Source organism: Lacibacter cauensis, from assembly GCF_007830055.1.
Classification (GTDB): domain Bacteria; phylum Bacteroidota; class Bacteroidia; order Chitinophagales; family Chitinophagaceae; genus Lacibacter; species Lacibacter cauensis.
On record NZ_VLLE01000005.1, the window covers coordinates 345,172 to 402,842 of the forward strand.

Consider the following 57,671-nt stretch of genomic DNA (forward strand, 5'->3'; position numbering starts at 1 on the left):
GTTACTGCTTTTGTTGGTGTCATCAGTTTTATGGGTTTGATCGTTCCGCACATACTTCGTTTACTCATTGGCAGCGATAACAAAAAACTCTTGCCTGCATCGATGTTGCTGGGTGCCGCATTGCTTTGTTTGGCCGATGTGCTTGCAAGATTATTATTGGCACCTGCGGAAATACCAATCGGCATTATTACATCGTTTGTTGGTGCGCCGGTATTTATTTTATTGCTGAAGAAGTTTAACCTGTTGCAACAAAAAGGAGGTGGCGATGCTTAAGTTGGAACAGATCAGTTACGCAATTGGCAATAAACAAATACTGCACAGCATCAGTGCTGTACTACAACCCGGAGAAGTAACGATGATACTTGGCCCGAATGGTTCCGGTAAGTCGAGTTTGCTGCGCATCTTCAGTGGAGCAGTTGATAATTACACAGGTGAAGTATGGTATGACGAACGTAACCTGCGTGCAATTAAAAAGCTGCAGCTCGCACATATCAGGGCTGTCATGACTCAGCAACCGGAATTAAGTTTTCCATTGCCTGTTGAAGAAGTGGTGATGATGGGACGCTATCCGCATTTTGAATTCAATCCATCTGTACATGATCATCAGTTGTGCGAAGCTGCAATGGAAAGGCTGAAGCTGAATGATTTTCGCAAGCGGAATTATTTAACGTTGAGTGGAGGCGAAAGACAACGTGTACAATTTGCACGTGTGCTGGCGCAATTAGGAGAAGAATCGAAAGAAGGAAATCGTTTTCTTTTTCTTGATGAACCTCTTAATAATTTGGATATCCGTTACCAGCATGCGTTTTTAAAAGAAGCTGCAGCATTTGCTGCGCAACCGGCAACAGTGGTGGCGGTTATGCACGATCTTAATCTTGCTTTGCAATATGCAGATCGCTTATTGTTCCTGAAAGAAGGGGAGTTGGTAGCGTATGGTAAACCGGAAGAGATTGTAACGGAAGAATTGGTACAGGAAGTGTTTGCCGTGCAAAGTCACATTCTGCAAAACCCGTTGAATGGGAAACCGATGGTGGTTTACAAGTAATTGCCTGACGCATTTGTCTGACGGTTTATGTAATTGAATTTTACTTCCGTCAGACGATGGCGTCAGACGGAAATTATTTCAGCGGCAGAAATACTTCTGCCATCATACAGCGTGCACTGCCGCCGCCATTTGTTTCAATGGTTGTAAGATCGGCGTGGATGATGGGGTTATAACTTTCCAGTTGTTTTATTTGCTCCGGCGTTAAAGCTTGATAAGCCTGGCTGCTCATAACCAAATAACGTTGCCCGTTTTTGTTTTGTACCTGCAACATGTTGCCTGCAAAACGATTCATCTGGCTGTACGAAATTTCAATGATTTGTTTGCCGCTGTTGAGAATGGTATTGGTTACATGTTTTCTTTCTGCCGCATCACGAATACTGTCTAAACAGATCACCACATAGTTATCTGCCACACACATCATGACATTGGTGTGATAAATTTCGCCACCCTTTTCGTCTACACTATAAAAACTGCAGGGCGTATAATGCATCATCCGGCACCAGTCTTCAAATACTGTTTCATCGGTGCGTGGTGAAAGACAGGCGTAAGCGATTTTGTTTTCCCTGTCGAGGACCATACTTCCCGTACCTTCTAAAAAATGATCTTCGTTTTCGCTGTCGGTAAAATCAATTGTATTCTTCACAGCAAATTTTGCTGCAACGGCATCCAGTACATGTTGCTTGCGTTCTGCTCTTCTGTTTACAGCATACATGGGGTAGAGGACAAGGCTGCCATCTGCATGAAAGCTGATCCAGTTGTTGGGGAAAATGCTGTCGGGGGTGTGTGGTTCAGGTGTATCCTGTACCACCGTTACATCAATGCCGGCTGCAGATAATTTTTGCACAAAGCCATCAAACTCAGCTTCGGCTTTTTGCTGCGCATTTTCATTGCTGCCTTGTTGCTGGAATGCATTGTTGACTGCTGTTTCTGCATTAAAATCAAATGCAACGGGTTTGATCATTAATATGTGTGCTGTTGTTTGCATGTTTTAGTTCATTGTTAATCGTTCATGTTGAATACAGTTACGGGTTATGGGTTAAAAGTTGAAAGTGGCATGTTGCACTCGTAACTCATAACCTTTAACTCATAACTTGTCTCTTAATAGAGGCATACTCATACAATGGCTGCCGCCTCTTGCTCTCGACAGTTCGGCGCTGGGTAGTAAGATCAACGTGTTTTCAACTGTTTCCGGATCAACACCATTTTCAAACTGTTCAAAGGCTTCTGTTGTAGTGAGTACATTGAAACCTGCTTCTTTAAACGCAGCAGCAGTTTTATCATTGCGGTCGTAACCGATCACCACACCTTCTTTCAACGCAACAACATTGCAACTGTCGGTCCATTGTTCACGCTCATCGTGTGGAAATACATTGTTACCGCTATAAATAATTTTTACATCAGATGCTGCTACGCCAAAATCTTCAATACTAATTTGTCTCAATAGAGATTCAATACCGGTTACACGTTGCGGCACACTGTAATCTCTTGTGCGTACATAGGGTTCGTTGGCTGGTTTGCGGAACTGCAGAATTTCTACCTGCTCCATTTCCAGTTGTCGTGGATTGTGCGAAAGCTTGTTGACATAGCTATGTCTGCTGATGTGTTCTGCTTTTAAAATACGTTCACTGAATCGGCCATACAATACCCACACATTTCTTTTCACTTGTGTAAAGATGGTATCGATATGCATTTGTGCACGGTTCTTCGGAATTTTTACCACCGATATTTTTTCGATACCCAGCTCCGGTTTACTGAAGAGGGTATGCACAATTTCATTCACCGCACTGCTGCTGGTACGTATGCTGCAGCCAATTACAAAATGTTTGGGATGAATCATCATTACATCACCACCTTCAATAGTAATGATGCGGTGTTTACGTTCTTCTTCTTCGTACAAAAAGAAATCGCTTTCTTCAATAATCTCCATTACTTTTTGCGGTTCCTCTTTAAAGAAATAATAGAGCGATAAAAATTTGGTGAGCAGTGATTCCCTTCTTCTTGCAACAGTGGCCATACGGCTTAAAAGAATATGGTCTTTTACCATAATGCCAATGTCTCGTGTAAAAATAAAGTTGGGAATGGGGGGGAAGATGTACTGATCTTCCTGTGTACCCATCGCTTCTGCAGGCAAAATACCGGTAATGAAAATTTTTGCAAGCAAAGCAGGGTCTTGAATATTTTCCAATACCTGCTGAATGGCAAAACTCGATTCTTCGTACGAACAGATAGCTGCAATCAACCGCAGTTTCACTTTTTCATCTTTGATGATCTCAGCCAGCAGTTGTTGCGTATCCAGTACTTTATCGCTGTTGAAATATTCTTCCTTGCCGGGTATATAGCACCACGATCGTTTATCAGCATCTGCCGTTTTTTGATAACTGTTGATGTAGTTGACTTTTTCCCGGTCGAGGAAATACAGCAGCAGTTTTACATAGTGGTTGTATTCCTTCTGCATGCTGTTGAGGTGTACAATGTCGTCGTACAGGTTATCGGCAAAAGTGCCGGGAATGATCTTGCCGATGCCGCCATCGGGACTGTGAATGATCAATTTTCGTAAACGTCCTAATTCGTTTTCAACGTAGTAATTATGTTGAGCCATAAACTGTTTTTTGTATGAAAAAATGATGATAAGCGAACTTGCTGTTGCAGGTAAACGTGTTTTGCTGCAATGGTTAACAGCTTAAGCAACGTTTCATTTTTAATGCAACAGGGAAACGGAGGTTTTCAGAAAAAAATCAGTAGTCGGGCAGGCTGCCTTCACCTGCAGCGATCAGGTTGAGGAAGTATGGCAGCAAATTGTTTGTAGTGATATGTTTCTGGTAAAACATACTGCAAGATAAGGAAAAGAGTGGTGAATAGTGAGTAGTGAGTGGTGAGTGGTGAGTGCCGGGCTGCAAAATGCTCATCGTCCGCTGTATGTGGTTCATCGGCTGTGAATATCATGGAGCAGAGAAATTGTTTATCCCCTCTTGGGAGGGGAGAGCAGCACGTTACACAGAAACCTGTTAAAAGGGGTGGGTGCTGAAAGAGGTAATACTTTTTACGCTTTATACTCAATCCCGATCAACTCAAAAAACTCCTTCTCCTGCATTTCTTTTACTGCACCGGGTTTAAGATCGCCGAGTTTTAAATTACCGATGGATACACGCACCAGTCGTTGGCAACGACGGTTAATGGCCTGTACCATTTTACGTACCTGGTGAAATTTCCCTTCTGTTAATGTCATCAGTAACCAACTGTGTTCGTATTGCTGCCGTACATCGTCCATGTGTTTATATACGGTTGTAACATCTTCCACCATTTCAATCGAGGTTGGTACAGCAGTATATTCTTCTCCTTCTTTTATTTTTATCGAAACACCTGTTTTCAACTGATGCAGTAATTCGGGAGTTACTGTTCTGTTAACCATAACGAGGTAACTGCGTTCGTGATTTTTCTTTGGATCAAATAACAACCTTGTTACTTTTTTATTGGTGGTGAGCAGTAGTAAACCTTCGGAGTGATTATCCAAACGTCCGATGGCATGTGTTCCCTCCGGAAAATCAAAATCAAGATCGCCCAGTAACCGCACATCATGCGAACTGATAAACTGCGAAACCATATTGTATGGTTTGTTGATGATGAAATAACGATGGGGTGAAGTAGACATGTAATTGGCTGCAAGATTACGGCTTTTGTAGCAATGCCGGATTGATATAAATTTGAAATAACTTATAGTAATAACTATGTTTTCAGATGTAGATTTTTTAGAAAGATTGGAAATACTTTTAGATCAACCTGGGATGTTCAATATTCAGCGGGTTGAAGATATTCAAATGATTTTTACTGCTGAAATTCATATTAATCGGAACGAGTCTGTTGGTGATTGGAGTCTTCGATTTAGTCGTTTCGTAATTGAAGACTGTAATACTGACTTGCAGAACTTCGATTGGTCGAGAATTATTCGTTTATATTCCGGCAGCGATGCACATTCAATTGATTTGTTTAAAACTTTGGTCAAAAGATTTAGTGAATCACAGGTCAAAAGATAGATGTGAAATATCTAAGTCGGAGAGTTTCCATCTTCTGCTGATGTTAGTATTACTATTGAATAAATGCACTACAGCCGTTGTTGCGTGTTTTTCACCAACAACGGAATTTGAAAACAAAAAGTTTGTCGGGCATTTGTACATGAGTTGCTGGTCGTAAGACACAGCAACGGCGGGCAGTAGTGCTAAGTTTGGCATTCTACAACATTTAACTGACGGAACACCAACAAATGCGAAGCCGACTCGCCGTGTTCCGGAGCGAAATGTATTGAAGAATTTATTTACTCACGGCGAGTGCCACAAGGCCATCACACAATGCTGTCTGACACATCGCCTTTGAAGTGCAGAGACTCGGCAGCGAATAAAAATCTGAATTTTGTTCCGTCAGCCAGCATAGCAGCAAACCGATTGTTGCATGCAGTTTTTCGTGAAGTTAAAAGAGTGGTTACCAAAACTTCCACCAGGGCTTATTGGTTATCAACTTTGTTGTGTTTTGTGTAAATGGATCGGTCTTACTTTGGAAATAACTTTCATCATAAAACTCTCCATCATCGCCCTGAACTCTGCCATTGAACTTTTCTGCAATAGTTATCATTTTCCTAATTGTCTCTTCGTCTGGATTTTTTGTACTTATCATTCCGTAACCATAGTCAAACCAAGGTTTGTCGTCTGAAACTCTTGTAGAATGCCCTGTCCAATTACAAAAACCTGGCACATTTTGAAAAGAATTCTCAACTCCAGGGATTTTTATTTGATAGCCATTCGTAAATTCCAGTTCATTGTCGGACTGTACAAAGGCCAACCATTCTTCGAGCGAAATATTGCTGTCTTCTTCATAGTCGGCCCAATCATTACGTCTTACAATATGAAAGTCATATCCCATGTCTATCTGAATGTTTTAGGGTGTCAAATAAAATTGCATGCAACGTTCATAGCTTTGCGTTCGGCAGGGCATTTGAAAAATGTCCAGTCTGGAACTGCAGCCGATGTAAGATGCAAAAGTTGAAAATATATTCTGTTGCTTATCCGTGTTCGGTCAGCCGGATATGTAGCTGATAGTAGCACTAAGGTGAGGATTTATTCGTCGCACCCTGCTGACGCAACACTCAATGTTAGCGGTAGTTTTTTATTCATACTTTTTTATCTGTTTAAATAGTTGTTGTTTATAACCGTCAGTAAAACTTAGTCCGCCAAATAGTTTTTTTGTTATCTGTTTTGAGATTATCTTTTGGTCAAACCAATCTAAGAAGAAGTCAGCATAGCCTCCTGTTGTAATTTCATTGTTACCCATAGCAACCATTGGTGGATATTCCTTTTGAAACTGTTCTCTGTTCTTTATGCTTTTGTTTATACTCAAAAGGTAAAACTGTATATCATAAGCCAAATGTGAAAGTTCGTCTGCGTGAAGTCCAAAATAGCCCTTACCGGTTGTTAATTCTGTAAATAGATTTCTCAGGATTCTGTCAAAATTTAGTGAAGTGTCTTTTTTAAAATATTCTTGAAGAATATCCGAAAATTGTCCGGTTTTGAAAGTATCAAGAGTATTTATTAAATCTTGTTCAGAAGTATCATAAACGTCTGAACTTACAAGTCCACGAATAAAGCTTTCAAAGTCTTTCGCTAAGAATGTTTTTTTGTAGTCCCATTCTTGGTCAACATGAACAACTTCGGGTTCTCCGTCTTTTCCACATTTTGAATAGTCCAACATTATCATATCGTGTCCTGCTGATGGGCAGTTACAAATGAATACTCCTGTGTTTGGGTATCCCCATTCATCAATCATAAATTGGCTTCCTAAACTGCCACATAATGAATAAGTCTTTGTCCTGCCAATTCCCATAATTCCTGTTATCGCACAATGGTCTTCTGCCCAAGAAGTTCTTTCAGACGTCGGAAAGCAACAGTTATTAGGTGTCCCGCCATTATGAATTTTCATTAATTCAATGTATGAAGCTGGAAGTTTGAAACCAAGTTCTTGTTCTATGGAATATATAAGTTCATCTGACGGGCTATCTTCTACATATTCTTTTAATGAATAGTCATTGTCATCCCAAAAGTCTGAAAGGCCAAAGTCGTGAAATATTTTTTGCTCCATTTTCTTCCGTGAAGTGTCTCGTTAAAATTACCGCTAACACGAATATATATGATATAAAATATTGTGCATGAGAAAATAGATTGCTTGGAAATCAACATTCTAACGTTCAACTTTTTGTATTGTTGTTAGTACAATCCGATCTGTCAAGCTATTTCTACGGCATTAATTAATTCAATAATCTTCTAATAATTCTGCCAATCTAGTTCACCCAACTCTCCACCACCTTAAACCTTACAAACATATCTTCACTATACCATTTCTCTTTTCTGGTTTTTTGTATCACATCGGCATGGTTGGGCATTTTGTAGGCAAACTGTTTCATATGTTCCTTGCTTTGCCAAACGGAAAACGTGGCCTGTTTGTTCCAGGGGTTTTCGCCAATGCCTACCGAAAACTGAAAACCTTCCGCTTTCCGCATTTCGTTCGACACAGCTTCCACATGTTCCCAAAAACGGGAGCGTTTATCGGCATTGATGGTGGCCCGGGTTATTACAGCTATTGGGCCTTCGTATTCCGATTTTACCGGCAGATCACCAAAAGCCTGTTTCCCGTCCCAACTGCCATGGGCTTCAATCGGCTCCAGTAAAAAGGTTCTGGTCTGGCAGCCGAAAAACCGCCACCAGCCGGTCATGAATTGACCATAAGCCCGTAGCTGCAACTGTTCCTTTTCGGAAAAACCGGTCAGATCGTTCTTGTCCATCACCACCAAGGCACCCCATTGCTGCCAGTCGGGTGTTTTGCTGAAGGTGCCGCCCTTGCCGCAGCCCAGCAGCTTGTAAAACCGCAGCCGGCGGTTGAGCCAGAGCGGCAACCGGTGCAGTGCCATAGCCAGCAAAGCAAAGTACACGAAGCGTTTTTTATACTGTATGAGGGTTAGAACAGCGTACATAATTTCAGTTGAACAGTAAGGCAATATGACAAATAAACCCCGTTCTTGTTGAAAACCTGTAAAAAACTGTTGAAAAGAAGCAAAAAGCCTAAATTTTGTTACAATCTTAATCCCCTATATTTGTCGCCTTCCTAAATTGAAAAATAGTGCGTTTAAAGAGTTTAGAAATCAAGGGTTTTAAAAGTTTTGCCGATAAAACTGTGGTTAGTTTTGATGAAGGTGTAACCGGCATCATTGGCCCCAATGGTTGCGGCAAAAGCAATATTATCGACAGTATCCGCTGGGTGATCGGTGAGCAAAAGATCAGCCATCTCCGTAGTGAAAACTTAGAGAGCCTGGTGTTCAATGGTTCTAAAACACGTAGCGCTTCTGGTTTGGCCGAGGTGAGTTTGACGTTTGAGAATACCCGTAACCTGTTACCCACCGAGTTCAGCACCGTTACTGTAACCCGTAAGTTTTATAAAAGTGGTGAGAGTGAATACCGCCTCAACGATGTACAATGTCGTTTAAAGGATATCCAGAACCTCTTCCTCGATACCGGTGTAAGCACCGACAGTTATGCCATCATCGAGTTGGGGATGGTGGACGATATCATCAAGGATAAGGATAACAGCCGTCGCCGTATGTTGGAACAGGCTGCAGGTATCACCATCTACAAAACAAGAAAGAAAGAAGCTAAGAATAAACTGGATGCAACCGAACAGGATTTGGCACGTATTGAAGATTTGTTGTTCGAAATTAACAACCAGTTGAAGACCCTGGAGAACCAGGCCAAGAAGGCGGAGAAATATTACGAGATCAAGAAAGAGTACCGTGAGGTAAGTATTGAACTCGCAAAAGCAGCATTGGAAGGTTTCAACCTTACCTGGAAAACCCTGAACGAACAGCACGACGAAGAAACCAATAAGAAGATTGAACTGGAAGCAAAAATTGCAACCGAAGAAGCGGCGATTGAGCAGGAGAAAGTTGGGTTTATTGAAAAAGAACGTGAACTGCATTCGATGCAGCATGCATTCAACGATATTCTGCAAAACCTGCGTACCAAGGAAAACGAAAAGAACCTTGCTCAGCAGCGTTTGCATTACCTGAAAGAAAAAGAAACCAGCTTAAAGGATTTCTTAGCAAAAGCAGGTGGTCAGTTAAAGGGTATTGAAGAAAGCATCCAGTTTACAGATGCACAAATCCAGGAAGAAGAAATTAAGCTGAATGATCTCGGTTCACAACTCGATACCTTACGCAGCTCAGTAGAAAGCACACGCAAAGTGTTTGATGAAAAGCGCAGTGGTATTGATGAGATCCGCAAAGAGAACCAGGCCATTCAACGCAGCCAGTTTGAAGCAGAAAAGAATGTAGCGGTTGGTGAAACAACGGTACAAAACCTGCAACGCACCATCTTCCAGTTAAAAGAAGAACAGGCGAACCGCAAACAACAGTTGCAACAACTCGAAGAAGAAAAGCAGCAGAAAGAACATGAGTTGGCCAACTGTAGAGAAGAACTGCAAAACCTGCAGGAGCAACACGAGTTTACCAAAGAACAGATATTACAAACGCAATCGGCATTGGAAGGATTGCGTAATCAACTGGCCGATGAAAACAGAAAGCTCGATTCGAAGAAGAACGAGTACGATCTGTTGAAGAGTTTGGTTGATTCAATGGAAGGTTACCCCGACAGTGTGAAATTCTTACACAACAATCCGGAATGGAATGTAGAATCGCCACTGTTAAGTGATGTGATCTATTGTAAGGAAGAATACCGTACTGCTGTTGAAAATCTGCTGGAGCAATACCTCAACTATTATGTTGTGGGTAACATGAACGATGCGTTGAAAGCAGTAAACCTGTTACATGGCAACCAGAAAGGAAAGGCCAACTTCTTTATGCTCGATCAGTTCAATGGTCAGCAGGGATTAAATGAAGTACCAGCCGGAACTATTCCTGCATTGAGTGTGGTAGAAGTAGATGCAAAATATCAATCGCTCATCAACTACCTGTTAGGTCAGGTAGTGATTGCAGAAGATGAAAACAATTTACCTATCGGTTTTAATGGCGTGGTGCTGGAGAAGAGTGGTAAGTTCTTCAAAGGAAAATATTCGCTCAGTGGTGGCAGTGTTGGTTTGTTTGAAGGAAAGAAACTGGGCCGTGCAAAAAATTTAGAACGTTTACACGAAGAAATTTTAGCACAGGAAACAGTGGTGCTTGATCTGAAGCATGCCATCCAGATGCGCCACAACGAAGTGATTGGTTTTAATGAGCAGTTGAAAGAAAATGCGATCAAAGAAACGGAAACAGCCATCAACCAACTCATTAACCAGGTGTATGGGTTAGATAACCGCATGGAAAACCTGCGTGGTATGGAAGCCAATGCGGTGAAGCGTTTGGAAGACCTGGAAATTCAGCAGGAAGAAATTCATGAAAGCCAGCAGGTGCACAGAGATGAGCTGGAAAAATACAACAGCCAGTTAGATGAATTGGCAGGCAGACTGGAAGTAATTGAACAGGAGTATGCAGCTGCAGAACGTGCTTACAGCGAAGCCAATCAATCGTACAACGATTATAATTTGAATGTTACCCGCCAGCAAAGCAAGGTAACATCGTTAAAAACAGAGCTGGAGTTTAAACGCAACCAGTTGATGGATCTGCAATTGCAGGTAACCACCAACTCTGCTGCGTTGGATGAAGCTGCCAACCAGATCAGCGACAGCGAAGCAAACTTGCTGGATGCACAGGATGCGTTGGTGACACTGTTGCAAAACAAAGAAACCGAAGAACGTAAACTCAACGAAGCAGATCAGTACTATTACAATCTGCGTAATGCGTTGGGCGAAAAAGAAAGCGAACTCCGCCATAAGCAAAAAGAAAAAGAGCAGGTAGATCAGTTGCTCAATGAAATAAAAGATAAACTCACTGAACTGAAATTGCAGTTGAGCGGAACGAAAGAACGCTTGATGGTTGAGTTCAAAGTAAATCTGGAAGAAGTAATTGAAGAAGACCGTACCGGTACAGAATCGCAGGAAGATCTGCAGGCGAAAGTTGATCGCATGAAAAAACGTTTGGAAAACCTCGGCGAGGTGAACCCCACTGCGATTGAAGCGTTTGAAGAAATGCGCAAGCGTTACGAGTTTATTCTTGAGCAGAAGAATGATCTTGTTACTGCAAAGGAATCGTTGCTGCAAACCATCCAGGAAGTGGAAGCAACCGCCAACCAGCGTTTCCTCGATACGTTTAACCAGGTGCGGGAGAATTTCCAGAAAGTATTTAAGGCCTTGTTTACAGATGATGATACGGCAGACATGGTATTGGAAAATCCTGATAACCTTGCTGAAACAGGTATCGATATTGTGGCCAAGCCAAAAGGTAAACGCCCAAGCAGCATTACACAGCTGAGTGGTGGTGAGAAAACATTAACCGCAACAGCCATGTTGTTTGCGATCTATCTCATCAAACCTGCTCCGTTCTGTATTCTCGATGAGGTGGATGCGCCTTTGGATGATGCCAACGTAGGCAAGTTCACCAACATGATCCGCAAGTTCAGCGAAAATTCACAGTTCATTATTGTAACGCACAATAAGCAAACAATGGGTGCGGTGGATGTGATCTACGGTGTAACCATGCAGGAAGCCGGTGTAAGTAAACTGGTGCCGGTGGATTTCAGGAATTTGAATTAAAGATTGTATTGATGTTATACCAAAGAGCCGAAGCAATTGCTTCGGCTCTTGTATTTGTAATCAACTGTTAAGCTCCATCAGCGTCGTCATTTCGAATCCGCTTATCACTTGTAATTATTTTGAAGATGTTGCTGCGGGGTGAGAAATCTCTAAGCAGTTAAACCGTTGCATTCAATCAGGCTTTGTACAACATAGCATGTAAAAGTTGTAGCGATGTCTCCTTCGGCGACATGACGGACAAAGCTTGGCGTTGCTGTCTTTCCGACGCAAGTAGGAATCTGTTTGGTTTTAGTACAAAGATGAAGCAGATCCCTCGTTCCTCGGGATGGCATCAATTATACAGCAAGAGCTTGTCAACTATTTCATTCAGTTGCTCTGTGTTTTCAAACACATAACTTTCGCCGGCTTCTTTCAGCAGTTTTAAATTTTTCTTCGATACATTGTCCATATCCGGGGATGCTGTTTTTAAATCAGGATCAATGCGGTAGTAATCTCCTTTATCAGCATCTTCTAACGTATCCCACATACGTACAAGATGGTAATGCACTGTTTCGCTGTTGCCACTCATCATGATGTCGATGAGCACCGGTAGCCATTTAATCAATCCTGCATTACGCAATTGTTCAAACTCGTATTTCTTTTTGCTGCTGCCGGTACCAATGCTGATGAGTAACATATCTTTTGCTGCAGGTCTGTTGGGCTTTGGTAATTGGTACTCGCCATACAATATCCTGCTGTCGCTGAAGTTTAAACCTCTTGCTTCGCTGTACGCACACAAAGCCGGGTTGTTTACAAACACACCGCCATCAATTAAATATTGTGGCGCTTCACTTAAACTGTAAATCATCGCCGGTTCAAAATAAGTAGGAGCAGCACTGGTTGCTCTTGCTACATTGCGTATTTTAAAATCACGCACTTCGCCACCGATCTTTCTCGAATTAGCACTGTTGAAGAATGCAGCTCTTCGTTCGTAAAAGTTATATGCTGTAATCACACAGGGTTTGATCATCTGGCTCAACGATGTATCGCCTAAATAATCCTGCAACAGTTTTTCAAGATTATCAGCAGGAAAACTTTCATTCCAAAAACTGAAATTCTTAAACTGCTGCCAGAAGTTTTTATTAAAAATTCTGTTGCCGTATTGCATGTACAGCTGCACGGCATCGGTAGCCGAAAATTTTGCTTTGCCGGTTTCTTTTTCATCGGGCATTAAATAAATGCTGGTAAGGATGCCACCGGTGCTGGTGCCGGCAATCATATCGAAATACTCGCCAATTTTTGCTTCTTTGTTACCGGTTACTGCACGGATGCGTGTTTCAAGATATTCTACAATGGTGCCGGGAATAATACCCCTGATTCCTCCTCCGTCGATACTGAGGATTCTTACTTTCGATGTACTGCGGTTGCTCATGGTTAGTTTGTTTGCAGAAAAATACAAACTACCTCTATAAAATAAAATACCCGTTTACGGTGTGCGATTACGGCCGTTTATTGCGGGAATTACGGTGTGTGCTTTGTTTATGTGGGATATTCGTTCGATATTCGGACTCTAAATCAACTGCATGCAACGTATCTGCCTGTTCCCGGGAACATTTGATCCCATCACTGTTGGTCACTTGGATATCATTTACCGTTCACTCGATCTGTTCGATAAACTGTACATCGGTATCGGCCGCAATGCAGCTAAAGTACCCATGTTCAGCGAAGAACAAAGGGTGGACTGGATCAACGAAATTTTTAAAGATGAACCAAGAGTTGATTCAGTTGTATACGATGGGTTAACTGTTGATTGTTGCAAGCGGGTGAATGCAAAGTTTATTCTGCGTGGTATCCGTTACGTTAACGATTTTGAATACGAGAAAGCGATTGCCGATATGAACCGCAGTCTCGATCATAATATCGAAACGATTTTTCTTACCTGTTTGCCCCAATACACTTCGGTTGCATCAACGCTGGTGCGTGATGTGATACGCAACGGTGGAGATGCATCGCCTTTTTTGCCCGATGTGGTAAATCATGCAGTACTAAAAGCAAAATAATTTACTTCACACCTGTATGTCTGTTATCTGGTTTAAGAAAGATTTATCCCTGAATGATTTCAGCGGCATGGGCGCTAACACCATTGGTGAACTGCTTGATATACGTTTTACAGAAGTAGGTGCCGATTTTTTAAAAGCAACCATGCCTGTCGATCATCGTACCCATCAACCGTATGGCTTATTGCATGGTGGTGCCAGTTGTGTATTGGCTGAAACATTGGGTAGTGTTGCTTCGGCCATGATCATCAATCCCGAAAAATTTATTTGTGTTGGCCTGGAGATCAATGCCAATCATATCCGCTCTGTACGAAGCGGTACAGTTACAGGTATTACCACGCCGATACATATTGGCGCCAGTACCCATGTGTGGGATATTAAAATTTACGACGAACGGGAAAAACTGATTTGTGTAAGCCGGCTTACTGTCGCCATTCTTAAAAAGGCCTGACGTTATTCCTTCTCCGGATAATTCTCATCAGGAACTGTAGCGTAATGTTTTTGTAACTTACAGTTGCGAACATTACCTGTAAATACTCCTTATGAATTGGCATTATCTCCCCACGGAAGAAGTTATTTCTGTAACCGGATCATCGCAAAATGGTTTGCGAACTGAAGATGCAACGTTGAAACTGGCCGAGTATGGTCCCAACGAATTGCAGGAAAAAAAGAAGAAGCCGGCCTGGGTGTTGTTTCTGCAACAGTTCAAAGATTTTATGATTTTAGTGCTGCTGGCAGCAGCCATTATTGCCGGCATTGCAGGCGATCTTACAGATACAATTATCATCCTCATTATTGTTGTACTGAATGCCATTGTAGGTTTTGTGCAGGAGTATCGTGCCGAAAAAGCAATGGAAGCATTAAAGAAAATTGCTGCGTTACAGGCGCAGGTTTTGCGTGATGGAAAACCTGTGATACTTCCTTCAGCAGAACTGGTGCCCGGCGATCTTGTACTGCTTGAAGCAGGAAATGTAGTGCCTGCCGATCTGCGGTTGATTGAAACATTCAGTTTGAAAATTGATGAATCGGCGTTAACAGGCGAATCGGTTCCGGCAGAAAAAACGGAGCATAAAATGGGAGAGGTGGACATACCTGTTGGCGACAGATTGAACATGGCCTTTAAAAGCACCTTAGTAACTAATGGTCGTGCAAAAGGAATTGTGATTGCTACCGGTATGCAAACTGAAATTGGTTTAATTGCACGCATGTTACAGCAGGATGAAGCTGCAACACCTTTACAAAAGCGAATGGCCGATTTTGGCCGCAAACTTTCTTACATCATTCTCTTTATTTGTTTATTGCTGTTTGCAATTGGTTTATTGCGTGGCGAACAACCATTGAACATGTTGCTGGTTTCCATTTCGCTTGCGGTGGCAGCTATACCCGAGGCATTACCGGCATTAATTACCATTGCACTTGCAAGAGGTGCCAAACGACTGGTGAAGAAAAATGCATTGATACGAAAACTGCCCGCTGTTGAAACCTTAGGTTCAGTCACTTTTATTTGTTCCGATAAAACAGGTACGCTTACACAAAACAAAATGAAAGTGGTGCAGGTAAAAGGCGAAGCCGATGCAGCATTGCAACTGCACGGACTTTCTGTTTTTGATGTGGCCATTGCGTTGAATCATGATGTGAAGGAAACAGAAGAAAAAGCGCTCATCGGAGATCCTACTGAAATTGCATTGGTTGAATATTTTCAAACACAATTCACTGCTGCTAAACTGCAGGAGCTGCAAACGGCATTGCCTCGTGTAGCTGAATTGCCGTTCGATAGTGATAGGAAATGCATGACCACTGTGCATCGTTATCAGCAACAATATCTTGTACTATCAAAAGGTGCAGTAGAATCTGTAACAGCAGCATTAGAAACATGGCTCGATACCGATGCTATTCTGCAAACAGCCGATGAATGGTCGCAGAACGGTATTCGTGTGATCGCATTTGGTTTTAAACTGGTGCATGAATTGCCCGAGCCTTTCAGCTACGAAAATGTAGAAACCGATCTGCAGTTTGCCGGTTTGGTGGGTATGATTGATCCACCACGTGAAGAAGTAAAACAGGCGATTGCAGAATGTAAGGCTGCAGGTATACGGCCGGTGATGATCACCGGCGATCATCCTGCAACAGCTGCAGCCATTGCCAAAGAGATCGGTATACTCACAAAGAACGACCTGGTGATGACGGGCAAAGAACTGAAGTCGATTGCCATGGATGAGTTTGAAGAGCAGGTTGAAAAAGTGCGTGTATATGCACGTGTGTCGCCCGAACAAAAACTCAATATTGTAAAAGCGTTACAACGTAAACATCATTTTGTATCGATGACGGGTGATGGTGTAAACGATGCGCCTTCGCTTAAATCGTCGAACATTGGTGTGGCAATGGGTATTAATGGTACGGATGTAAGTAAAGAAGCTGCACACATGATTTTGCTCGATGATAATTTTGCAACGATTGTAAAAGCTGTAAAAGAGGGCAGAAGAATTTACGACAACATCCGCAAGTTTGTAAAGTATATTATGACATGTAACGGAGCCGAGATATGGACCTTGTTTCTTGCGCCATTGATTGGTTTACCTATTCCTTTGTTGCCGATACATATTCTGTGGATCAATTTAGTGACCGATGGTTTGCCTGGTTTGGCATTGGCAAGCGAACGGGCAGAGCAGGATATTATGCAACGGCCGCCACGCAGAACCAACGAAAGTTTATTTTCTGAAGGTATCGGTTACCACATTGTTTGGGTTGGATTGTTAATGGCGGGTGTTACGCTGGGCATACAGGCATGGAGTATTAACCATAGCGGAGCACATTGGCAAACGATGGTGTTTACTGTTTTATCGCTGGCACAGTTGGGCCATGTGCTTGCCATCCGCAGCGAACGCAGGTATTTGTTTCAACAGGGATTGTTCAGCAATACGCAATTGCTGGGTGCGGTGTTGCTTACGTTTGTATTGCAGTTAGGCGTTATTTATCTGCCCTATGCCAACGAAGTATTTAAAACGCAACCACTCACCCTGCAAGAGCTAGGTATTTGTATAGGCGCATCGGCCATTGTGTTTCACGCAGTAGAGTTTGAAAAATTCATCAAACGGAAACTGCTGAAATAGTTTCGAGGGGTACAGGCAATAGAATAACTGTCCGGGTTTTTCAACACATCCGGAAAAGAAAAAAGCAATCGTTAAATAGAGAGGAAAAGATTACAGCACGAGAACGCTGTTGGCACCGCCGAAGGCGTTTGGTTGTTCTTCATCGGCTTCGGGTTCGTTTACCCAATCGGTAGCATTCACGAGGTACTTGAACTCGTGTTTTGATTCTTTGGGGAGATTGATCTCGCCGCTAAATGAGCCGTCTTTTTTCTTGCTTAAAACCAAAGGATTATTCCAGTCGCTGTTTAAACCCAGCACTTCTACTGTTTCTGCATTTTCAGGTTTAAACGAAAACTTCACCTTGCAGTAGTCCTTTGTTTTGTAGTAAGTTTTTTGGATCATGTGTATTTGTTTTAGGTTTTATGTTTAACTGAACAGGTAATTATTCAGTCTGCGGAAATAAACATTTCCGCTTTTAATACCGTAAACAAAGATAGGTAACCCATGAAAAACCTTTCTCAGCCTGCTTCTTATTCACAACTAACAGCTGTTATGTGTATAAATCAACGCTGTAATTTGTTTTTGGCGGTTTGTTCCCTGATCATTTCTGCATAACCCATTTTGCGGGCCAGTGCATTTACTGCAAGCACAATCCGCTTTGTGCGTGTTTCTTCCGTTTTTGCACTTTCGATCCATTTGCTGAAGTAATTGCGGTGCGAACCTGTAAGCGATTGAAAATAGTTCAGGGCAGCAGGTTCATCTTCCATGCATTCCTGAAAGTCGGCAGCAATTTCATACGCTTTTTCCTGTAAGGTTAACTGCACTTTCAGTTTATCGCCTGCCCGTTTGCCGATTGCTTTGCGCACATCGGCTTTTAATGGAATAATAAAATCGCCTTCGCCCATTGGTAACAAGGTCATGGCATCAAAAGTAAAAGCATCAAACTTTCCTTTTACACGAAACGATTTTTTACAACCGGGATTTATTTTTTCTGCTGTAGCTGCAGGAATAAGAATGTAGGTCCAGCCGGTTTTCTCGCCCTGCTTTTCAAACTTTTTGATGATGGTTTCGAAGCTGATCATCCTTCAACTTACTTACTTTTTCTTAATCAGAAAACAGGCTTCTTTATTTCTGCTGGCATGGTTCTTGTTTTTATTGGTAGAACTTCGTTAACAAAGTATCTCTCCCAATTTTCCATCTGTAAGTACTGTTCTTGTAACAGTTTCCCTGAAAGGATTGTATCTCGTGTATTGTGCAGTATAACTGCGCAACAGCTCTTTTATTCTAAAAACTACATAAACAGAAATTCAACAGCGGTGAAGTAAGCTTGATAAACAATACACCGTATTGTTTATAAGTGAACAGCAGTTGGCCATTTAAAACGCAAAAAAAAGTAAACAAATGAAAAAGATTTTATTTGCATTCTCATCTACAGCATTCTTCATGATTGCATCAATTGTAACAGTGAAGGCGCAGGATTCAACCATGAAAGCAGAGGTAATGCCTGCAGCGGTACAGCAGGATATTGTTGACATTGCAGGAGGTTCGCCTGAACATACCATGCTTGTAAAAGCAATTACAGATGCCAATCTTACAAAAGTGTTTAAGATGAACGGGCCGTACACGGTGTTTGCTCCAACGAATGCAGCGTTCGAAAAAATTCCTGAATCAGATCGTACAAAGCTGATGAAGAACAAAGGTGAGTTGGCAAAAACAATCAAGTATCATGTAGTGGGCGGTAACTGGAATTCAACAACACTCATGGCTGCAATAAAGCAGGGTAATGGTGTGGTTGAGTTGCCAACGTTAGCAGGCAGTAAATTAAAAGCAACTGTTGAAGAGGGTAAAGTAAAACTTACTGATGAAAACGGCAACGCATTGTATGTAACCAATGCAGATATTATGGCCAGCAATGGTGTGATACATATTGTTGATGCAGTGGCAATGCCAATGCAGCAGGTTACAGCAGCCAAAAAATAAATTGGTTTCTTGATTAAACAGCAGCCTCGTCTTTTTTGGCGGGGCTTTTCTGTTTACAGGCAGAAATCACTTACTTTTAAATGTATGACACTGCTTGTTACCAATATTAAACAACTTGTTGGCGTAAGAGAAGAAAGTGTGCTGTTGCGTGGAAAAGCACTTGCGCAATTGCCGGTTATTGAAGATGCTTACCTGTTGATTAACGATGGACTGATTGCTGCTTACGGCGAAATGAAACAGTTGGGCGAATGGGCAAACAGTATTGATCATACAATTGATGCCAGCGGACAGTTTGTACTACCGGCCTGGTGCGACAGTCACACACATCTTGTGTTTGCAGCCAGCCGGGAAGAAGAGTTTGTAGACAAGATCAATGGTATGAGTTATGAAGCCATTGCTGCAAAAGGCGGCGGCATCTTAAACTCCGCAGCAAAGCTTGCAGCTATGAGTGAACTGGAGCTCTTGCGTTTGGCATGGAGCAGGCTCGAAGAATTAATCAGCCTGGGCACCGGTGCTGTTGAAATAAAAAGCGGCTATGGGTTATCGGTAGAGGCAGAGTTGAAAATGCTGCGTGTGATTCAGCAGTTAAAAGCAACATCACCCATACCTATTGTGGCAACTTTTTTGGGCGCCCACACGTACCCGTTAGCGTATAGAGAAAATCACCAGGGTTATATTGATGCCATCGTTCACGATATGCTGCCGGTAATCGCAGAAGAAAATCTTGCCGACTTTGTGGATGTGTTTTGTGAAAAAGGATTCTTCTCTCCCGAAGAAATGGAACAGATCTGTAGTGCTGCACAGCAGTACGGATTAAAACCGAAGCTGCATGTGAACCAGCTCAACAGTATAGGTGGCTTACAAAAAGCAATTGCATTGAATGCTGTTTCAGTTGATCATCTGGAAACGATGACTGAGCAGGATATAGCTGATCTTGCACAGTCGCACAGCATTGGCACATTGTTGCCATCTGCTGCTTTTTTTCTGCGCATGCCTTACCAGCCTGCAAGGGCCCTGATTGATGCCGGAGCTGCGGTTGCGCTTGCCAGCGATTTTAATCCCGGTTCATCTCCATCGGGTAACATGAACCTGGTAGTAAGTATGAGTTGCATAGGGATGAAGATGTTGCCCGAAGAAGCCATTAACGCAGCAACCATCAACGGTGCGTTTGCTATGCAGCTGGAACAGGAGGTAGGCAGTATTACGGTAGGCAAAAGAGCCAATCTTATTTTTACCCGTCCCATTCCATCGCTTGCTTACCTGCCTTATGCATTTGGCAGTAACCTGATTGAACGGGTAATGATTGGTGGAGAATTTTATCGTTGATGATTGTTGCTGTAAATAAATTATATTACAGGAACAAACCATCTGCCATATGCAATCGTTCCGTTACTACAACAAAGAAGATGTACTTACGCTTACAAAAATCCGTCGCTTTGAAACGAAGATTGGCGAACGTGTTCATTTGCCGAATAACAGGGAGCAGTTCGAAGAAATCCTAAAAACATCTTCTGCACGTTTTGCATTGTTTGGTATACCCGAAGATATTGGTGTAAAAGCCAATGATGGTATTGGTGGTGCTCATACCGCCTGGTTTCCATTCCTAACCGCTTTCTTAAACACACAGAGCAACGATTTTTTGCAGGGTGATGAAGTGCTGCTGTTGGGGCATTTTGATTTCCATCATATGGAGCATCTCATTGAAGAGAATGCGCATGGACACGAAGAAAAAATAGATGCGTACCGACATGCGGTTAACAGTATTGATGAAGAAGTAGAAGCATTAGCCAAACTTATTACGGCGTATGGTAAAATACCTGTTGCGATTGGTGGTGGACATAACAATGCGTATCCACTGATTAAAGGAAGCGCCAAAGGGTTACACAAAGCCAATAAAGTGCAGCTGGCACAGATCAACTGCATTAACCTCGATGCGCATACCGATTATCGCCCGCTTGAAGGAAGACATAGCGGCAATGCGTTCCGTTATGCAGAAGAAGATGGTTACCTGCAGAAGTATTGTGTGATAGGTGTGCACGAAAATTATATTCCGCAAAATGTATGGATGGATATTGTGAACAATCCGTTTATTGATCTGATTACCTATGAGGATATTTTCCTGCACGAAAAGCGAAATTTTATACAGGCTGTTGCGCATGCAACGGGCTTTACAGAAGATACCTATACGGGCATCGAGCTGGATCTCGACAGTATCCGTAAAACATTAAGCAGTGCGTTATCGCCGGTGGGTATCGAAGAAATACATGCACGCCAGTACATTAATTTTGCAGCAACCGATGTAAAAGTAGCTTACCTGCATATTTGCGAAGGAGCCACTGCTCTCATCGATGGACGCAGGAGTGAGACCACCGGTAAGCTTATCAGCTATCTGGTGAGTGATTTTATTAAGGCAAGCCTGGAAGTGTGAGGGGCAAGTCGTGAGTCGTGAGTGCCGGGCAGGGATACAGCAGCCAATCAATTGCAGCAACGCTGGGCGGCTGTTTACTTTTCATTCTTTATTTATCATTACTCATTCATCTACATCTTCAACAATCAATCTCGGTTAGGCTATCGTGATTCCGATAGCTATCGATAGTGAGTGCCTGTTATTGCTACAGCAGCCAATCAATTGCAGAAACGCTGGGCGGCTGTTTACTTTTTCATTCTTGATTCTTTATTTGTCATTATTCATTCATCAATCGTTGGTGGTCTGTCATCTGTCAATCATTGTCTTCTCTACAACACCGGCCCTGTAATCTTCACATCCGTTTTTTTGTTGGCCACTTTTAATTGCAGTTCCAGTGCTGCTGCTTCTTTTGTTTTATGTTGTGCTTTGTAAGCAGTAAGCAAACCCGCCATCGCCCACACATTCTTATTGTTATTTTTCAAATCGGCAAGTAATACCGCTTCTGCTTGTTTATACTCGTTTGCTTTTAAATAAGCATTTCCTAAATAATGTTTCGGGTTCAGTAACCAGTCTCTTGGCTCGTTGTACACCATTTGTTCTTCTGTAGCCACCGCACTTTTAAAGAAGGTAATTGCATCGACAGTCTGGTTTTGTGCCAATGCAATACTGCCAGCCAGCAAATCGGCTGCAACGTTGGCTCCGTCGATAGCAGGCGAAAAAGGTGTAAATGGTAAATAGAGTGTGCTGTCTTTCAGCAATGCTTTCAACAAACCGTATTCTCTTTTTGCATCGGATAATTGTTGCAGTTGTGTATACGCCATACCTCTGCCGAAATGATACAATACATTAGCGTAAACCTGTTGTGCAGGCGGTGTTTTCATTGCAAGCAATTCACTGCTGTTGGCAAAGCGTACATGTGCCAGTACCGATGTGTAATAGATGTACTGAATAAGATTACCCATGGCGCCTTCCATCTGCAAATAATCGGCAGGTATACTGGCTGCAGTTTTTGCAGCACTTTCAACCGCATATTTTTTATTGCCCATCATTAATGCATGATTGGTTTGCATGTGCAGGTTATGAATTACATATAAAAAATCGGCACCGGCTGCCGGTGCAAACAGTTGCACCACTTTGTTGTAATTGGCTACGGCTTCTTCATTTACATTAGCTCCTTTGCTGTAATTACCTGTACGTAAATAAATATGCGAAGGCATATGCACCATGTGCGATAAAGCAGGTGTAAGCTTACCCAGCCTGTCGGCACTGGCTGTTGCCAATGCAAAATAGGGCGAAGGTTCCATTACATGAATGTAATAGTGATTGGCACCGGGATGATTGGGTGACACGGTCAGCAGTTTTTCAAGCACCGTACGTATACGTGGTGTCCACTCTTTTGGTGTGCCGTTGGGAAGCCAAAGATCCCAGGGGTGTTGCAACATCATTGCATCAACATACAAAGCGGCTACATCAGCAGCGTTTGAAAACTGTTGATAGAGCGCCTTCATTTTATCTGCATACAATTGGTTAAGATGTGTTCTTGTTTGTGTACTGTCGGCACTGTAGCGAATGGTTTGTGCAGCAATCAATCCTTTTTCTACAGCAGTGCAGTTAGCGGCCAATTCCTTTGCTTTGGCAACAGCTGCTAATGCATCGGGCGAAGCAGCATAGCCAACATCGTTGATGTTGGGGCCATAGGCCAATGCTTTTGCCCAATGAATCATGGCTGCATTTGGATCAAACTTTTCTGCTTTTTTAAACGATGCCATGGCTTCAATAATGTGGAAGCCATAATACATGTTGATGCCCTGGTTAAAATAAAACTGTGCACTGTCGCTTTGTGTAGTGATTTTCCATTTGTAAGAACCTGCACCTGCAACTGGCGGTATATCCACTTCGTCGAGGAAGTCTTTCAACGCATTCCAGTCGGGTGTGCAGCGGATGCTTCGTTGTTGTTTATAGGTTTGCAGTTGTGCCCATTGTTGTTTTGTTTGTACATGTTGGGTAAACTGTACTGCAGCTAATGCAAGTACAAAGGCGGGCAAAGCCAGGAGGAGCAGACGTGTAGCCATAAGCAGGTGAATTGAGGAAAAAAGCTACAATAAATAATTGAGAGATGCAATGGGGGAAGGAGTGAATGGAGAATGGTGAGTGGTCAATGTCGAGCAGTATTACTACAACTAATCATTTGCAGCGATATCGACTGCTGTTTACTTTTTCATTCTTAATTCTTCATTTGTAATTTTTCATTCGCATCTCAGCTCACCCTTTCTTCACTTCAAAATGCGTTGTCTTCTTCAGTTCTTCCATTACGTTGAAGATGATGGGGCAACGATCGTAATGCATCATTACTGTAAATAACCGCTGATTGAACTGCGGCAGATGCAGTGCAGGAAACTCCCGGCAGCCGGCAAAACGTACTTCATAAATACTGCACTTGTTATCGTTTAAAAAATGACAAGGAATTGTATTCAGTATCATTAGTTCGTGTCCGCCTTTTTCCACAAACTTTTCATCAAAGTCTTCACGGCTCATGTGCAGGTGTGCAGATGCACGATCGGCTTCTGCAGCAGTAATGTTCACCATTAATCCTTTGCAACAATTACCACAGTCGGTACAGCTTACCTGCGGACTGATGAGGGCATCGAGCCGTTGTACTTCGGTATCCAGTTCATCTTCATTGAGTTGTTTCAGGTGCTGTACAAAGCGGTCGTTTTCTTCCTGCTTTTCGGTGGCGGTTGCCTGTATTGATTGTAGAGAGAGCTGTACTTGCAAAATGGTTGTTTGTTCAAAGGTATACTTGTTTGGGCAATTGCATTACTATATGAGCGAACTTCCGCTGTTCATGCTGGAGTCCTCGCCAACAGCAGCATTGCGTTAATAACTACCATGCATCGTTCAATACAGCAAATGGAGCAACAGAAACTACAGTTGATTCATGTAACACCGGTCATCTTTTGTACCTGCCATATATTTATACTTCAGTGGCTGTTTGCCTTCAATAGAATTACATTGTGCATCAATGAAAGCAATAGCTCAGCAACATTCAATCTCTTTTATAAAAAACAGCTAAACATGATCGAAACAAAACGACTCCTGCTGCGCCCTCTCAGCTACGAACAGCTGGTTAAATACTGCAAATGCGACCAATCGCTGGAAAGAGAACTCAACCTCAACGACAGTATAAGAACCATTTCAGCCGAATTGAAAGAAGCATTGGAGCAAACGATCTTGCCCAATGTTGCAGATACAAGTAAAAACTATTTGTTCTCCACTTTGTGGACAGCCATCGCAAAAGAAGAAAATGTAATGGTGGGCGATTTGTGTATTGTGGGCGAACCCAACGAGCACGGCGAAATTGAAATTGGGTATGGTACTTATGAGGAATTCCAGGGCAGGGGATTTATGACTGAAATGGTAGCCGGTATGATCGGTTGGGCAAAAACACAGCCCGGCGTAAAAGCAATTGTTGCGTCAACAGATAAAAGCAATATCGCATCATTTAAAGTATTGCAGAAAAACGGCTTTATTCAAACAGGAACAACCGATGAAGCATTTCACTGGAAGCTGGAGCTTTAGCCAAGGCTTGCGGCAGCAAATGAATAAGCAGTTTATACGTTCGTTGTTTAGACAGGTGACAGATAACCTGTTTGTCTGTAATTGTTTTTTTGTACATTCAATCAATCCTGTCGGTATTGTTTCATCAACAACTACATCATCATGACCAAACTACTTGCTGCAATCCTGTTAAGTGTATTGTGTTATTCTGCAACGGCACAACAACCGTTGCCATCTGATTATCTGAGTAAAGAATTTCACAAGGGGCGGCGGGAGGCTTTGCGTAAGCTGATGCCTGCTAATTCGGTAGCTGTAGTTTTTGCCTACCCTGAACGGGTGTTTTCGAAAGATGTGAACTATGCCTATCATCCCAATCCCGATCTGTATTATTTCTCCGGTTATAAAGAACCCAATGCTGTCCTGTTGATTTTTAAAGAAACACAACAGGGTGCAGATGGTGCCTACAATGAACTGTTTTTTGTGCAGAAACGCAACGCTCTGCAGGAGCGTTGGACAGGCAAGCGTTTGGGTATTGAAGGTGTAAAAGAGCAGCTTGGTTTTACGCATGTGTATAACGACGAACAGTTTGCAAATTATCCGCTTGATCTTACACGCTTCAGCAAGATTTTGTACGATGCTTTTCCCGATGATGCAGGTGCAGGCATGTTGCAAACGCTCATCGATGCATTTAAGAAAAAAGCAGGCATAGAGAAAAGTTTGAGTAAAAACCTGGTGGAAGATTACACCATGCTTTTAAAGTATACCACTGCGGCCAACCTTGCTGCCCGGATAAACCGCATTAAATCAAAGATGGAAGCATCGCAGGATCAGGAATACAAAACAGATGCGTTATTGAACGAATTGATGCAGCAACCCGATTCAGTTACACTGGTAAAAGTATTGGGCAAACTTGAGCAGATGTCTTTTGAATCGTATGCCTATAACAATGTTGTAGGTATGCTGCGTGAGATCAAAACAACAGAAGAGCTGGTGCTGATGCGCAAGTCCAGTTACTATTCTGCAATGGCACATGTAGAAGTGATGAAGGCGATTCATCCTGCCATGTCGGAAACAGAACTGATGGGCACGTTTGAATACATTCATAAAAAATATGGTGCGGAAGGCGAGGGGTATCCGCCAATTGTTGGTGCAGGTGCGAATGGTTGTATTCTGCATTATATCGAAAACAATGTAACGCAGGTGAACAATCAACTGGTGTTGATGGATGTGGCATCGGAGTATCATGGCTATTCTTCGGACGTTACACGTACCGTACCGGCTAACGGAAAATTTACAGCCGAACAGCGAGCCATTTATCAGCTGGTGTACGATGCACAGGAGGCCGTGTTCAAGCTGTGTAAAGAAGGTACACCGTTCAGAGATTTAAATATCAAAGCAACAGAAATACTTGCCAATGGATTATTGAAGTTGGGGATTATTAAGGATGCGAAGGAAGTTGGTCAATATTATATTCATGGTGTGTCGCATCATGTTGGACTGGATGTGCACGATAAATTTTCCGGTGCTGTTTTAAAAGAGAATATGGTTATTACAGTAGAACCCGGGCTGTATATTCCAAAGGGCAGCAATTGCGATCCGAAATGGTGGGATATTGCTGTGCGGATAGAAGATGTTGTGGTGATTGGTAAAACAAGCGGTGAAAATATTTCAGCCGCCGCACCACGAACAATTGATGCAATAGAAAAAATGGCTGCACAGAAAAGTAAACTCAACGATTTGGTATTGCCTAAATTTTAATCGAAGCAATTCCATCCATTAATTCGAATGAACCTTATGCATCAAAACAGTCCGCTGCCGCTAAAGGAACAAACCGTTATTGTAGACAGTTTAAGAGGCTGGGCTTTGCTGAGCGTGGTGTTAATGAATTATGCCAGTATTTACGGCTGGAATAATCATGCAGTGAAAACAGAGCCGGATGCGCTTACTTTTTTTCTGGATACTGCTTCCGAACTCATCTTTGGTTCAAAGGGTTGGACACTGCTGGCCGTTTTGTTTGGTTTTGGTTTTTCGGTGTTACTGCAAAACAGGCAACAGAGTGGACAGTCGGTGTATTGGTTTTTTATCAAGCGGATGCTTTGGTTATTTGTATTTGCATTTGTAAACACACTTTTTTTTGGCGGTGATATATTGAACGATTATGCGTTGATGGGTTTGCTGCTGTTGCTTTTTTACAAATGTTCTGTAAGAATGTTGTTTGTATTAGCTGCATGCGTATTGCTGTTAACACCTTTGCTGCATGCTTATTTAGGCCGGCTGCATGTGCTGTTTTCTCCAAAAAGCCGGGATCTTTTTTATTCGTTCTACGATCGTAATACGTTCGAAGATCATATCAAGGCCAATGTTGTGATGCGGTACAAATGGATGCTGCGGTTAAGTTATTCGGTTATACTGCACCTTATACAGTTGGGCTGTTTTTTATTGGGTATGGCATTGCACAGGAGTCATTTTTTTGAGCAACTTAGCCGTTATTTGAAACGGGTTAAACAACTTTTCCTGTTCAGTTTTATTCTTTCTGTTGCCATCTATATGCTGCAGTTTTTGATCGAAAAAAGCGAATGGACATTCAACAGTTATTACAATCTCTATTACCCACAGATACTTGTTATTATGTGTTTTACCACTACGGGTATTATCTGGTTGTATGCTACAGGTAAAGCAAAAGTTGTTTTTGCTGCTTTAGCAATAACCGGAAAAATGACACTTACGAGTTATATGCTGCAGAATATGCTGGCCTTCTTTTTCTTCATTTTGCTAAAACCCAACTGGAGTTTACAAAGCTATTTTCTTGCCGGGTTAGTAATTTATCTGCTGCAGGTAGCCGCCAGTAAATGGTGGCTCAGTCAATACCAATATGGTTTGGCCGAATGGCTGTGGCGCTGCTTAAGCTATGGCCGGATGTTTCCGTTGAAGAAAAAGGAGAGAGGATGAAGCAAAAGTTATATACTCATGAAGCGACGATAAACAGATACGGTTGTTGGTACTTTTTTGCAGAGAAAGTTTGTTATGGGTATTGTCGCAATCGGCCTTGTTTTTGTCGCCGGTACACCTTGTGGCAGCTGCAGTAAAGCTGTAGGTTTGGGAAATAATCAAAGTAGTTATCTTAAAACAAGCATCATGGCACAAATCAATCCTTACATCCATTTTAACGGCAATGCCGAAGAAGCGTTTACATTTTACAAATCGGTTTTTGGCGGCGAGTTTGCAACCGTAACCCGTTTTAAAGATATGGGTTTCGAAAATCTGCCTATTGGCGAAGAGGAAGCAAACAACCTTATGCATATTGCATTGCCTATCGGCAACAACAGTATGTTGATGGGAAGTGATACCCCTTCCTTTATGGGCAAGCATAACGAACAGGAGAACAGGAGTAAAATTTCAATTATGGCAGAAAGCAAAGAGGAAGCAGATCAGCTGTTCAATGGTCTTTCTGCCGGCGGACAAGTTGAAATGGCGATGGCCGATAGTCCTTGGGGTTCGTATTTTGGCATGTTCAGAGATAAATACGGCATTGAATGGATGATCAATTACGATCAGCAACCACGTTAATTCATCCGCAACAACAAGTTGCTATACATACAAAAGCCTTCCAACCGGAAGGCTTTTGTATGTTCTATTGTAGGATGAATTAATAATCCACTTTCATTTCAACCCTGCGGTTGGCAGCTCTGCCTTTTGCAGTTTTATTGCTGGCAATGGGTTGTGTATCGCCATAGCCTTTGTACATAATACGGTCGGCAGCAATACCCTTGCTGATGAAGTAATCGGCAACAGCTTTCGCTCTGCGTTCGCTCCACATCAGGTTACGGTCTGGAGTACCAAGGTTATCAGCATGTGCACTGATGCTGAGTTTAAGTGATGGGTTCTGTTGCAGCACGGTTACCACTTCGTTCAGTGAAGCATATGATTTTTTCAGGATCACATCACTCGCAAACTGGAAGAAAATATTCTTTGCTGCAAACTCGATCTTCTGTTTTACTTCCTGTTTAATTTCAGGACAACCATTGTTGGCAAGAATACCGGCTTCGTTGGGGCATTTATCCTGCTCATCATTTACACCATCCTTGTCGCTGTCGGGTATGGGGCAGCCATTGTAACGTTGCAGGCCTGCCACATCTTTACATTGGTCATCTTTATCAGCAACAGCATCATTATCACTATCCGGACAACCATTGAGTGTTCCTTTATCGTTCGGGCATTGATCGTCTTTATCTGCCACGCCATCGTTATCACTATCCGGGCAACCGTTCAGGGTTCCTTTATCGTTCGGGCATTTGTCATCCTTATCAGCAACACCATCTCCATCCGAATCAGGACAACCATTGACGGTGCCTTTTACGGCCGGGCATAAGTCGTTTGCATCTGCAAATCCATCACCGTCAGCATCCGGCGGCAACACCGGTTCAACAGGTATGGGATCAACAGGAATATCTTTTACTTTCTTTTTGCCAAATGGAAAATCCTGCGCAAAGCTGATGCTGTAATGCAGGTAATCGTTGTTGATGCCACTGCTTATTTTTTTACGCCATTGCGCCTGCGTAAACAGGTAAGCACCTTGTTTAAAACGAAATTGCAAGCCTGCACCAAGTGGTGCGTAAATAGCAAACTGCCCCGGAAAATAACCCATGCCAATACCTGCGGTTAAAAATGGATTAACGGGCGATGTTTCTTTGAATGCACGTAGATGCAGCAGCCCATCGAGCTGGGTAGAAAAACCAGCCTGGCCAATGGTATCATCTTTTACAAAGTTGGAAGGGAAGTTGGAAAAAGTTCCGGTGAGGTTGCCCGAAAAATCGAGTTTATCGGTTAAGCCACGCCAGTAACTTACACCAATGCACAGCGACATGCGGCCTGCTTTGTGCCAATCGTTGCGGTTAAATGTTTTGTTTGATGCGGAATCTTTAATGTAGCCCGGTAATTCGTAATCGGAAAGACTGATGTTGTACGACAGCAGTTCCTGTTTCTTGGATGTTGGTTGTTGGGCATCTGCACTAATTACAAACAGTAAGAGCGCAGCAGTTAGTAAAAGGGTTTGGTTCATAGAAATCAATTAACTGCTAAATTAACGTTCCGTTGCCGATTATGGTATAAAATCAGTTTGTTTTTGTGTGTAAATCAGGAGTTTTTTTATAGGAATTGTCAATTTGCTAACGTACATTTAAGTAGCTCTTTGATGAAATATTATTCCTCACTTTTAAAACTGTTTCCCATGGTTTCAACAGACACAACACAGCTCAACAGGGAATGCAGCTCCTGGAGGGAGCAACTGCGTTCCTACCGTAACGAAATGAGTCAACTGAGAGATCAGCTGCAACTCATGGCCAGCGGAGAAAAAGACAAAGATGTCCTTACCGAAGTGGAACATTATCACAACCAATTTTACATTCAGCAGATCAATATCCACGATCTGAAACAAGCCATTAAATCGCACGACCGGCGATTGCAAATGGAAGAAATGCGACCGGCAGGTCAACCATCTCCCGAAACACTACAGGAGCACGAAGAACTGCACGACCAGTACGAAGTGTTAGAACACACACTCAACGAACTGCGTAGTGAGTTTATGCATTTTATGGCGAAGGCATAACTGCAGTTTATTTGTAAAAGAACACCTCACTCTTCCCTTTCAGTCACCCTTCAATTCTATCTGTATCCATCTGTAGATCTTCCTGCAGCACCATGCGGGCAGGATATTATTTACATTATAAAAATTGAATGTTATGGCAGACTTTGATACCTCACATGTAAAAAACATTGTCTTGCTGGGCCATGCCGGCTCCGGTAAGACAACATTAGCGGAAAGCATGCTGTATGAAGCAGGCATTATTAACCGCCGTGGCACTATTGCCGAACGCAATACTGTTGCCGATTACCACGAACTGGAGCAGGAGAGAGGCAACTCCGTTTTTTCGAAGTTATTACACAGCAAATGGCGTGGTTATAAAATCAACATTCTTGATACGCCGGGTTACGACGATTTTGCAGGCGAAGTTATCAGTGCGCTTCGTGTAGCTGATACCGGTGTAATGTTATTGAATGCAGCACATGGTGTAGAAGTAGGAACAGACATTATTTGGGAGTATACCGAAGAGTTTAAAACCCCAATGATTTTTGCGGTAAACAAACTGGATGAAGAAACCGCCGATTTTGATAAAACAGTTGCCGAAGCCAAAGCGCATTTTGGATCGAATATCACCGTGGTACAATATCCACGTCAGCAAGGAGCAGGCTTTCATGAAATTATTGATGTACTCCGCATGACGATGTACAAGTTTAAAGATGGTGGTGGTAAACCGGAGAAATTAGCCATACCGGATGATGAAAAAGAAAAGGCCGATCTGCTGCACAAAGAATTGATTGAAGCCGTTGCAGGAAATGATGAAACACTGATGGAGAAGTACTTCGATAAAGGCGAACTGGATGAAGATGAAATTAAAGAAGGCATGAAAAAAGCCATGATTCATCACGATCTGTTTCCGCTGTTCTGTTTGTCTGCCGAACGTAATATGGGAAGCGGACGATTGATGGGCTTTATCGATAATGTTTGTCCCAGTGCAAATGAAATGCCGCCGCAAACAACCAAAGCTGGCAATACCTTGCCATGCGATGCGAATGGAGCCGCCTGCATATTTGTATTTAAAACAGTAACCGAGCAACATGTTGGTGAACTGTCGTTCTTTAAAGTATATAGCGGTACAATTAAAACAGGCATGGAGCTGGTAAACGAAAACACTGGTGTAAGCGAAAAAATAAATCAACTGTTTGTGGTTGAAGGCAACAAGCGTACTCCTGTAAACGAGTTGGTTGCGGGCGATATTGGCGCAACATTGAAGCTGAAGAACACGCATGTCAACAATACCCTGCACGAAAGAGGTAAGGATATGGAATTGATGCCGATTGTTTTTCCTGCATCCAATCTTACCATGGCAATTGAAAGCACTAAGAAAGGTGAAGAAGAAAAGCTGGCAGCTGCCTTACACGAACTACGTAACGAAGATGCTACGTTTAAAGTAGAAGTATCGCCTGAGTTGAAACAAACGCTTATCCATTGCCAGGGCGATATGCATTTGGCTGTTGCTAAATGGAAAATTGAAAACCTGCATAAACTTGATGTGAAGTTTACACGGCCACGCATACCTTTCAGAGAAACTATTCGCAAGAGTGCAGAAAGCATGTATCGGCATAAAAAGCAAAGTGGTGGCAGCGGCCAGTTTGGTGAAGTGCATTTGCGCATTGAGCCCTGGTACGAAGGAATGCCCGAGCCCGATGGTTTAAACGTACGTGGTAAAGAAACACATGCTTTGCCTTGGGGCGGTAAGCTGGTGTATTATAACTGTATCGTTGGTGGAGCTATTGATCAGCGTTTTCTTCCATCTATTCTCAAAGGTGTAATGGAAAAAATGCAGGAAGGTCCGTTAACGGGCTCGTTCGTGCGTGATGTACGTGTAAGTGTGTTCGATGGAAAAATGCATGCGGTTGACAGTAACGATATCTCATTTAAAATTGCCGGACTGCAGGCATTTCGCCAGGCATTTCAACAGGCCGATCCGCAATTGCTGGAACCCATGTATCATGTAGAAGTATTGTGTCCTGAAGATTTAACCGGTGCTGTTATCGGCGATCTGCAAACACGCCGTGCAATGGTGGAAGGCATGGATACCGAAGGTCATTTTACCAAAGTGATAGCGAAAGTGCCCTTGGCCGAAATGCAGGATTACAGCAGCAACCTGCGTTCGTTTACACAAGGCCGTGCAAAATTCCGGATGCATTTCCTGGATTATGAAGCAGTGCCATTTGAAGTACAACGTAAACTGGCTGATGATTACAGCAAAGTAGCGAAGGAAGAGGTGATGGCTTAACACATCATACAACTCAAAAAAATCCTGCCCAACGGGCAGGATTTTTTTTACTCAATCCGGAACGATATTTTACAAACGCATCCGAAGGTTGTAACCTGTCCGTCTTTTACATGTGCTTTAATATCCTGTACATAAACCGAATCGATATTGCGAACGGTTTTCGATGCTTCGGCAACTGCCTGCCGTATAGCATCATCAATTCCTTTTTCTGAAGATGCAATCACTTCAATAATTTTTACTATTGGCATTGTCTTGTGTTTTAAAATGTTCAGGAAAATTGTTAACGCTGTTAAATTACTCTTTGCAGCCGTCGTTTACAAACAGTTGCATGTTTAACGTATTCTTTATCTGAGTTTTTGTAGTGAGGTAAATTTTGATACTAAGTACAACTACTTAGATTCGGAAAAAAGTCGGATAGAATGAGAGGGATTGCGTCAATACATACGTCTTAAGTGTGAACTTTGTATTGGAGTCTAAGCATGTCTTAATCGGCGACGATATTCTGTTTTGCCGGAACCCGAATCAGCAAACTGTTTATTAGAGATAAGTGTAATCATTTGTTTTTTGAAATACAACAAATGGTTGAAATCTATTTTATCAGAACCCGGCGTAAATGGATTTATCCGTAAACGCATAAAAATAAATTATGGTTATTGCAGAATTACCCAGATTGGAAGATGTACGATTAGCAGAGCTTGAAATGTACAACCTGCTGGATACAGCACCAGAGAAAGAGTTTGACGAATTGCGAGAGTTGGCTGCAGAAATTTGTAATTGTCCTGTATCGTTGATTACTTTAATTGATAAAGACCGGCAATGGTTTAAATCAAAACAGAATATTGACGAAACAGAAACTCCCCGTGATGTTGCATTTTGTGCACATGCTATACTTAGTAACGAAGTAATGATTGTGGAAGATGCTGCGAAAGATGTCCGTTTTTTTGATAATCCTCTTGTAACAGGTCCCTTAAATATCCGGTTTTATGCAGGCGCCCCGATTGTATCGCCAGCCGGGCATAACCTGGGTACAATTTGTGTTATTGATCAACAACCAAGGGTACTAACCAAGCAACAGGAACGGGCATTAACGATTCTGTCGCACCAGGTAACCCAATTGCTGGAGCTGCGGTTGAAATCGAATCTGATTTTGAAGCGGGCAAAAGATTTGATTGCACTGAATGAGGAATCTGCAACGGCGCTCATTAAACAAAAAGATGAGGAGAGTTTGTTTGTTGCAAAACAACTGCATGAAAATATTGCACAAGACCTTGCAACTGTTCGTCTTTACCTGAATATGCTGCAAACGGATGGAGCAAAACAGAGCGATCTTATTACTGTTGCTGAAAAAGCGCTTTCGCAGGCTTTGGCTAATGTAAAGGACTTGTCTTATGGTTTCAGCCCTACAACACTTGAAACGTCCGATCTGCATCAGTTATTAGAAAATCTTATTGCTACTCACCGTACTTCCGATACCACTATTAAGCTGGATGTAACAGGTTATATTTCTTTGGTATCTTTTTTACAAGCACTCAGCTGCACCCGTATTGTTGAAGCCTGGCTGGATGTTTTGTTTCAACAAAAAGATCTGCGTATTGTACATGTAAAGCTGGAAGTTGGTAGCGATATCCGTTTAACAATAATCGATGATGCCGGCAGACGTTCTTTTGAAGAAAGAGAAAAAGAACTTTTTATTCATTCATTGTATTACAGGGTTGTTGCATTGAATGGCCGTGTTCGCTTTGTTGAACCGGCAGAGGGGTTTAATGAACTGCATATTCTGTTGCCGCTATTGCAACAATAACAGCAATGTTCTGTTGCCGTTTAATCTCTGAACTCCTGCGAAATCATCAGTCCGTTTTTACCACCATCCACAATGCCGATTCCTACACGTTTGAATTTAGCATTTAAGATAGCTTCCCTGTGCAGCCTGGAGTGCATTAACCCGTTGTGTGCTTTGCTGAGCGTTGCTGCATATGCCAGGTTTTCGCCTGCAAGGTTGTAGTGAATGCCTGCTTTCTTCATCCGGTCAAAAGGATCTTTTCCGTCGGGTGTAATGTGCGAAAAATAGCCTCTGCGCAACATGTCTTCCGAATGTGCTCTTGCAACTTTACGTAACGGTTCATCGGCTGTAAGCGGCTTTAACCCCCTTTGCTTTCGTTCTTTATTGAGCAGTTGCAGCATCTGGTATTCCAGATCGGGCCTGTGTTTAAAGTAAGATGTTGCATATACTTCTGCATTGCTGTTGCTGGTTGTTGCACTTGCTGTAACATTGGCAATACGGGGGCTCAGATAGTTCTCAGTAAGATTGATATAGGGCGCTGATGTACTGTATGCAAAACTGTTTTTTATTTCATTGCTGATGTTGCTGTCTGCTGTAAGTATAGCAATACGTGTACTTACTGCTGTAATGATAATGCCAAGGAATAAGCCCGGAATAATACCAGCAATCTTGTTTAGAATATGCGTGCTCTTCGTACGGTTTGTAGTTGTTGTTTGTTGCAGGAAAGAAAGCAGCAGGTACGTGAGCAGGAATAACGTAAACATGCACAAAGGCAAATAAAAATCCTGCAACAAAGGTTGGCCGGAAACATTGTTGCTGTTAAGATAGACGGGAAGTAATACTGCTGCTGCAGCCGCAAGTATCCACTTGCTTATTTCGCTCAGGATTTTTGTTGCGCCGATCTGAAAGCCAATCAACGCAGTAAGTAACAATACAAAGATTGTATAAACATCAACATAGTTCATAAGGTTACAAAGCAAAAAAGCGGCAACCGGAAAATGCCGATTGCCGCTGAAGTTTTAATTACTGGTTATTTTGTTTGTTATCGTATGTTTTACCAATACCATAACCTGCACCACCACCAACGACACCGCCAATAACAGCACCGGCTGCACGGTTACGTTTACTTACTACACCACCTACAATAGCACCACCTACACCACCAATAACTGCGCCCTTGGTAGCATTGCTCCATTTTTTACGGGTTGTTGTGTTATTCGATGTAGAAGTTGCCTGCTTCTGCACAACATATACTGTTTTTGTTTCTGCATTTTTCTTTGCTTCCTGTTGTTCTTTCCATTCCTGGAAAGCTGCAAATTCTGCCGAATCAACTGCTGACAATACTTTTGTTTGATCTGTTTCTGCTTTTGGTTTACATGCTGCCATAATTACCATTGCAGATAAAATTGTAAATAACTGTTTCATAACTTTTGCTTTACAGGTTAAGAAATTGGTTGCCTGTACAGCATCTTAAAAAAGCATGCCAGAAATTCTACAATTTGTTAATGCAATAAAAAAGCTACTGTCGAAACATTTGTAAATCAATGTTTACAGAGCAAAGCTTTTTTAACAAAGAGAGGGATCCGTCGTTTTATAATTGAAAGGAAACGGAGAGTAAACAGCCTTTGCCGGGCGATGAATCGATATGCATGTTGCCATTATATAATTGCAGGCGGCTTTGGATATTGCGAAAGCCCAGACCGGAACGGATCTTGTTTGTATCGAACCCGTTACCATTATCTTCAATTGAAATATGTGCAGCATTATTTTCGCACCACACATTCATTTCTATTTTTGAAGCGTTGGCATACTTGATAATATTGTTCAGTTGCTCCTGTATTACACGATAAGCCATCAGTTTTTGTTCATCGTTCATATCTGTTTCTGCCGAAGGATCTTCCGTAAAACTGAATTCGATATTTTTAATCCGTTTAATATCTGCCATCAGTCGTGTTACCGATTGCTTTAATGTAGTTGAATGGAAAGAAGGCGGCTTTATGCTTGAGGATAGTAAACGTATTTCCTGCTGTACTTCATTAATAAATTTTCTCGCCTGTTCGATCATGGTTACGTTGTTATCCATCTGCACATGCGTATTGCTGAGGTAAAGATTTACCACCGTTAACATTTGCGAAATATTATCGTGCAATTCTTCTGCCCAACGGTTCCGTTCGTTTTCCTGTGCTTTGATGATGGTAGATGCAAGACGATGTTTGTGTTTCAACTGCTGGTTATAATACTCAGCCTGCAGGTTACGCAGCTGTGTTATATCTCTTATTTCGCCTATCACACGTTTTAATACAGCTTCTTCGTTGCGGATAAGAAAAAGCGTACAGATAACCGTATAGTAATTGTTATCGCTGCCCAGGAGTTTAAATTCGGTTGTAAGTGTTTTTGCTGAAGAGCTAGTAGCTGTTGTGTATTCGGTACGTACTCTTTCTTTATCAGACGAGTGAATACGGTTGAATAGTACTTCCAGAAAACTGTTTTCTGCCAGTTCGTTGTGCGGCGTAAAGAAGGTCATTTTTTCGTTCATCTGTACTTCGTTGGTAACAAGATCGTAGTCGATCATACCACCGGGGTTAGTACTGTTTAAAGCTTCCACTTTTTGCTGTAACGAAAGTTTTTGTTTGTCTGTTTTTTGTAAGCGTTTGTATAAACGATGGCTGATATAAAACAAGAGTATGCCGGATAGAAGCACATAAGCAATTCCTTTTTTACTCTGCAGTTCCTGTAAAAGAATACTGTTGTTGCCAGCGATGTGTATAACTACTGTATCGCTCCACAGTATCCATATAATGCCCGTAACCAGGTACACAAACGTAATTGCAAAAGCGGGACTCAGGTTAACGAGTTGCAATTTTAACTTTGTAAACATAGAAGCAAAGGCCATAGTTCAGTGAATTGAGGGTAAAAGTAACCGCACAAAAACAACGGCTTTATGAGCATTGTTTGTTTGCAGAGTGATGACAGTCATTCCAAATATGTTATAAAATAAAATTATATAAAAAATGCACTTCGCAGGAAGTGCATTTGCTGTAGGAGATTGCTGTATTAATCAAGTCCGCCTCTGCGGGTGGGCTTTGTTTGTACCGGCCATTTACCGGGTTCGCCTGTACGGGGATTAACAGGCAACACAATCCGTTCCCGTGAGGTTTTACTTTCATCTTCACAAGCCATATAAATAAGAATAGCGGTGAGGATGGCATTGTTCTGTACATCATCAAACACAATCTTATCATAGGTATCCCGGTTGGTATGCCAGGTGTATGAACCATACGACCAGCTGTTTGAACTAAGTGAGAAGGCGGGTACACCTGCTGCAACAAACGATGCATAGTCGGAACCACCGCCACCGGGACTTCCGGGGAATCTTGTTTCAATATGTTGGCGGATGCTGTTGGGTACTGCTGCCAACCAGCGGCCAATATAATCGTACGCATGTAAAAAGCCCTGGCCCGAAATGTTGACTACACGCCCTGTACCATTATCCTGGTTGAACAAAGCCTGTATGTTAGGAATAATTTCAGGATGGTCTTCTACAAATGCACGTGAGCCATTTAGCCCTTGTTCTTCACTTCCCCAATGGCCAACGAGAATAGTGCGTTTTGGATTGGGATAAACCAGTTTCAGAATACGCATTGCTTCCATCATCACCAATGTTCCGGTACCGTTATCTGTTGCACCCGTTCCGCCATCCCACGAATCGAAGTGTGCAGAAAGCATCACATATTCATTCGGTTTTTCTGTTCCTTTCATTTCTGCAACGGTATTATAAGTTGGCACAACGCCGTTTTCTTTCGAATCGGCACGCACACTTATTTTAGGCGTGTTTCCTGCTTCTGCCAAACGAAAAAGTAAACCATAATCTTCCAAAGCCAGATCGATGGTTGGAACTTTTTTGGTGTAGGCACTAAAGATTTTATTTACACCAAACCCGCTCGACCAATTGCTCATTACCACACCAGCTGCTCCAGCATTTTCCAACGCAACCGGCAATGTGCGTGTAGTGTATCCTGTTTTTGCAATGCGCTTGCGCCATGCTTCGGTTAAATCTGCACGTTCCTTTTTCATTTTTTCAAACGATTCTTTGGTTGCAAATTCTTCCCAGTTATAATCAGGACGGCCGGTAGGCTGGCTCATCGAAATCAATACAAACTTTCCTTTTACGTTAGGCAGCCATTGTTGAAAGGCAATTGAATCTGCCAGATCTGGAATAATGATTACATCGGCAGTAACAGTTTTACCATTGGTACCCGGGCTCCACGCAAGCTGCATACCTTCCAATGTTTTTACACGGGGCAACACCATATCAACATGTGTAATACCACGCTGCCAGCCACGCCATTCGCCCCATTTTTCGTTACGTGCTGTAATGCCCCAGCTTGTATATTTTGCAACTGCCCAATCGTGTGCCTGTTGCATTTGCGGACTGCCAACCAAGCGTGGCCCGATGCCATCCATCAGTTCCAGTCCTAATTTTTTTAAATGTGAATTTTCGGTAGCCTCCTTTACAATACGGCTTACCATTGCAGAATCTTTCTGTTGTGCAAACGCAGTTGAGCCAAGCAGCAGCAAAGCAAAAAATAAACGAATCATGTTGATGCAGTTAAATGTTTTTACGAATGTTCCGAAAATAACAAAATGATTGCTTAGCGGATATTCGTTTACTGCAGAATGTGATGAGTGGAAAATGTTAGCCGGCAGTAACAATTACTTTTTGCTGCAGGGTTTTGCCGTCAACTGTAATACGTAAAACGTACAAACCGGGTTGCCACGATGAAGTTCCGTTAATAAGAATGCTGTTACTGCCTTTTGTTACAGTTTGTTTGTGTGTATGAATGATGGCGCCCGATGAATGTATGAGTTGGAAAACAGCAATATCTGTTTGCGGTACCGATAATTGAACTGTCATGCGGTTGCCTGCAACAGGATTCGGGTTTACACTTGCCTGCAAAAGGAGAGCGTAGTTTATTTTTACAGATTGTATTTCGCTGTATGTTACCTGCCCGTTTTTGTTGGTTATTTTTAAACGGTAAAAAATGTTATTGCTGTTGAAATTTGTAACCGCATCTGTAAATATATAATCAGCTGTTTCAGTATTTGCGGTTGCAGCTATGTCGTTGATTGCAGCAAAATGTTGTCCGTTTAAGCTTCTTTCAACAGTTATTGTTTTCGCATAATTGTTATTTGTAATCTTCCAGTTTAGTTCAACCGCCTGTTCTCTGTTGCGGGCAGTAAATGAAAGTAATGATGCGTTGAGCACTGCACAGCTGCCTCCCGGCGCAATAACAATATTGATGGTATCCCGTCCGTTTTCGCCACAGCCGCTCAGTAATTCCTGTGTAACAATGTAAGTGCCGGGCTGATCAACCGTAATAGTTGTACCAGTTGTTGAGCCTACAATCCGCCCATTGGTTGTACTCCACGAATAAGTTGAAGTGGATAAAGGATTTCTTACCGATAAGTTGCTGATGAACTGTTGCGAACAAAGAGCCGGAAAGTCGGCTGTAGCATCCACACTGGCAACTGATCGGAAACTGAACGGAGCAACAAAGTCACTTAGACTTGATGTAAACGACGTAGATGTTCTTGTTTTAACCAAAACTTTCCCGAATGCAAGATTACACATGGAGCCATTTGTAAAGGTCATGGGGTCGAGACCCAATCTTGAAAGGTTTACCGAAAACTCCATGAACTGAACAGGATCATAAGTTGTAACCGGCAGGTTACTGCTGTTGAGGTTGCCAAACGGGCCAGACCATACTGATGCAGAATTTTGCAAGCCTTGGTAAAAGTTACCTCCTGTTTTTGGTACAATACCGGCATAGCCATACGTAGCATTGTTGCCATCGCCATCAAAGGTGCCTGTCCAGCTGAATGCCTGTGGCGTTACAGTGGGTAAAGCAGTTTTCTCAATCCATATCCTTGCTTCAATAGCAGTCAAGCCTGATGTGCCATACTCTGCAGTAAAAATGATATCACCCAATTGCGTTATCTGACCGGATGCATTGAAGCGCCAGGTGGAGTGTCCGAAATCGGGACCATACTTTGTAAATGTTCCGGTGCTGCGGTTATATGTAATATCGGTTTGGTATAATTCAAAGTCGAAATAACGATCACCGGTAGTACCCAAAATACCTACGCCACCAAAAAAGAACAATGAGTCTGCGGAAGTGGGACCATCTCTGCGAACATGCAGAAACACTTCTGTAATGTCATTTTTTGAAGGAACAGGCGATACAACGGAAGACCATAGCTGTGGACTCATTCCGTTTTTTAAACCGCCCGGAAAACCGGTTGTGTCGGTTGCTCTATGATCTCTTACAAATGTTGCATCATAAAAAATACGGTTGTTGACGGTGCTTAAAACAGGGTACCGCATACCTCTTGCAAAGGAAGCAAAGCGGGAAGATGGATTGGATGTATATGTACTGTAAATAGCAGCAGCGCCTGTTGTATCAATTACAAAAACACCGGTACCTGCATCTGCATTGCTGAACCAATCATCGTTACCGGAAAGTACTGCTCCATTAAAAAAGTTGTGACGAAGATCTGCATCAAGTCCAAAATTAGCCCTTACCATCGGGGTGGTAATTTGCGCCGAAATGAATAACGGCAACAAGAGAACAATATGCATTGCTATCTTTTTCAGAGGGATTGGATTTCGGTAACATAAAGGTACAACGGGTTTTTACCAAGGGTAATTTCGAGGTAACCTGTTTACGGCACTTAAGGGTTTGTATTTAGCTGTTGTGCGATGTTTCTTCAGGGGCAATACATGCTTTTATTAGCGGATATTTCGTAAGATTGATTGTACGATATGTGGGGCATGTTCTCTTGAATTTTCAATAAAGAGTCGTGAGGTGTTCATGCCGCCGCAAATAACACCTGCCAGGTAAACGCCGGGTACATTGGTTTCATGTGTTTCCTCGTTGTAATGCGGTTTACGTACTTCATCATTCGATAACGTAATACCGATCTTTTCAAGAAATGATAAGTTGGGTTGATAACCGGTAGCTGCAATTACCCAATCGTTGGGAATAGTTTTGAGGCCTTCGGGTGTTTGAATAATGACTTCGTGTTGCTTTATTTCAACAATGGAAGATTCGTAATATGCTTTGATGGAACCTTCTGCAATACGGTTCACAACATCCGGACGTACCCAGTACTTCACCCGTTCGCCCACTTCTTTTTCACGGATCACCATGGTTACATCGGCACCTTTGCGCCATGTTTCCAATGCAGCATCTACTGCCGAGTTATTAGCTCCAACAACAATTACTTTTTGAAATGCGTAGAAGTGCGGGTCTTTGTAGTAGTGTGTAACTTTTGGTAAGTCTTCGCCTTTTACATTGAGCAGATAGGGGATATCATAAAAGCCGGATGCAATGATGATATGATCGGCTGTGTAGTTTTGTTTGCTTGTTTGTATGCTGAATTTGGTTGCAGTTTTTTCAACTGTATATACTTCTTCAAACAAGTTGATGTTGAGTTTATACGCAACGGTTACTCTTCTGTAATACTCCAATGCTTCAGCTCTCGTTGGTTTTGGGTTGACGGATACGAATGGTACATCACCAATTTCCAATCGCTCGGAAGTGGAGAAGAAGGTCATGTTAGCAGGGTAGTTGTACAACGAATTCACCAAACAACCTTTTTCCAGAATAACATAAGACAGGCCCGCTTTTTTTGCTTCAATACCGCAAGCCAAACCAATAGGCCCGCCGCCGATGATGATGATGGAGTAATGTGTTGTTTGCATGAGGAGCAAAGATAGGGAGGGAAACAGCAGGGTTGCCAACCTTCCGCTATGCAAAAAAACTGACTTACAAATCCGGATTAGGTTTCGCTTCTCTTCTGCTTCCGCTATACAATTCATATTCCAGCAAACGGCAATCAATAGTGCTGTTGTAAAATTCAATTCTGCGTTTTGCTTTCAGCCCGATTTTTTTTGCCAACTCCATATTGCCGGTAAAGATGTAACCATAATAACCACCGCAATGCTGCTTCATAAAATCGCCGATACGTGCATAGGTTGCTTCCAGTTCTTTAATGTCGCCTAACCGTTCACCATATTCAGGATTGATCATCATCACACCTTTTGCATCCGGCGGTACTTCTGTTTTTGCAAAATCGCAAACTGTAAAATTGATGAGCTTTTGTACACCCGCTGCAATGGCATTCTTCTTTGCATTTTCAATCGCTTTCGGATTATAATCAGTCGCAATAATTTTTAATCCCGGCACATCAACAATTTGTTCTTCGAGTAATGCATCCTCTTGTTGATACACTGTTTCATCGTAACCCTGCACATGCATAAATGCATAGTTGGTGCGGTACAAACCCGGTCTACGGTTAGTTGCGATCAATGCTGCCTCTATCGCCAATGTACCCGAGCCACACATGGGATTGATGAAAGGTGAAACACGATCCCAAACAGTGGCGTAAATAGTTGCGGATGCTAAGCCTTCCAGCATTGGCGCAAGTCCGGGAATCTTTCGATAGCCATGTCTTGCCAACGAATCACCTGATGTATCAACAAAAATTTCTGCTTCTTCGTTTTTCCAAAAGAGGTGAATCACAGTGCCGGTTAATTCTGCACCTGTTGATGGGCGTGTGCCACGCTTTTCTCTGATGCGGTCAACAATGGCATCCTTCACACGAAGGTTGGCAAACATGCTGTTGTTGATGGTGGGATTGTTGACATTACTCGTTACTGAAAAATAACCGGGATTGGGTAAAATGTTTTCCCATTGAAAATTCTTCAACGCATTGTAAATATCATCGCCATCCTGTGCAGTAAATTGTTTTAAACTGTACAACACCTGGCTGGCACAACGCAGATTTAAGTTGAGCTTGATACAATCATTAATGGTACCCTGCAGCTTCACACCGGTAACAAATGTTTCTTCAATTGTAAAACCCAGTTCCAGCACCTCTCTTTCTAAATAGGGCGCAATACGCTTATGGCAGGTTATGGTGATGGTGGAAGAAGTAGTAAATAAATTCATATTGAATAAGGTTTAGGGTAGAAGCAGTAAGGTATAAGGAAGGCAATGCATCGTTTTGAACCTGTATTGCCCTATGCCTTTCGCCTTATGCCTATTTCGCAACGGCAATTTTCACTTTCTTCCCCTTTATCTTTTCGTCTTTAATAAGGTTGAGTGTGTGATTGGCTTTTATTTTCTTCACAGCTACAAACGCAAAAAAATCTTTCACTTCAATTAAGCCGATATCTTCTTTTTTTAAATCGCCTTTGTTACTGAGGAAACCAACAATATCAATTTTATTCACCTTGTCTTTTTTACCCGCAGCAATAAACAAGGTTGTCCATTTTGGTTTTTCGGGAATCTCTGCTTTTTCGGGCAATGTAATTTCTTCGGCATCAGCAGGAATGTAAGCAGGCATTGTTTCATCCGGACCAAGAATAACAATAGCAGTACCACTTGCTTCCATACGTGCGGTGCGACCGTTGCGATGTGTGAACGCATCTTCGGTATGCGGTAAATGATAATGCACAATGTAACGGATGTTGGCAATGTCTAACCCACGTGCAGCAAGATCGGTTGTTACCAACACATTCGATGTGCCGTTGCGGAATTTGCACAAGGCTGCATCACGGTCACGTTGTTCCATGGCGCCATGATAAAACACATTCACAATATCACGTTCCTTCAATAAGGCGCTTGTACGTTCAACTGCTTCCCGATGGTTGCAGAATACAATTGTTGAACGGTTGCCCAGCATACAGATCAAACGGAACAGTGTTTCAATTTTATCTTTCTCTTCGCTTTGCAGTATCTGTATCGCAAGACCTATATCATTCTCTTCTTTGCTGCCTAAAAAATCGATGGTGTACGGTTGCTGCAAACCAACAAAGGCAGGAATCTCTTCCATCTTTGTTGCAGAAGTTAACATGCGTTGCTCAATGTTGGGCAACGAACCGATGATGAACGACATCTCTTCCTGGAAACCCAGCTCCAGCGATTTGTCAAACTCATCCAGCACCAATGTTTTAATGGAAGCTGTTTGAATATTTTCTCTGCGGATATGATCGGCCAGTCGGCCCGGTGTGCCAATCAACAGTGCGGGTGCCTGTATCAGGTTGTTTTCTTCAATTTCCCGTTTGTGCCCGCCATAGCAGCAGGTAACTTTTAAATTGAGTTGTAAACTTTTAAATACCGTTTCAATCTGCATGGCCAGTTCACGTGACGGCACAATGATGATGGCCGTTGTTACAGTTGGGTTTTGTTTTAACTGTTCAACCAATGGCAACAGGAATGCCAATGTTTTACCACTGCCTGTGGCCGAAAGTAAAATGAGATCTTTATGTTTTGCTGTGGCTTCCAACGCAGCTTCCTGCATTGGGTTGAGCGCTTTGATGTTGAGATTGCTGAGCGCATCTTTCAGCCAGCCGGGTTGTTGTTGCATAGCGGCGAAGGTAGGTAATTGTAGGGGAGTGTGGTATCTCCGTCTGACGCCCTCGTCTGACGGAAGAAGAGGGGAACTATGTGCTTTAAGCTTTCCTCTTACAGATTATCTTTATCAGTTGACGAAACTTCGAATGAACTTACTTTTATTTTTGAGTTGTAGCTATATCTTCAATGACTGAAAGGCTTAAAATATCAATCGAGAATCTTTACAATATTTTCTCCAAATATCAAGGCAACCCAGGCATGACGGGGAGTTCTTTGTATGAAAGCTTAGACGAATGGAATAAGTCTTTATTTTCCAAGCCTCTTCAATACTTATCGAGCGAAGATCTTGCTCTGTTTGCAGGCAAAGTTATTTCAACATGGGGCGATACGAACGATTTTAAACATTTCTTACCGAGGCTGTTTGAACTAACAGCACTCTTTGATACACCGTATGATGTTTGGATCTTGTATCAAAAGCTTAAGGATGCAAACTTTCAAAGATGGGACATAGAGGAGCAAAATGCAGTGAATGATGTCAGCATTGCCATGTGGGATAATTTGCTAAATGACAACAGCGAAAAAGCCGAATGGGAGTTTAGTGATTATTTTGCATCACTGGCGCATTTCTATCCTGACTTCAATAACTTGACTGAACTTTGGTTGTTGAATGACTCCTTCAGTTCTATTAAGAATTTAGTAATCTATGTCTATGAAGAGGCATACAATCTTTTTCAGAAACATTATATCCGGGGAAATATGAAAAGCACACGCAACATCATTGCATTTAAAAACTGGCTACTATCTGATAGTGTGATCGAAAAATTGACAAATGCTTTCTATCAATATGAAAGTACAGAATTGGCTGAAAAAATTTCATGGACTATTAAAATACTTGAAAACGAAAAGTACAACTCTGTTTAGTTCAGTTGTTCAAGTATAATCACTATTTAGCACAAGCGTTACGTTTGTGCTCTCGTCAATCGAAACAAAAAAATGGCGCAAGCGAGACGCTTGCGCCAACTACAATCATCTTTCATTACTTCCTAACAGCAGCCTGCATATCAGCTGTAAAAATGGTTGCCAGCAAACGTCCTTGCGGAGCTTCTTTGGAAGAGTAGTAAAGTGATACCGCAGCAGTACCTGCTTTTTTCTGCGAAGCAAGAATATCTTTTACCGCTACAGTAATAGCAAAGTTTTTTCCTTCGCTGTTATTAAACTGCCAGTGCTTCACCACTTCCTGTCCGGCTTTTTTTAATTCCAGTACACGGTTCTTGCCTGCCATGCCGCAGTGGTAATATTTTACCTGCAGTTCCTGTTGTGCTGCATTCAGTTGAATCTGTTTCACCTGCTTCATTTCCTGGTTAAATTGTTGCAACACCAGTTTGTTGTCAATATAAATTTCAAAACCCTCGCCACCTGTAGTGCGAAACGAGTAGAGGAGCGTGCTTGCTGCAAGCAACAGTACTGCGGTTAACATTGCTTTTCTGATCATGATTGAAAGGTTTTTAAATGAAAAGATCGTTTAACAGAACAAAGGAACACAGGCTTTTTTCGGTAGCTATATTTCTTTGACGAAGCTGCATTGTTGCTTGATGTATTGCAGTTGTACAACTTTCCGATTTTCTTATTCACTCATTTCTCTTCATCTTCGCAATCGTAAATTTTAAATAAGACGAATTATGCGCATCGAAGATTTTTTAAACAAACTCCGCAGCAATCCCGAAAGCATTGCTTTTACAGATACGATTGAAGTAATTGACAGCAATTACAATTTTACACCCGTACGTTTTACCAACGGTACTGCAGTAAACGAAGCCGGTACCAATTCCGGCTCCTGCAAGTTATTCTCTTTTGCACAGCTGCAGGGCCTGAGCAAAGAAGAAACACTGGCCTGCTTTGGTGATTACTATCGAATAGATGTTCTGCAAAATCCGGAGTCAACCAATCATGCTAATATTCGCAATTTCATGGTTACAGGATGGGAGGGCGTCAGCTTCGATGCAGACGCTCTGCAGACAAAATAGAAATGACGTTAGCCCCTACGTTTGGCGTGTCTGTGTTTTTTTCAAACAAACTGCGCCGTCATGTCGAGGTTACGAAACATCTCAGCAATTTCAACCTGTCGAACAATAATCGAAAGGGAAAGTGCAGCACGCTGCATGTTGGGAGATTTTTGCTTCACCGAATTAAGTACACTCCAATAGAAAGGAGATCATGCATTTCTAAAACTTACAATCGTTATCTTTGCTTTTCAATTTAATTGCCACATGAAAGAAGTATATGTTATCTCGGCCGTTCGTACACCCATGGGTAGTTTCGGCGGCAGTTTTAAAAGTTTAACCGCTACACAGTTAGGCGCCATTGCTATTAAGGGTGCTTTGCAAAAGGCAGGTGTTGATGCAGCTCTGGTAAATGATGTGTTGATGGGGTGCGTAATACAGGCTAACCTCGGCCAGGCACCAGCCCGACAAGCGGCAAAGTTTGCCGGCTTACCCAACGAAGTAAATTGTACAACTGTAAATAAAGTATGTGCCAGTGGCATGAAAGCGATTGCGCAGGCTGCACAAAGCATTTTGTTGGGCGATGCAGATATTGTGATTGCCGGTGGTATGGAAAGCATGAGCAACGTCCCCTTTTATGTAGACAGTTTGCGTTGGGGAAATAAATATGGTAATACAAATATGATTGATGGTTTAGCCAAAGATGGCTTAACCGATGTGTACGATGGCAAGGCGATGGGCAACGCTGCTGAGTTGTGTGCAAAAGAATGTGGCATCAGCAGAGAAGAGCAGGATGCATTTGCAATCGAAAGTTATAAACGCTCACAGGCAGCGTGGGAAAAAGGATTGTTTGATAACGAAATTGTTCCGGTTGAAATTCCGCAACGCAAGGGTGATCCTGTTGTGTTTGCAAAAGATGAAGAACCGTACAATGTAAAGTTTGACAAGATTCCTACACTCAATCCTGCATTTATTAAAGACGGAACTGTTACCGCAGCAAATGCAAGTACCATGAATGATGGTGCTGCTGCGTTGCTGTTGATGAGTAAAGAAAAAGCAGAAGAGCTGGGTTTGAAGCCCATTGCAAAAATTAAGTCGTATGCCGATGCTGAGCAGGTACCGGAATGGTTTACCACAACTCCTGCATTGGCTGTTCCAAAAGCAGTTGCGAAAGCAGGGTTACAAATGAGCGACATCAGTTATTGGGAACTGAATGAAGCATTTGCAGTTGTTGGTATTGAAAACAGCAAGCGTATGCAACTCGATCCAACGAAGGTAAATGTGCATGGTGGCGCAGTATCATTAGGCCATCCGTTGGGTGCAAGTGGTGCACGTATCATCGTTACACTCATCAATGTGTTAAAAGCAAACAACGCAAAGTATGGTGCAGCAGGTATTTGCAATGGTGGTGGCGGAGCAAGTGCAATGGTGATAGAAAATGTATAGCAAGAATAGTAATAAAAGCGTACCTTCATTTTTTTTTTTGAAGGGACGCTTTATTTTTATCAGTCACAATTTCACATTATACTTCTGCATTACTTCTTTTAGTAAGTCAAAGCGGTAATGAATGTCGTGTTTCTGTTCGAGCAGTTTAAAATCGTCCGGTTTAGGACGTTTGTTATTCTCAAATAGAGCAGCTAGCTCCTGCATATAATCTTCATGTCCGCCGGGTATACATAGATCAATTGTTTTAGCCGGAACTGAGCCGCTATTCCAAAACGTATGTACAACTCCTTTCGGTCGTAAATGCCAGCCGCCTGCTTTTACTTCTGTTACCTCGTTACCTGTCATAATAAAAACAGTTCCTTCAAGTACCCTGCAAATTTCATCGAAGGATGTATGGTAGTGTGGCGGAGCTCCCAATTCGCCGGGTTGAATCGTTGATTCCCACGATGCAAGATGATTTGATGTTTGATTCTTATTTAGTTTAAACGTGATCTGCATATCACCTACCATTCCGTGTATACCGCCACCGGGTGGTATGTAAATCGAAGTTGGATCTTCGGGAATAGGATGTTCTGCAAAGCCAAACGAGGGTAATAACGCTGCCCCTAAACTAAAGCTTGCAAGTTGCTGCATTAATCTGCGTCGGTTAATGAGAGATTGATTCATGTAAAAAGATTGTACACAAATCTATTGTGCTGGTGCCGCTGCGAATAGTACAAAGGCGACATCTTATATTTTAATGTTGGCTTGCAGGCGAAGAGGTGTGGCTGTTAATTCATCTTCCAGAAATCGTGGAGTAACTCCTGCAAATTCTTTGAAGTCACGGATCAGGTGCATTTGGTCAAAATAGCCGCTGCTGTAGGCAATGGATGTCCAGCTGAGTTGTTGCTGACTTTCTTTTAAACGATATGCTTTCGAGAAACGCACCAGCCTTGCAAATAATTTAGGCGATAATCCAATACGTTCGTTGCAGGTGCGTTCGAACTGGCGAAGACTCAGACATGAAAGCGAAGCGGTGCTTTCCATACTCATCGTACCGCCCGATTTTACAAGTTCTTTCATAGCCATATCAAACGGCAGCAGTGTTTTAAGCTTGTCTATTTTGCTTATTAAAAAAAGCTCAACAATGTTTTTCATATGTTGCCAACTGTTGGCCTCTTTTAACTGCTGATTGATACTGCTGATCTCCGCATCGCTGAATAATAAAGCTGCATCAACATCCTCATCAAAAAAATGTTTCATGGGTATACCCAGCAACCTGAATAATCCACCCGGATGGAAAGACACACAAAGCATCAGGTGATTTTTTCCCATCTCCAGATTTACTCTTGTAAGTTGCGGGCCAACGATAATGCTTGGGGCTTTCTTAGTGAAAGCTGCTGTGCCAAGTTTTTGCGTTTGTACAGGATCATTAATATAAAAGTAAATGCAGTTTTGCGGTGTGGGTGGAAAAGGGCAGATGACAGATTGCTTAATGTGATTCAGATCTGCTTCAACGATCATAATGTTGCTGACGAAATCCTGAAGTGCAGGATGTGGTATGTGAAATTTTTGATGCAGCAGATGTTGTTTCTGAAAAAGTACGATTTTTTCTCTGTCTAGTTTCAAGTTAAATGCCTGTATACTTTTCTGAAATAGGAAGCCAACGTTAACCAACGGGTTTTTAGAATCGTTTTTTATTTGCAACTATGCAAGTGTTACATTTACAGCATTGCAAGTATTTAATTTTCTTACGTGTACGTTAAACGGGTCGTTTTTCTTTTATTGGCTTTCAGTTGCAGGATCATGTTATCTGCCCAGGCAGTACCAACCGATTCGTTAAAGACGGCAGCTGCATCTTCAGAAAAAGATATTATTGATGTGCTGAAAAAAATAGCAGGGTTACATGTGTCTACTAAGTCCGATGATATGAAGCCGGGCGATAAACCTGTTTTTTCCGTTTTGCCTGCTGTTGGGTACACGCTGCAAACACGTTTGGCCGCAATCATTTCAAGCAACGTTGCATTTTATGCAGGTGCCGATCCGAAAACACCGGTTTCTGTTATCAATGCGGCGGCTTACTATACGCAGAACAAACAGTTTACGGTTCCGCTGCAGGTGAGTGTTTGGAACAGTAAGGGAACCTACAACCTGCTTAGCGATATCCGTTATATGAAATATCCGCAAAGCACATTCGGGCTTGGCAGTAACGCTTCGTTGACCAATGAAGATCCGTTGGACTACCAGTATGTTCGGGTATACCAATATGTGTTACGGAAAATCAGTGGTCATCTGTCGGCAGGAATTGGTTATAATCTGGATCATTACTGGAAGGTTTCTGAAAAAGGACTTGCAAGTGGTGCACAGTCAGAATTTGCGCAATATGGTGCAGCAAGCAAAGCAACTTCTTCCGGTTACTCAGCGCATCTTTTGTTTGATGACAGGAAAAATCCCATCAACGAAAAAAAAGGAACACTGATGTTGATATCCTACCGTAATAATGTTACGTGGATGGGCAGCAACAGTAACTGGCAGTCGCTTACTGCAGATGTAAGGAAATTTATTTCGCTGGATAAATCCTCAAAAAATATCCTTGGTTTTTGGCTTTACAGCTGGATGATTCTGGATGGTAAACCTCCTTATCTCGATCTGCCATCAACAGGCTGGGACAGGGTTACAAATACAGGACGTGGATTTATTCAAGGGCGTTTCCGTGGCAAGAACATGTTGTATGCAGAATCGGAATACCGCTTCAATCTTACACGTAATGGTCTGTTAGGTGCGGTGTTGTTTGCCAATGCTCAAAGTTTTTCAACTGCAGCTTCATTAAAGCTTCAGAAAGTGCAACCGGCTGCAGGGTTGGGTATCCGTATCAAGCTCAATAAAAAAAGCGATACGAATGTTGCCATTGATTATGGTTTTGGTACGCAGGGAATGCGTGGGTTGTTTGTAAATATCGGCGAAGTGTTTTAGCTTTTTTGTGCCACACACATCCAGTCCCAAGGATAAGGTTCTTCCAGCCATTTAGGAGGATTGTGAAATTCTGTTTTCCAGGTGTAATTGATTTTTTCAATACGGTCAACCGTAAAACCTTCAAGCTTCAGTAAAAGTTCCAGTTCTTCTTTGAGATAATGTTTAGTGGGTACATTGTCGATATCGGTTACACCTTGCCTGATGTTTTTTGCCAAAGCATACGCTTTTTCTACCGATTCAATTTTTTCTTTATTCTCGTCATCTACATTCCACCTGTTGGCAATAATGCCGGCATAGAGTTTCGATTCCAATGAGGGAACAACCAATATAAGTGTACCATTGCCGTTTAAACTCAAGTCAAGCGCCTGGAAAAAATTGATACGTTTTTTCAGGCTGTCGGTTAAGATAGCGTTGATGCAAACAACCACATCGCAGGGTGTTACTGTGAGCGAGTAGGCACTCATATCCATCCGCTGGTAGTCAACATTAGGATAATCCTTGCATCGATCTTTTGCAATATCCAGGTTAATAGCAGATATGTCAGTTGCAACCACATGCTTAAATGCAGTGGCCAGCAAGGGAATCCATTTGCCAATGGCACAACCGATGTCCATTACTGTTTTTTCTTTTGAAGCAGCCGTTTCAATAGCATCAATAATTTTTCCGCTTTTGTCGTTTTGCAGTACATCAAAAATTTCTTCGTTATAGTTTGGCGCAATACGTTCCCAATATTGTCTGTTCATGTTAAAGAGTAATCGTTGTTTTAAAGATATATTTTTCTTGTTGTAAAACATTTGCAGAAATTTATGCTTCCAACAAAAAGTTGATGTATGAACGGACATGAAATTACAGTAAGAAAGGCCGATGCATCCGATGCGGAGTTGATAGCCGATTTAAGCCGCACCAGTTTTTACCAAACTTTTGCAAAGGATAATACCGAGGCCGATATGGAATTGTTTATGAACGAACAGTTCACGAAAGAAAAGTTGATGAAGGAAGTAGAGGAGGGAGATGGTATTTTTCTTTTGGCATACCAGGGCGAAGAAGCACTGGGTTATGCTCGGATGCGTGTAGATAATAAATTGAAAGAGGAAGGAGCAATTGAAGTTGCCCGTATTTATGCATTGGATAAAGCTATTGGTAAAGGTGTTGGTAAAGCGTTAATGCAAACCTGCCTGCAAATAGCTGCAGATATGCACATGAAGGCGGTATGGCTGGGCGTGTGGGAGATGAATCACAGAGCGATTGCATTTTATGAAAAGTGGGGATTTGTAAAATTCGGTGAGCATAAATTTCTTTTGGGAACCGATTTGCAAACCGACTGTTTAATGAAGAAGCTGCTCTGAAAACCAGTGTGGTAGCGGGTTTTTAGCATTTTTTTTGAAAATGATGCAATGATTAATGCGTAAAATCGTTAAATTGTAGTTTCTTTTAACGTCAAAAAAATCATATTTCTATGAAACGCTTTGAAAAAACCATTCCGACTTATAGTCGAAAAGATGTACCCCTGGCGCTTTTTATTGTATCCTTTTTAGTGATTGCAATACTGAGTGTAGTTGTAAAATATTAATCGCAAAAGCTTTTGGTATTCTTGTCCCAAAAAGTAAAGCCCCTTAACGGGGCTTTTTTCTTATCCTTTCTTAAAAATAATTTTTTGTCCTTCGTCTTTCCTGATTGCCTCGAAGCTGTTAGCTATATCGTTATAAAGGTTTGCAGGTACAATGTGTTTCTGCAGCTGCAACTCAGTTATAACGGTTAATTCAGTTTTGCTTTCGTTCAGCAGCAATTTGTTGTTATAGCTAACGATGTTGTTTTTTATTTCTTTTGGTTGCGAAAGTGGTTCACTTACAAAATCGGCAGGAAGTTTATATGTAATTTTATCTGTTTTGATGTAAGGATAAGCAAACAGATAATCGAAGTTTCGTTTCTCGGCAGGTTTAATTGTTTCGTCGTTTAGTTTGTACTGGCGCAACGGGAAGAAATGCTTGCTGCCCGATTTAAAATCGTAAAGCTGGTTGTAGGCAAGTTTAATTTCGATAAGATGACCGTTTGCAGAATCGCCCAGAATATTTACCAACAGATCGTTGGGCACTTTGTAGCCAAATGCATCTGTAAGCGATTTTTTCATTTGCTCTTTTGTACGACCGTTCAGGTACGCATGTACATAGTCCCAAAACTCACCTGTAACATACACCCTGCTGCTGAGGATGGCGCTGCCATCATCAAACAACTCTGCAGTTGTTTCCGATCGCCATTGGTTATCGTAACTGTTGCTTGCGGGTGTTTTTGCCAATACGCCTCCTGCTTCGGTAATCAGTAATGCATTTCTGTTTTCAGTAAAAGGGCCTAATACTCCGGGCTGGTTTTGTTTACTGGTGCATTCGAGCCACATTGTATCCGTTTTTAACGGAACACACAGAATTACATGATCGAACATGTTCGATGCAAAAGCTGCATCTACGGGATATTGGTTGCTGCCGGAATTAATTAATGCAGGTAATGATTTAATGCCAACAGTGCTCAACATCTGCTTCATATAATGTGTAAGTCCTTTACAGTCGCCATATTTTTTTTGCTCGGCAAATGAAATAGGGAAGGGTTTAAAACCTCCAATGCCAAACTGAATGCTTACATACCGCATTTCTTTTTGCATATGGCTGTAAAGAATTTCAATCTTTTCTTTTTCGTTTTTCGCATCCTTTACCAGCGATTGAAAAAACGCTGCCCGTTCAGGTGTAAAACCATTCTTTTCTTCGTAAAAAGGGTAGCTCCATTTGCCAAACTCTTTCCAGCTTTCCAAAGAACCGGCATAACCATCGTAGCTGAATTGCAGGGGCGATACATCAACCCATGGAAGGTATGTTTTTGCACCATAGCTGTTGGGCTCTTTTGCAGGTACCGGTTTGTTGAGTAATTCCCAGGTGTAAACTTTTTTATCGTCTTCGGTTGTAATAACGGGCTCCTTTGTAAAGTTGTAAGCTTTGTATTTAACAGGGATTGCCGATTTTACCACATACCTGCTTTTCTTAAATGACTCGGTGCTGCTGCCAAAAAACCAAGAGGGAATATCAATAAAGCCATTGCAGTTTAATTCGTATTCCACTTCAATTGTACAGGGAGTACCAGGTACAGGAAAATCGAGTTCGTAAATTTTGTCGTCGGAAGCAAGTGTTACACCATCAAATGCACCTTCGAGTTTGAAATCTTTTTTATTGAACTTGTCAATTTCAAGACCGAGCTCGTTGTATACTTTTATTTTGATCTCTTCCAGTTTGCGCAACTTATCAACACTGATGCGTTGTACGGAATGACGAAGTGCCGCTTTTGTAAGTACGGTTACGATGATGTGCGATTTTATCTTCATGCGTGAAGGCGACTCGATTTCAATCACCTGTTCTTCGAGATGATAAACGGCATCTGCATCCTTTTTTAAACTATCCGGCAATGTAAGTGATGAATAGTTTAAAAGGCCTTGTGCTTTCAGTGTTGTACATCCAACAACTATCAGTAGGAAGGCTATCAGTTTTTTCATGTGTTGACAATTGGTTTTTGCCATTTGTTCTTCGATAGGAAAATTTCATCGCCGGTGAGGAGGAAAGGCCCGAAATTTTCATAGCTCGTTTTATGGTTTGGGAGTTGCTTTTTTCTTAAATACAATCTGCTCGCTTAAAATTTCATGCAGCTTGGCGTAGAATTCTTTAAAGAAATCGTACTCATCAGCATAAAACGTGGGGCGTTTAATTTCCATGGAGTAACGCATTGAAATTGTATTGTCGTTCTTGCTGACAAAACGTTGTAAGATGATGCTCGTATCAGGCATAATGATTTTGATATTCTTCGGTATTTCCTCCAGCTCAAGCGTTGAAGGAAAGTTGAGCGTTGTGTACATGTTATAGTATTGTGTATACCCAAATTCCACATCGGTAAAACGTTTATCCGATATGAATTCATTTTTCTCCAATTCCATTAAAAAATTGGGCGAATAAAACATGTAGTCGCCGCTGCTGTTTAAGCTGCCGCTGAACTGTATAAAATTATCCAAGGGCAATGTGTCAATGTCTTTATTTTTATATTTCAGCGAATCGAACTTGAAATCAGGGTGTGGATCGCTGAAGTAATCAGACAGGTATTTTTTCTCACTTTGACGTAAGGATTTTAAACGTTCGTCTTTTGCATATTCATACGCAAGAATATTGGCTGTGCCTGTTATTTTGCCATCCGTAGTAATAGCGCCTAAAACAGAAGTAACCAACTTGAAGCGGTGTGTAACATCGCCAAGATTAATAAATTGAAAAATATCTTTATCGATAAGCAAGCCATCCGTAAACTGAACATCCCATGGGATTTGTGTAACAGGATTGGTATAATTCGTTGCATCAATGATGTGCGGCTTTCCATTTGCTTCTGTGTATACGTATACATCATTAAATTGGTAAAGAAAAGGGTAGGTGGTATTTACCTTGCCATTGCTCCTGGTGCTTACTAATACCGGGTATGCTTTAAAGCCGGCATCACGCAACAGGCTGATGAGCAGAAGATTCATATCGGCACTGTTGCCGCTGTGTTTATCAACTGCACTTTTGATTCCTTCCTGCGACCACATAGATGTTTTGCCATTCCATGTTACTTCACGCTTAACATAGTTGACGATGGTGTTCAATTGATCGATTGGATTGCTGAGCTTTTTTATTTCGTCGGAAAGGCCGGTGTTTTTGTACACGTTCTTTTTTATCTGTAAGCCAAACGATTCTTCTTCTAATAACAATTCCACCAGTTTTTGCCAACTGCTCAATACAGGTTGGCCGTTTACAGCACGCAACTGGAAATCGATGCGTTGCAGGTAATCTTTCGAGCTGCTCATGAAAGGCTCTCTGTCCAAGCCTGGAATTTCGGTCATAATAAAACGCTTCATGCCACGCACACCTTCAGTGGTTTCTTTTACAGGCAAAGTACGGCGCATGAGATAGGTAAATTCTAATGCTTGGGGAAGCTCAACATTATACTCGCTGTAACGAACAGGGTGAGGGCGTTGAAATTCCCAGTCTTCTATTTCAAAGTAATTGCGTTTAGTGTGTTCGTAGCGGTATTCGATAACGCTGCCAACTTTTACATTCGGCATAGAAAAAACCATCATGTCAACATTCTCATCAATGCGTTGTGTAATGATTGATTTTTTTTCGAGCTTGGTTTCTTCCACTTCGCCATTGGCATTGAGGTTGTACGTATAACCTTCAATAGCACGAATGTTCTGCCGGTTGCCTTTACTGTAAAAGCCAAGACGTACGTTGGCCAGCTCCAATGCTTTTTCGTTAAGTATTTTTATGCGGATGCGTTTGGTAGTTTCGTAAATGAAATCGTTGCCGGCAAAGTAATAACGTACTTCAGCCATATCAATTAAATACTCGGCTGTTGATTCTTTATCGTAGCTGCATTCTTTTTTTGCAAACTCTTCTTTATCTATTTTTCCGAACGATGGAATTTTCTGGGCTGAAGTGTTGGTAGTAATTGCAATCAGCAACAGCATTACAAGGATGCTTCTCATATTGATGTGTTTTGTGGTATACAATTTTAAAACACAATCGCCATATAACATTCATATCTGCATAAAAAAATCCCTCTTATTCTTAAGGAATAAGAGGGATCTCTTAGTGAAGTATTTGATCAATTAATATTGCTCAAGACCGCTGAAGAAAAAGCTTCCTTCAATTTTTGCATTCTCATCACTGTCACTTCCGTGCACTGCATTTTCACCAACTGATGTTGCAAACAGTTTACGAATAGTTCCTTCATCTGCTTTTGCAGGATCGGTTGCGCCAATAAGTGTGCGGAAATCGGCAACAGCATTGTCTTTTTCAAGAATAGCTGCGATAATTACACCGCTGCTCATAAACTCAACCAGCTCGCCGTAGAAAGGACGTTCTTTATGTACTGCATAAAACTCGCCTGCTTTTTCTGCAGAAAGTTTTGTTTGTTTCAGGGCTACAACACGGAAACCCGCTTTAATAATTTTGTCTAAAATAGCACCGGCATGACCGTTCTTCATCGCATCGGGCTTGATCATTGTAAACGTACGATTGCTCATTGTTTTTCCTTTTTGGGGCGCAAAGATAAGAAAGCACTGCTTAGGAACAAGGGTAAAGATGCCTGCCTTTATTGAATTCTACCGGTTTGGAGAATCGGGCGTAAGGTCATTATCCTGATTGAAGGAGCAGCCAAAGAGCAGATGAGCAACCGGCAATGCGGCCCGTTTAGCACCAATTTCAGGGGCCGAAAGCCCAAGCGTCGGCCATTTCCCCTACATTTGCAGCCGCCTTTTATGCAAGCAATTAACGAATTATACTCCTTATTAAGTGCTCCGGCCAATGTGGTGATTACCACGCACCAGAAGCCCGACCCGGATGCA

General features: G+C 42.1%; 52 protein-coding genes (2 of these 52 only partly in view). 23 read left to right on the plus strand and 29 right to left on the minus strand.

Annotation, left to right across the window (positions count from 1 at the left end; translation table 11 throughout):
- Together IQ13_RS15130 and IQ13_RS15135 are read left to right on the plus strand one after the other, a co-directional pair.
- A protein-coding gene (locus IQ13_RS15130; protein ID WP_144887273.1) for a FecCD family ABC transporter permease crosses the window boundary here: on the plus strand, positions 1-273 show its 3' end. The gene continues 780 nt to the left of window position 1, outside the view; 273 of the gene's 1,053 nt are visible here — the last part of the coding sequence; the start codon falls outside the window, past its left edge; the stop codon is at positions 271-273.
- Positions 266-1,045, plus strand: a complete 780-nt coding sequence (locus IQ13_RS15135; RefSeq protein WP_144887275.1) for a heme ABC transporter ATP-binding protein — start codon at positions 266-268, stop codon at positions 1,043-1,045. The genes IQ13_RS15130 and IQ13_RS15135 overlap by 8 nt, the downstream gene beginning before the upstream one ends.
- A 73-nt stretch (positions 1,046-1,118) precedes the next feature.
- Here IQ13_RS15135 and ctlX read toward each other — a convergent pair whose 3' ends face one another.
- The 4 genes from ctlX to IQ13_RS15150 form a co-directional block, all read right to left on the minus strand.
- The gene (gene ctlX / locus IQ13_RS15140) at positions 1,119-2,030 is read right to left on the minus strand and encodes a citrulline utilization hydrolase CtlX (protein WP_144887277.1); all 912 of its coding nucleotides are present in this window, start codon (positions 2,028-2,030) and stop codon (positions 1,119-1,121) included.
- 99 nt (positions 2,031-2,129) lie between these two features.
- Positions 2,130-3,644: an arginine deiminase family protein gene (locus tag IQ13_RS15145; protein ID WP_144887279.1), complete on the minus strand. Its 1,515-nt coding sequence runs from the start codon at positions 3,642-3,644 to the stop codon at positions 2,130-2,132.
- A 136-nt stretch (positions 3,645-3,780) separates the two neighbouring features.
- Positions 3,781-3,951 (minus strand): hypothetical protein, encoded by a 171-nt coding sequence (locus IQ13_RS21390; protein WP_158637409.1) that lies wholly within the window; start codon positions 3,949-3,951, stop codon positions 3,781-3,783.
- A 134-nt stretch (positions 3,952-4,085) separates the two neighbouring features.
- Positions 4,086-4,694, minus strand: coding sequence for a pseudouridine synthase (locus IQ13_RS15150; protein WP_144887281.1), 609 nt, complete (start codon positions 4,692-4,694; stop codon positions 4,086-4,088).
- Between the two features lie 76 nt (positions 4,695-4,770).
- Here IQ13_RS15150 and IQ13_RS15155 point away from each other — a divergent pair, with 76 nt between their 5' ends.
- Positions 4,771-5,076: an adaptor complexes medium subunit family protein gene (locus IQ13_RS15155; protein ID WP_144887283.1), complete on the plus strand. Its 306-nt coding sequence runs from the start codon at positions 4,771-4,773 to the stop codon at positions 5,074-5,076.
- Between the two features lie 442 nt (positions 5,077-5,518).
- On the opposite strand, the gene IQ13_RS15160 is transcribed toward IQ13_RS15155, so the two are convergent.
- From IQ13_RS15160 to IQ13_RS15170, 3 genes are all read right to left on the minus strand, one after another.
- Positions 5,519-5,956, minus strand: a complete 438-nt coding sequence (locus IQ13_RS15160; RefSeq protein WP_144887285.1) for a hypothetical protein — start codon at positions 5,954-5,956, stop codon at positions 5,519-5,521.
- A gap of 243 nt (positions 5,957-6,199) precedes the next feature.
- Positions 6,200-7,168: an SMI1/KNR4 family protein gene (locus tag IQ13_RS15165; protein ID WP_144887287.1), complete on the minus strand. Its 969-nt coding sequence runs from the start codon at positions 7,166-7,168 to the stop codon at positions 6,200-6,202.
- 199 nt (positions 7,169-7,367) lie between these two features.
- Positions 7,368-8,057, minus strand: a complete 690-nt coding sequence (locus IQ13_RS15170) for a spheroidene monooxygenase (RefSeq protein ID WP_144887289.1) — start codon at positions 8,055-8,057, stop codon at positions 7,368-7,370.
- 146 nt (positions 8,058-8,203) lie between these two features.
- Here IQ13_RS15170 and smc point away from each other — a divergent pair, with 146 nt between their 5' ends.
- A complete protein-coding gene (gene smc / locus IQ13_RS15175) occupies positions 8,204-11,722 on the plus strand; it encodes a chromosome segregation protein SMC (RefSeq protein ID WP_144887291.1) in 3,519 nt (1,172 codons plus the stop codon).
- 331 nt (positions 11,723-12,053) lie between these two features.
- Here the strand turns inward: smc and IQ13_RS15180 are convergent, their stop codons facing one another.
- On the minus strand, positions 12,054-13,133 hold the full coding sequence (locus IQ13_RS15180; protein ID WP_144887293.1) for a patatin-like phospholipase family protein: 1,080 nt from the start codon (positions 13,131-13,133) through the stop codon (positions 12,054-12,056).
- A 151-nt stretch (positions 13,134-13,284) separates the two neighbouring features.
- Here IQ13_RS15180 and coaD point away from each other — a divergent pair, with 151 nt between their 5' ends.
- From coaD to IQ13_RS15195, 3 genes are all read left to right on the plus strand, one after another.
- On the plus strand, positions 13,285-13,761 hold the full coding sequence (coaD, locus tag IQ13_RS15185; protein WP_144887295.1) for a pantetheine-phosphate adenylyltransferase: 477 nt from the start codon (positions 13,285-13,287) through the stop codon (positions 13,759-13,761).
- 16 nt (positions 13,762-13,777) lie between these two features.
- Positions 13,778-14,209: a hotdog fold thioesterase gene (locus IQ13_RS15190; protein WP_144887297.1), complete on the plus strand. Its 432-nt coding sequence runs from the start codon at positions 13,778-13,780 to the stop codon at positions 14,207-14,209.
- Between the two features lie 91 nt (positions 14,210-14,300).
- The gene (locus IQ13_RS15195; RefSeq protein ID WP_144887299.1) at positions 14,301-16,868 is read left to right on the plus strand and encodes a cation-translocating P-type ATPase; all 2,568 of its coding nucleotides are present in this window, start codon (positions 14,301-14,303) and stop codon (positions 16,866-16,868) included.
- 90 nt (positions 16,869-16,958) lie between these two features.
- Here IQ13_RS15195 and IQ13_RS15200 read toward each other — a convergent pair whose 3' ends face one another.
- Together IQ13_RS15200 and IQ13_RS15205 are read right to left on the minus strand one after the other, a co-directional pair.
- Positions 16,959-17,249, minus strand: a complete 291-nt coding sequence (locus IQ13_RS15200; protein WP_144887301.1) for an isoamylase early set domain-containing protein — start codon at positions 17,247-17,249, stop codon at positions 16,959-16,961.
- A gap of 161 nt (positions 17,250-17,410) precedes the next feature.
- Positions 17,411-17,929, minus strand: a complete 519-nt coding sequence (locus IQ13_RS15205) for a YdeI/OmpD-associated family protein (protein ID WP_144887304.1) — start codon at positions 17,927-17,929, stop codon at positions 17,411-17,413.
- A gap of 319 nt (positions 17,930-18,248) precedes the next feature.
- On the opposite strand from IQ13_RS15205, the gene IQ13_RS15210 reads away from it, so the two are divergent.
- The 3 genes from IQ13_RS15210 (at position 18,249) to IQ13_RS15220 (ending at position 21,255) form a co-directional block, all read left to right on the plus strand.
- Positions 18,249-18,827, plus strand: coding sequence for a fasciclin domain-containing protein (locus IQ13_RS15210; protein WP_144887307.1), 579 nt, complete (start codon positions 18,249-18,251; stop codon positions 18,825-18,827).
- Between the two features lie 84 nt (positions 18,828-18,911).
- Entirely contained in the window at positions 18,912-20,153 is a 1,242-nt protein-coding gene (hutI, locus tag IQ13_RS15215; protein ID WP_144887309.1) for an imidazolonepropionase, read from the plus strand.
- Between the two features lie 49 nt (positions 20,154-20,202).
- Complete coding sequence (locus tag IQ13_RS15220) at positions 20,203-21,255, plus strand: formimidoylglutamase (protein WP_144887312.1); 1,053 nt, start codon at positions 20,203-20,205, stop codon at positions 21,253-21,255.
- A gap of 308 nt (positions 21,256-21,563) precedes the next feature.
- On the opposite strand, the gene IQ13_RS15225 is transcribed toward IQ13_RS15220, so the two are convergent.
- Together IQ13_RS15225 and IQ13_RS15230 are read right to left on the minus strand one after the other, a co-directional pair.
- Entirely contained in the window at positions 21,564-23,306 is a 1,743-nt protein-coding gene (locus IQ13_RS15225) for a tetratricopeptide repeat protein (RefSeq protein WP_144887315.1), read from the minus strand.
- 190 nt (positions 23,307-23,496) lie between these two features.
- The gene (locus tag IQ13_RS15230; RefSeq protein WP_144887317.1) at positions 23,497-24,009 is read right to left on the minus strand and encodes a YkgJ family cysteine cluster protein; all 513 of its coding nucleotides are present in this window, start codon (positions 24,007-24,009) and stop codon (positions 23,497-23,499) included.
- 300 nt (positions 24,010-24,309) lie between these two features.
- Here IQ13_RS15230 and IQ13_RS15235 point away from each other — a divergent pair, with 300 nt between their 5' ends.
- The 4 genes from IQ13_RS15235 to IQ13_RS15250 all read left to right on the plus strand — a co-directional run bounded on the left by IQ13_RS15235 (position 24,310) and on the right by IQ13_RS15250 (position 28,359).
- Positions 24,310-24,813, plus strand: a complete 504-nt coding sequence (locus IQ13_RS15235) for a GNAT family N-acetyltransferase (RefSeq protein ID WP_144887319.1) — start codon at positions 24,310-24,312, stop codon at positions 24,811-24,813.
- Positions 24,814-24,954: 141 nt separating this feature from the next.
- Positions 24,955-26,550, plus strand: coding sequence for an aminopeptidase P family protein (locus IQ13_RS15240; RefSeq protein WP_144887321.1), 1,596 nt, complete (start codon positions 24,955-24,957; stop codon positions 26,548-26,550).
- 36 nt (positions 26,551-26,586) lie between these two features.
- Complete coding sequence (locus IQ13_RS15245; RefSeq protein ID WP_158637410.1) at positions 26,587-27,741, plus strand: DUF418 domain-containing protein; 1,155 nt, start codon at positions 26,587-26,589, stop codon at positions 27,739-27,741.
- Between the two features lie 186 nt (positions 27,742-27,927).
- Positions 27,928-28,359, plus strand: coding sequence for a VOC family protein (locus IQ13_RS15250; RefSeq protein WP_144887325.1), 432 nt, complete (start codon positions 27,928-27,930; stop codon positions 28,357-28,359).
- A gap of 79 nt (positions 28,360-28,438) precedes the next feature.
- Here the strand turns inward: IQ13_RS15250 and IQ13_RS15255 are convergent, their stop codons facing one another.
- Entirely contained in the window at positions 28,439-29,851 is a 1,413-nt protein-coding gene (locus tag IQ13_RS15255) for an OmpA family protein (protein WP_144887327.1), read from the minus strand.
- 168 nt (positions 29,852-30,019) lie between these two features.
- Between IQ13_RS15255 and IQ13_RS15260 the strand changes: the two genes are divergently transcribed.
- Both IQ13_RS15260 and fusA2 read left to right on the plus strand, forming a co-directional pair.
- A complete protein-coding gene (locus IQ13_RS15260) occupies positions 30,020-30,397 on the plus strand; it encodes a hypothetical protein (RefSeq protein ID WP_144887329.1) in 378 nt (125 codons plus the stop codon).
- Between the two features lie 133 nt (positions 30,398-30,530).
- The gene (gene fusA2, locus IQ13_RS15265) at positions 30,531-32,669 is read left to right on the plus strand and encodes an elongation factor G2 (protein WP_144887331.1); all 2,139 of its coding nucleotides are present in this window, start codon (positions 30,531-30,533) and stop codon (positions 32,667-32,669) included.
- 47 nt (positions 32,670-32,716) lie between these two features.
- On the opposite strand, the gene IQ13_RS15270 is transcribed toward fusA2, so the two are convergent.
- Entirely contained in the window at positions 32,717-32,917 is a 201-nt protein-coding gene (locus tag IQ13_RS15270; protein WP_129129525.1) for a dodecin family protein, read from the minus strand.
- A 398-nt stretch (positions 32,918-33,315) separates the two neighbouring features.
- Between IQ13_RS15270 and IQ13_RS15275 the strand changes: the two genes are divergently transcribed.
- The gene (locus tag IQ13_RS15275; RefSeq protein WP_144887333.1) at positions 33,316-34,470 is read left to right on the plus strand and encodes a GAF domain-containing protein; all 1,155 of its coding nucleotides are present in this window, start codon (positions 33,316-33,318) and stop codon (positions 34,468-34,470) included.
- A gap of 20 nt (positions 34,471-34,490) precedes the next feature.
- Here IQ13_RS15275 and IQ13_RS15280 read toward each other — a convergent pair whose 3' ends face one another.
- The 8 genes from IQ13_RS15280 to IQ13_RS15315 form a co-directional block, all read right to left on the minus strand.
- Positions 34,491-35,414 (minus strand): CAP domain-containing protein, encoded by a 924-nt coding sequence (locus IQ13_RS15280; protein WP_144887335.1) that lies wholly within the window; start codon positions 35,412-35,414, stop codon positions 34,491-34,493.
- Positions 35,415-35,472: 58 nt separating this feature from the next.
- Positions 35,473-35,874 (minus strand): YMGG-like glycine zipper-containing protein, encoded by a 402-nt coding sequence (locus IQ13_RS15285; RefSeq protein WP_144887337.1) that lies wholly within the window; start codon positions 35,872-35,874, stop codon positions 35,473-35,475.
- Between the two features lie 166 nt (positions 35,875-36,040).
- Entirely contained in the window at positions 36,041-37,309 is a 1,269-nt protein-coding gene (locus IQ13_RS15290; RefSeq protein ID WP_158637411.1) for a sensor histidine kinase, read from the minus strand.
- A gap of 194 nt (positions 37,310-37,503) precedes the next feature.
- Entirely contained in the window at positions 37,504-39,048 is a 1,545-nt protein-coding gene (locus tag IQ13_RS15295; RefSeq protein ID WP_144887341.1) for a M20/M25/M40 family metallo-hydrolase, read from the minus strand.
- Positions 39,049-39,145: 97 nt separating this feature from the next.
- On the minus strand, positions 39,146-41,089 hold the full coding sequence (locus IQ13_RS15300; RefSeq protein WP_144887343.1) for a T9SS type A sorting domain-containing protein: 1,944 nt from the start codon (positions 41,087-41,089) through the stop codon (positions 39,146-39,148).
- Between the two features lie 150 nt (positions 41,090-41,239).
- On the minus strand, positions 41,240-42,214 hold the full coding sequence (locus tag IQ13_RS15305) for a YpdA family putative bacillithiol disulfide reductase (RefSeq protein WP_144887345.1): 975 nt from the start codon (positions 42,212-42,214) through the stop codon (positions 41,240-41,242).
- A 64-nt stretch (positions 42,215-42,278) separates the two neighbouring features.
- Entirely contained in the window at positions 42,279-43,463 is a 1,185-nt protein-coding gene (locus tag IQ13_RS15310) for a THUMP domain-containing class I SAM-dependent RNA methyltransferase (RefSeq protein ID WP_144887347.1), read from the minus strand.
- 91 nt (positions 43,464-43,554) lie between these two features.
- Positions 43,555-44,883 (minus strand): DEAD/DEAH box helicase, encoded by a 1,329-nt coding sequence (locus IQ13_RS15315; protein WP_144887349.1) that lies wholly within the window; start codon positions 44,881-44,883, stop codon positions 43,555-43,557.
- A 173-nt stretch (positions 44,884-45,056) separates the two neighbouring features.
- Here IQ13_RS15315 and IQ13_RS15320 point away from each other — a divergent pair, with 173 nt between their 5' ends.
- Positions 45,057-45,791, plus strand: coding sequence for a hypothetical protein (locus tag IQ13_RS15320; protein WP_144887351.1), 735 nt, complete (start codon positions 45,057-45,059; stop codon positions 45,789-45,791).
- Positions 45,792-45,906: 115 nt separating this feature from the next.
- Here the strand turns inward: IQ13_RS15320 and IQ13_RS15325 are convergent, their stop codons facing one another.
- On the minus strand, positions 45,907-46,362 hold the full coding sequence (locus tag IQ13_RS15325; protein WP_144887353.1) for a hypothetical protein: 456 nt from the start codon (positions 46,360-46,362) through the stop codon (positions 45,907-45,909).
- A gap of 187 nt (positions 46,363-46,549) precedes the next feature.
- Here IQ13_RS15325 and IQ13_RS15330 point away from each other — a divergent pair, with 187 nt between their 5' ends.
- Together IQ13_RS15330 and IQ13_RS15335 are read left to right on the plus strand one after the other, a co-directional pair.
- A complete protein-coding gene (locus IQ13_RS15330) occupies positions 46,550-46,894 on the plus strand; it encodes a HopJ type III effector protein (RefSeq protein WP_144887355.1) in 345 nt (114 codons plus the stop codon).
- A 243-nt stretch (positions 46,895-47,137) separates the two neighbouring features.
- Complete coding sequence (locus tag IQ13_RS15335) at positions 47,138-48,316, plus strand: acetyl-CoA C-acyltransferase (RefSeq protein WP_144887357.1); 1,179 nt, start codon at positions 47,138-47,140, stop codon at positions 48,314-48,316.
- Positions 48,317-48,379: 63 nt separating this feature from the next.
- Here the strand turns inward: IQ13_RS15335 and IQ13_RS15340 are convergent, their stop codons facing one another.
- Together IQ13_RS15340 and IQ13_RS15345 are read right to left on the minus strand one after the other, a co-directional pair.
- Complete coding sequence (locus tag IQ13_RS15340; RefSeq protein ID WP_144887359.1) at positions 48,380-48,982, minus strand: cupin domain-containing protein; 603 nt, start codon at positions 48,980-48,982, stop codon at positions 48,380-48,382.
- 63 nt (positions 48,983-49,045) lie between these two features.
- Complete coding sequence (locus tag IQ13_RS15345; RefSeq protein WP_317129343.1) at positions 49,046-50,002, minus strand: helix-turn-helix domain-containing protein; 957 nt, start codon at positions 50,000-50,002, stop codon at positions 49,046-49,048.
- Between the two features lie 99 nt (positions 50,003-50,101).
- On the opposite strand from IQ13_RS15345, the gene IQ13_RS15350 reads away from it, so the two are divergent.
- The gene (locus tag IQ13_RS15350; RefSeq protein WP_144887363.1) at positions 50,102-51,268 is read left to right on the plus strand and encodes a BamA/TamA family outer membrane protein; all 1,167 of its coding nucleotides are present in this window, start codon (positions 50,102-50,104) and stop codon (positions 51,266-51,268) included.
- Here IQ13_RS15350 and IQ13_RS15355 read toward each other — a convergent pair.
- Positions 51,265-52,011, minus strand: coding sequence for a class I SAM-dependent DNA methyltransferase (locus tag IQ13_RS15355; protein WP_158637412.1), 747 nt, complete (start codon positions 52,009-52,011; stop codon positions 51,265-51,267). The two genes, IQ13_RS15350 and IQ13_RS15355, sit on opposite strands and share 4 nt — an antisense overlap.
- An 87-nt stretch (positions 52,012-52,098) precedes the next feature.
- On the opposite strand from IQ13_RS15355, the gene IQ13_RS15360 reads away from it, so the two are divergent.
- Positions 52,099-52,614 carry a GNAT family N-acetyltransferase gene (locus IQ13_RS15360; RefSeq protein ID WP_144887367.1) on the plus strand — a complete coding sequence of 172 codons (516 nt, stop codon included), beginning with the start codon at positions 52,099-52,101 and terminating at the stop codon, positions 52,612-52,614.
- A gap of 284 nt (positions 52,615-52,898) precedes the next feature.
- On the opposite strand, the gene IQ13_RS15365 is transcribed toward IQ13_RS15360, so the two are convergent.
- The 3 genes from IQ13_RS15365 to IQ13_RS15375 form a co-directional block, all read right to left on the minus strand.
- On the minus strand, positions 52,899-54,800 hold the full coding sequence (locus IQ13_RS15365) for a DUF3858 domain-containing protein (RefSeq protein WP_158637413.1): 1,902 nt from the start codon (positions 54,798-54,800) through the stop codon (positions 52,899-52,901).
- Between the two features lie 90 nt (positions 54,801-54,890).
- Positions 54,891-56,810 (minus strand): DUF3857 domain-containing protein, encoded by a 1,920-nt coding sequence (locus IQ13_RS15370; protein ID WP_158637414.1) that lies wholly within the window; start codon positions 56,808-56,810, stop codon positions 54,891-54,893.
- A gap of 123 nt (positions 56,811-56,933) precedes the next feature.
- Positions 56,934-57,350: a nucleoside-diphosphate kinase gene (locus tag IQ13_RS15375; RefSeq protein ID WP_144887372.1), complete on the minus strand. Its 417-nt coding sequence runs from the start codon at positions 57,348-57,350 to the stop codon at positions 56,934-56,936.
- Positions 57,351-57,584: 234 nt separating this feature from the next.
- Here IQ13_RS15375 and IQ13_RS15380 point away from each other — a divergent pair, with 234 nt between their 5' ends.
- A protein-coding gene (locus IQ13_RS15380) for a DHH family phosphoesterase (protein ID WP_144887374.1) crosses the window boundary here: on the plus strand, positions 57,585-57,671 show its 5' portion. 927 nt of this gene lie beyond the right edge of the window; only the first 87 of its 1,014 coding nucleotides appear in the window; it begins with the start codon at positions 57,585-57,587; its stop codon lies off the right edge, out of view.

What these genes read in the sequence shown, in the direction of transcription:
- IQ13_RS15180 (WP_144887293.1), bottom strand. Translation starts at nt 13,133, where the DNA reads ATGAGCAACCGCAGTACATCGAAAGTAAGAATCCTCAGTATCGACGGA.
- IQ13_RS15335 (WP_144887357.1), top strand. Translation starts at nt 47,138, where the DNA reads ATGAAAGAAGTATATGTTATCTCGGCCGTTCGTACACCCATGGGTAGT.
- IQ13_RS15285 (WP_144887337.1), bottom strand. Translation starts at nt 35,874, where the DNA reads ATGAAACAGTTATTTACAATTTTATCTGCAATGGTAATTATGGCAGCA.
- IQ13_RS15195 (WP_144887299.1), top strand. Translation starts at nt 14,301, where the DNA reads ATGAATTGGCATTATCTCCCCACGGAAGAAGTTATTTCTGTAACCGGA.
- IQ13_RS21390 (WP_158637409.1), bottom strand. Translation starts at nt 3,951, where the DNA reads ATGAGCATTTTGCAGCCCGGCACTCACCACTCACCACTCACTACTCAC.
- IQ13_RS15320 (WP_144887351.1), top strand. Translation starts at nt 45,057, where the DNA reads ATGACTGAAAGGCTTAAAATATCAATCGAGAATCTTTACAATATTTTC.
- hutI (WP_144887309.1), top strand. Translation starts at nt 18,912, where the DNA reads ATGACACTGCTTGTTACCAATATTAAACAACTTGTTGGCGTAAGAGAA.
- IQ13_RS15250 (WP_144887325.1), top strand. Translation starts at nt 27,928, where the DNA reads ATGGCACAAATCAATCCTTACATCCATTTTAACGGCAATGCCGAAGAA.
- IQ13_RS15225 (WP_144887315.1), bottom strand. Translation starts at nt 23,306, where the DNA reads ATGGCTACACGTCTGCTCCTCCTGGCTTTGCCCGCCTTTGTACTTGCA.
- IQ13_RS15310 (WP_144887347.1), bottom strand. Translation starts at nt 43,463, where the DNA reads ATGAATTTATTTACTACTTCTTCCACCATCACCATAACCTGCCATAAG.
- IQ13_RS15210 (WP_144887307.1), top strand. Translation starts at nt 18,249, where the DNA reads ATGAAAAAGATTTTATTTGCATTCTCATCTACAGCATTCTTCATGATT.
- IQ13_RS15260 (WP_144887329.1), top strand. Translation starts at nt 30,020, where the DNA reads ATGGTTTCAACAGACACAACACAGCTCAACAGGGAATGCAGCTCCTGG.
- IQ13_RS15255 (WP_144887327.1), bottom strand. Translation starts at nt 29,851, where the DNA reads ATGAACCAAACCCTTTTACTAACTGCTGCGCTCTTACTGTTTGTAATT.
- IQ13_RS15340 (WP_144887359.1), bottom strand. Translation starts at nt 48,982, where the DNA reads ATGAATCAATCTCTCATTAACCGACGCAGATTAATGCAGCAACTTGCA.
- IQ13_RS15315 (WP_144887349.1), bottom strand. Translation starts at nt 44,883, where the DNA reads ATGCAACAACAACCCGGCTGGCTGAAAGATGCGCTCAGCAATCTCAAC.
- IQ13_RS15295 (WP_144887341.1), bottom strand. Translation starts at nt 39,048, where the DNA reads ATGATTCGTTTATTTTTTGCTTTGCTGCTGCTTGGCTCAACTGCGTTT.
- IQ13_RS15355 (WP_158637412.1), bottom strand. Translation starts at nt 52,011, where the DNA reads ATGAACAGACAATATTGGGAACGTATTGCGCCAAACTATAACGAAGAA.
- IQ13_RS15270 (WP_129129525.1), bottom strand. Translation starts at nt 32,917, where the DNA reads ATGCCAATAGTAAAAATTATTGAAGTGATTGCATCTTCAGAAAAAGGA.
- IQ13_RS15325 (WP_144887353.1), bottom strand. Translation starts at nt 46,362, where the DNA reads ATGATCAGAAAAGCAATGTTAACCGCAGTACTGTTGCTTGCAGCAAGC.
- IQ13_RS15370 (WP_158637414.1), bottom strand. Translation starts at nt 56,810, where the DNA reads ATGAGAAGCATCCTTGTAATGCTGTTGCTGATTGCAATTACTACCAAC.
- IQ13_RS15360 (WP_144887367.1), top strand. Translation starts at nt 52,099, where the DNA reads ATGAACGGACATGAAATTACAGTAAGAAAGGCCGATGCATCCGATGCG.
- IQ13_RS15275 (WP_144887333.1), top strand. Translation starts at nt 33,316, where the DNA reads ATGGTTATTGCAGAATTACCCAGATTGGAAGATGTACGATTAGCAGAG.
- ctlX (WP_144887277.1), bottom strand. Translation starts at nt 2,030, where the DNA reads ATGCAAACAACAGCACACATATTAATGATCAAACCCGTTGCATTTGAT.
- IQ13_RS15235 (WP_144887319.1), top strand. Translation starts at nt 24,310, where the DNA reads ATGATCGAAACAAAACGACTCCTGCTGCGCCCTCTCAGCTACGAACAG.
- IQ13_RS15150 (WP_144887281.1), bottom strand. Translation starts at nt 4,694, where the DNA reads ATGTCTACTTCACCCCATCGTTATTTCATCATCAACAAACCATACAAT.
- IQ13_RS15205 (WP_144887304.1), bottom strand. Translation starts at nt 17,929, where the DNA reads ATGATCAGCTTCGAAACCATCATCAAAAAGTTTGAAAAGCAGGGCGAG.
- IQ13_RS15145 (WP_144887279.1), bottom strand. Translation starts at nt 3,644, where the DNA reads ATGGCTCAACATAATTACTACGTTGAAAACGAATTAGGACGTTTACGA.
- IQ13_RS15200 (WP_144887301.1), bottom strand. Translation starts at nt 17,249, where the DNA reads ATGATCCAAAAAACTTACTACAAAACAAAGGACTACTGCAAGGTGAAG.
- IQ13_RS15170 (WP_144887289.1), bottom strand. Translation starts at nt 8,057, where the DNA reads ATGTACGCTGTTCTAACCCTCATACAGTATAAAAAACGCTTCGTGTAC.
- IQ13_RS15350 (WP_144887363.1), top strand. Translation starts at nt 50,102, where the DNA reads ATGTTATCTGCCCAGGCAGTACCAACCGATTCGTTAAAGACGGCAGCT.
- IQ13_RS15135 (WP_144887275.1), top strand. Translation starts at nt 266, where the DNA reads ATGCTTAAGTTGGAACAGATCAGTTACGCAATTGGCAATAAACAAATA.
- IQ13_RS15220 (WP_144887312.1), top strand. Translation starts at nt 20,203, where the DNA reads ATGCAATCGTTCCGTTACTACAACAAAGAAGATGTACTTACGCTTACA.
- IQ13_RS15155 (WP_144887283.1), top strand. Translation starts at nt 4,771, where the DNA reads ATGTTTTCAGATGTAGATTTTTTAGAAAGATTGGAAATACTTTTAGAT.
- IQ13_RS15375 (WP_144887372.1), bottom strand. Translation starts at nt 57,350, where the DNA reads ATGAGCAATCGTACGTTTACAATGATCAAGCCCGATGCGATGAAGAAC.
- IQ13_RS15300 (WP_144887343.1), bottom strand. Translation starts at nt 41,089, where the DNA reads ATGCATATTGTTCTCTTGTTGCCGTTATTCATTTCGGCGCAAATTACC.
- IQ13_RS15330 (WP_144887355.1), top strand. Translation starts at nt 46,550, where the DNA reads ATGCGCATCGAAGATTTTTTAAACAAACTCCGCAGCAATCCCGAAAGC.
- IQ13_RS15365 (WP_158637413.1), bottom strand. Translation starts at nt 54,800, where the DNA reads ATGAAAAAACTGATAGCCTTCCTACTGATAGTTGTTGGATGTACAACA.
- IQ13_RS15280 (WP_144887335.1), bottom strand. Translation starts at nt 35,414, where the DNA reads ATGAACTATGTTGATGTTTATACAATCTTTGTATTGTTACTTACTGCG.
- IQ13_RS15165 (WP_144887287.1), bottom strand. Translation starts at nt 7,168, where the DNA reads ATGGAGCAAAAAATATTTCACGACTTTGGCCTTTCAGACTTTTGGGAT.
- coaD (WP_144887295.1), top strand. Translation starts at nt 13,285, where the DNA reads ATGCAACGTATCTGCCTGTTCCCGGGAACATTTGATCCCATCACTGTT.
- IQ13_RS15160 (WP_144887285.1), bottom strand. Translation starts at nt 5,956, where the DNA reads ATGGGATATGACTTTCATATTGTAAGACGTAATGATTGGGCCGACTAT.
- fusA2 (WP_144887331.1), top strand. Translation starts at nt 30,531, where the DNA reads ATGGCAGACTTTGATACCTCACATGTAAAAAACATTGTCTTGCTGGGC.
- IQ13_RS15245 (WP_158637410.1), top strand. Translation starts at nt 26,587, where the DNA reads ATGCATCAAAACAGTCCGCTGCCGCTAAAGGAACAAACCGTTATTGTA.
- IQ13_RS15305 (WP_144887345.1), bottom strand. Translation starts at nt 42,214, where the DNA reads ATGCAAACAACACATTACTCCATCATCATCATCGGCGGCGGGCCTATT.
- IQ13_RS15190 (WP_144887297.1), top strand. Translation starts at nt 13,778, where the DNA reads ATGTCTGTTATCTGGTTTAAGAAAGATTTATCCCTGAATGATTTCAGC.
- IQ13_RS15240 (WP_144887321.1), top strand. Translation starts at nt 24,955, where the DNA reads ATGACCAAACTACTTGCTGCAATCCTGTTAAGTGTATTGTGTTATTCT.